Source organism: Haloarcula quadrata (genome assembly GCF_003634715.1).
Taxonomy (GTDB): Archaea; Halobacteriota; Halobacteria; order Halobacteriales; family Haloarculaceae; genus Haloarcula; species Haloarcula marismortui.
In genome coordinates this window covers 1954333-2012003 of the sequence record NZ_RBWW01000001.1, presented here as the reverse complement: position 1 = coordinate 2012003, position 57671 = coordinate 1954333, and the positions used below count along the sequence as shown (strand labels likewise).

Sequence of the window (57671 nt, the reverse complement as noted above, 5' to 3'; positions counted from 1 at the left end):
TAACCGGACGCTGGTCTGTGCCTTCCAGCGGCAACGCACAGGGTGTGAGTGGTATCGCCCCTGCGCTCTTTCTTTTCGGATTCACAACAACTTACTTTGTGCTGGCCAGCGACAGCAGTGGATGTGAGCTACACGAAAGTCAACTACACCGACGTGGAACCGGTCGCAGATGCGATGCATTTCCTCCGAGACCCGCTGGACTGTGAGCAGGTCGGCGTCACTGTACTGGACTGTGAGGCCGGCTGGACTGGCAAGCCACACGATCACGCCGACGAAGGCCATGAGGAGGTGTACATCCTCGTCGAGGGGACAGCCACCGTCGAGGTTGACGGCGAAAGCGTGTCTCTGGAAGCGGGCGACGCAATCAAGCTCCCGCCGGAGGCAGAACGGACAATCCACAACGGCGACACCGAGAGCACGTTCGTCCTCGTCGGCGCGCCCTGAAATTCGCAGAAACAGATATTGCAGCCGACGGTCAGGTCGTCAGTACGACCGGACCTTCGGTTCGTAGGTCTCTTCGTCGCCTTCGAGGATGACGGGCTTGTAGTACAGCTCTGGCTGTCCTTCGTTCCAGGCAAGCATCGTGTGCTTGATCCACTCCTCGTCCTTGCGTTCCTGGTGCTCAGCACGCCAGTGTGCGCCGCGGAACTCTTCGCGGGCAAGCGCGCCGAGCGTGATGGCCTCGGCCACGTCGAGGATGTTGCGAGTCTCGATGGTGTGGATAAGGTCCGTGTTGTAGGTCCGGGACGGGTCTTCGACGGCGACATTCTCGTACTCCTTGCGCGCCGACCGGAGGTCCCGAAGGGCCTTCTCAAGGCCTTCTTCAGTCCGGAACACGTTGACGTTGTCAGTCATCGTCTCCTGTACGTCTGCGCGGACTTCGGCGTGGTTGATGCCGTCGGATTCGATGAGGTCCTCGATGCGCTGGCGTTCCTGCTCAACAGTGCTTTCGAGCACCGCTTTCGGTTCGATGGCGGCTCCGTCGGCGGCGACGTCGCCGCTGCTGGCGTCGATTGCGCCGGGGTCGACCGGCGGCTCCACGTCGCCGGGTTCGCTCTTGGCGGACGGGCCAGTCTGGATTTCGGCGGTCTTCATGTCCTTGCCGGCGGCGTGGTGGCCGGCCCGGGCACCGAACACGAGCAGTTCCGGCAGGGCGTTGCCCCCGAGCCGGTTCGCGCCGTGCAGCGAAACACACGCAGTTTCGCCGGCCGCGTAGAGGCCGTCGATGCACGTCTCGCCGTTCTCGTCGGTTTCGACGCCGCCCATGGCGTAGTGTTGGCCGGGCTTGACCGGCATCGGCTCGTCGAGGCCGTCGACGCCCTCGAAGTCCTCCGCGAGGTGGAGGATGTTCTCAAGGCGGTCGAGAATGCGCTCCTCGCCGAGGTGGCGCATGTCGAGGTCGACGTACTCGTCCTCGACGCCGCGGCCCTCGTTGACCTCCGTCAGTTCAGCACGGGCGACCACGTCGCGGGAGGCCAGTTCCCCCTCGTTGTTGGCGTAGCCGTGTTCGAACATGAACCGCTCCTCGTTGTCGTTGTAGAGGATACCACCCTCACCGCGAACCCCCTCAGAAATGAGGACGCCCGTGGACGGCAGCGTCGTCGGGTGGAACTGGATCATCTCCATGTCCTCCATCGGGACGCCGGCGCGGTAAGCCATCGCACAGCCGTCGCCGGTGTTGGCGACGGCGTTCGTGGTGTGGTCGAAGGCCTGTCCCAGCCCACCGGTTGCGAGAATCACGCCGTTGTTGGCGCGGAAGCCCTGAATTTCGCCGGACTTGATGTCGTAGGCGACACAGCCGTGACAGACACGGTCCTCGGGGTCGTCGTGGTCGGTGACCGCGAGCTGGGTCACGTACCACTCGTCGTACACCTCGATGCCGCGCTTGACCGCCTGTTCGTACATCGTGTGCAGCAGGTGGTGACCGGTTTCGGCACCCGCGTACGTCGTCCGCGGATAGGAGAGGCCACCGAACGGTCGCTGAGAGACGCGGCCGTCGTCCTCACGCGAGAAGGGCATCCCCCAGTGTTCGAGCTGGATGACCTCTTCCGGAGCGTCCTTGGCGAAGGTGTCGATGGCAGGGGCGTCGCCGAGGTAGTCGGACCCCTTCATCGTGTCGTACGCGTGGAGGTCCCAGGAGTCCCCTTCCTGAAGGGCGGCGTTGATTCCACCCTCCGCGGCACCTGTGTGGCTCCGAACCGGATGGAGCTTGGTCACGAGGGCAACATCTGCACCCTCTTCGTTCGCTGCAATAGCCGCCCTGAGGCCAGCGCCACCCGCGCCGACCACGATGACATCGTGTTCGTACATTGTGAGAGTGTCTCTTGGCGTGGTTTCGGCTTAGGATTAGCCAAACTTAAGCCTCCCTGTTGCGTTACCGAGAGCTTCGTCACCGATGGGCCGCATTCCGCTTCTGCTATCGGGACGAACTATTAGACGAACTGAGTTTTGTTCCCTCCGATGGAATTATATCACGTGCTGTGAATACTTAGGAACCAACTACTGATATCGGACCCCACAGACAGTCCTACCACGGGCGTTGACCCGCTTCAAACCTGATGCCAGACCAGTACCTCACGTCAACTGACGATTTCGAAGCGTGTTAGCTGAGGCACCCACGGTGCTGGCAGTTACTGACGAGGAATTGACAATACGGTTTGTAAGTCCAGCAATCGAACGCGTACTGGGGTACGATATGGAGTCGCTTGTCGGCACGAACTGGCTGGATCTCGTCCACCCAGCGGATACAGATCGTGTCCTCGCCACACTTACCGGCGAGCGTGAGGACGACGGGACTGAGTACCGGTTCCGGAACGCCGACGGTGACTGGGTCTGGCTCGAAACAACCGTCTCAGAGGACACCGAGACGGACCGCGATTGCCGGGTGTTCACCTCCCGCGATGTCAGCGACCGACCGCGCTTCGAAGCCCAGTTTCGCCAGTTCGTCACGCATACCTCCGACGTGCTCACTGTGTTCGACGAGCAGGGCAACGTTGAGTACATCAGTCCGTCCGTGGAACGCGTCCTCGGCTACAAGCAAGACGAGATGCAGGATTCGGACCTCTTTGGATACGTCCATCCAGACGACCTCCCGAACGCGCTCACCGAGTTCGGCCGGATGATAGACGAACCGGGGTACGTCGCCGTCATCGAGCACCGGTACCGCCACGCAGATGGCGACTGGATCTGGGCAGAGTCCCGCGGCCAGCAAGTCACGAACGGCCCGCTGGAAGACCACGTCGTCGTGACGACCCGCGATATCTCCGCACGGAAACAGCGCGAACAGGAACTCGAACGACAGAATCAGCGCCTTGAGCGATTCTCGGACGCGATTAGTCACGACCTACGGAACCCGCTGGACGTCCTTGACGGCTCGCTCGAACTCGCACGTGAGACAGGCGAAGAAGCACATTTCGAGCGTGCCGAGCGGAGCATCGACCGGATGTACACGCTCATCGATGACTTGCTCGTGCTCGCCAAACAGGGCGTTAATCCCGCGGAAATCGAGACAATCGACCTCAACGCCCTTTCACAGCGGGCCTGGTCGATGGTCGACACGCAGGATGCGACGCTTGAAACCGAGGCCGACGACAGCATCAAAGCCGACGAAGGTGCGATGCTGGAATTACTGGAGAACCTCTTTCGGAACGCTGTCGAACACGGTGGCGACGACGTAACCGTCACTGTCGGGACAGAATCGTGGGGGTTCTACGTCACGGACGACGGGGCGGGCTTCCCCGACGGGACTGCAGACCTGTTCAAACCCGGCTATTCAACGGCCGATGACGGAACCGGGTTCGGGCTCTGTATCGTCGAACAGATCGTCGACGCCCACAACTGGGAGGTCATCGCGACTGACAGCGAGAGCGGCGGTGCGCGATTCGAGTTCATTTGTCGGAACTCCTGACCGCTGTGGGGGCGCCTGCGCTTTGCCGCGACAGACTGCCCGCAGTCCCTTTGCTCCGGTCCGCTGTAAGCCTACAGAGTCTGAAACTCTGTGTCTTCGGCGTCGGCGGTATTGGCGGTCATCTGGGCGCTCGGCTGGCACACGCAGGCCACGAGGTCCACCTCATTGCGAGAGGTGACCACCTAACTGCACTCCAAACTGATGGGCTGTAGGTCGAGAGTATCCACGGCGATATGGCGGTCGACCTCCCGGCGACCGATGACCCGGCCGAGGCCGGGGTGATGCGCCGATGAACAAGGCCGTGACAGCGATTCTCGCGCCGGCGACGGCCAGACGGGAGTAACAGGCGAGCCCGACCACGACAGTACAGAGTGGGGAACGGACGCACCACGCCATCATCGTTGTCGGACTGTGCAACTTTACATTATATCCGCCGACTGGAACCGAATGTAGCCGAACCCGAGTGATAGAACGAGCCAGCCCCCAAGAATGGCGAATCCGGCCCACTTCGGAGGGTAGAATGAAGCCGATACTGGGTAGGACATTATTTCGTCGAACGTGGGGATTATCGCCCGTGCCGCGTAGCCGACTGCCGCAGTCGGGTTGAGAGCGTGGACGACAATCAGCCACGGAGGTGCACCGGAATCTGGGGGCGTGTAGCCGACAGTGATGACCTGCAGAATAGCTGTTACAACGTCCCACCCGAGCTGAAAGAGGATGTACAGTCCCCCCGCACCAATAACCGCCGTGTACTGAGACTTCAGTATCGACGAGAAGCCGATACCAATTGCGACATAGACCGCACCGTAGAAGACCGTCAAGATGGTGTAGAGCACGAATTTGACGGCCGCAAATGACTCGTAGGTGAACAGTGCGAAGACAGCGACGACAAAATAGCCGCCGAGGATAGCGATAGTCAAAACGGCACACCGGCCGATGAACTTCCCGAAAATAACGTCACGGCGCGAGTTCGGCAGGCCGAGCAGGAGCTTGATGCTCCCGCTGTCGCGCTCACCGGCGATAGCGGCATAGGAGATGCCTAACCCCAGCAGTGGGACAAAGAAACTCATCGGCTGACCCATACTGTTGAGCAGCGCCAGCGTGCTAGTCGGGACATCGCTCGCCGAAGCCGTCAGCGGGACGTGCTGAATCGCCGCCCAGAATCCGGCGACGAGGACGAACAACAGGGTGGTCGCGAGGAACGTTCCTGAGCGGATTGCGTCGTTGAAATCTTTCCTGATGACCGCAGGGAGGGACATTTGTTGAATAGTTGTCCAGAGTTGCCAATAAATCTTGATAGCTCCTGAACGCACTGTGGGCCTATGTCCCTATAGTGACTGTCTCAGGCTACTCTGGGTCACAGCGGGAGCAGCGCGGAAGCCCACGACTTTAGTCGTGGAGGAAGCGCGTACGCTTTTGAAACAACTGACCAATGACAGGTGGCGACAGACACAGCGTACCTGACAACTAGCGGCTTTCTGCAGAAGGAATGCTACCCTGAATTCACCAGAACTTCAGGTTGTTCTTGACCGCTTCCCGCTTGAGTTCTTGGATGTGCTCGGTCAGCGGGATATCCTTTGGACACACTTCGGTACAGGAGAACTGGGTCTGGCAGCGCCAGACGCCGTGTTCCTGCTCGATGATACGGAGGCGTTCCTGCTTGCGGTTCTCGCCCTCGCGCTCGTCCATCGCGAAGCGGTACGCCTTGTTGATAGCGGCGGGGCCGAGGTACTCGTTGTCGCCGGCGGCGATGTTACACGAGGACATACACGCGCCACACCAGATACACCGCGTGGACATCTTGACCTTCTCGCGGTTCTCCCGGGTCTGGCGCTGCTCTTCGAGCTTGTCGTCCGGGGTCTCGTCGGCATCGAAGTACGGTTCGACGGCCTCCATCTGGTCGTAGAAGTGTTCCATATCGACGACGAGGTCCTTCACGACCTCCTGATGGGGCAGCGGCTCGATGCGGACCGGGTCCTCAAGCTCGGAGATCTGCGTCTTGCAGCCGAGGCGCTGTCGTCCGTTGACGAACAGGGCGTCTGACCCACAGACGGCCTGTCGGCAGGAGTGTCGGAAAGTCAGCGAGGAGTCGTAGTGGTCCCGTGCGTAGATGAGGGCATCGAGGATGGTCATGCCCTTGTGGAACGGAACGCGGAAGTCGTCGAAGCGTGGTTCCTGCTTCCCCTCGACTTCGGGGTCGTAGCGGAACACTTTCAGCGTGATCGTGTCTTCGTCGTCGAGCGTCTCCTCTTCGACTTCTCGCTGGGCCTGCTCCTGTGCCTGTCGTTCGTCTCGCTGTGCACGCCGACGGTCGCCCGGGGATTCGACCTCGGGCTCTGTTTCCTCGTCGGCCTCTGTCTCGGTTTCCTGTTGTTCGATTTGCGTACTCATAGTTCAGACGAGGGTCGTCATGGCCAGCGACACGCGGGTCCCCTGCACGACGAGCAGAAGGCCAGCGATGCCGAGCATGTATTTGACTGCGTTTTTCTGGGAACCGGTGAGTCCCTGATTGACCAGCGCGTTGTACACGCCGTTGACGCCGTGGAACGTCGCGGTCACGAGGAACAGCCACATCGTCGCAAAGTAGCTGACCTGGCTCATCCGAGCCTGCGTGCCAAGGAACGTGATATCCGAAGCGTGGTTCACGAAGTGCAACAGCATGAAGTGGAACGCGAGCACGCCGATGAGGAACACCGCTGTCAGGCGCTGGAACAGCCAGCGACGCCCGCCGCGGTCAAAGGAGGAGTAGTGCTGTGCCATCAGGCTAGTTTCCCCCCGAGGAACGTCGGCACGCTTGCGATGACGATTGCGCCGGTCAGCAGGAGCGACGCGTAGAAGCTCTTGTCCTGCGATTCCAGCCCCACGCCGAGATCAACCATCAGCAGTCGAATCCCGTTGAGGATGTGGAAGACGGCGACGGCCAGCAGGCCGACTTCAAGGAACCGGACGATCAGCAGCGATTCGAGGCCGCTGAGCGTGCTGGTATAGAGGTCACTGCCTGCCTGCGCGCTCGCCGGATCGACGCCGACCGAAGTGCTCAGCACCGCGATGTGGGTGAACAGGTAGCCCACGAGAACCCAGCCGGTGAACTTGTGGAAGATCCAGGCCCACATCCCGGCCGTGAACTCCCGCCACCGTCCGAAGTCCTCGACGGTGCCGCGATTGTAAGACTGACTCATACACTGGGGGGTTAGTCCGGGGACAGATAGTAGTTTCTACAATGGATGCGTATCGCCGGAATCTCGTCCGAAGACGTTCGTCAATTGACTACTCTGCAGTTACCAATCGTCGTCGTCAGCCCGGCGGTTCCACTCGATAGCTCGCTGTGTCCGGTCATCAAGTCGGACCAGATGACAGAGAGGGTTGCCGGGATACACCAGTGGGTTCTCAAGGATGCCGACCAGCAGGCCGGTAAACGGCGCACGCATCAGTGTATTCTCCGTTTTGAACGGATTGGCGATCGTACAGATCACGTCGTCTTCGTACACCAGGTCACCGCGGTCGTAGTGCATATCCACCAGTCCGCCCGAGTCCGCACGGATCCAGGTTTTCTCGCCGCTGTCGTCGATGACTGTCCGCCAGCCCGGCCACCGGACGGTGTCGGAGTCCCGGAGACCAAACTCCGCAAGCACCGACCGCACACTCTCCAGCGCTGAGTCGATGAGCGGTCGCTGGAACCGATGGGCTTCGCCCATCTCTATCGTGATCGTCGGGACGCCCGAATCGCTCAGCTCCCGCCGGAGCGACCCTGACGGGCCTTCCGAGGAGATGATGACGTTCGACGAGAAGGCGTTTGCGACCCGCGCAACCTTCGGGTCGTCCATGTCCGCCCGGACGTGGAGCATATTCGTCCGCCCACGCGTTGACGTGTGGAAGTCGAGGCCCACGTCACAGGGAGCCAGAAAGTTCCGGAAAATCTCGTGGGCCATCCGTTTCGCGCTCGTCGACTCGGGGTCGCCGGGGAACGAGCGGTTCAGGTCGCGGTCGTAGATCGGCAGGTACCGCTCCTGTGCCAGAAATGCAGGGACGTTCAGCACTGGCAGACAGATCAGCGTCCCCGCCAGCCCGTCGTGGTTCCATTCGTGGGCGACCTCTCGAACGACCTCGATGCCGTTGAGTTCGTCACCGTGTGCCGCTGCAGTGAGAAACACGGTCGGACCGGGCCGCTTCCCGTTGACGATGGTAACCGGCATCCGGACGGCATCCCCCAGATACGTCTCGCTGACCGTGTAGCGAATGTTGCGGGTTTCGCCCGGCGCAACGATTCCCCCGTCGTAGGTGAACGGCTCGGCCTCGTCCATGCCATCACAACGAGAGGCGGCGGCTAAAACCCCTCCGGCAAGGCGGTCCCCCGGTAGAGTCGTCCCGCATTACATATCCGTACATCTATACTGCGGCCGACAGAAGGCGACAGCATGAGCGACCAGGATATTACCGTTGGCGTTCTCAGCCTCCACTCCAGCAAGGAGTCGAAGGCCATCCTGAACGCAGTCGATGAGATGGGCTACGACACGGAGTGGCTTCGCGCCGAAAACACCGCGATCAGCGTTACCGACGGCGAAATGACGCTCGAGCCCGCCGTTGATGTGGTCGCAAATCGGCTGCTGCTCTCCAGCGACGAACACCCCGCGGAAGGGATCGGCCTCGGGATGACTATCAGCCGGCTCGCACCGACGTTGAACGAGCCGATGGCGGCGACGACGGCCCTCCACAAGTTCGCAAGCGCTGCCGCGCTGGCCGATGCCGGCGTTCCGGTCCCGGACGCCCTGCTCGCGCTATCGAGTGACCTGCTGAACGAGGAACGGGACCGCTTCGGTGATCGTGCGGTGTACAAGACGGCCATCGGCACCCACGGCGGCGGGACGTGGATGGTCGATCTGGAAAACCAGGTCAACGCACAGGTCGGTGGCCGCTACGCGTTCTTACAGGAGTACATGGAACACGACGAGCAGCGCCACCACGACCTTCGCGTGTACGTCGTCGGCGACCAGATCGTCGGGGCGATGAACCGCTATGCGCCCGAGGGCGAGTGGCGGACGAACGTCGCGCTCGGCGGCGAGGTCGAGGACATGACGGGTGAACTCCCCGAGCGAGTCAGGGAAATCGCGCTCGATTCGGTCGACGCCATCGGGCTGGATTACGCCGGCGTCGACATCGTCCAGAGCGATGACGGCTACTACGTGCTCGAAGTGAACCCCACTGCCGGGTTCCGTGGCCTGTTCAAGGCCAGCGGCGTCAGCCCTGCCCCGTACATCGCTCAGCTCGCCATCGAGCGGGCCGGCGGGAGTGTCGATCATGAAACTGTCGAGCGACTCTCCGACCGGCTTGACGACTCCAAGCCTGCGTGTACGCCGAAGAAGCCACAGCCGAAAGCACAGGAGAACGTCGTCGTCGGCTACATCGAGGAGGTTGTCGTCACCGGGACGCAGGGGACAAAGTCCGTCCTCGCGAAATCCGACACTGGCGCGACCAGAACCAGTATCGACGCCAAGCTCGCCGCGGAAATCGGAACGGGGCCGATTCTCGACATCGTGAAGATCAAATCAGGGAGCCTCAAGTCCGGTCGTTCGCGCCCGGTCGTCGACCTCGTCGTCGGCGTCGGCGGGACCCAGCACACCGTCACCGCCAGCGTCGAAGACCGCGGGCACATGGACTACCCGCTGTTGCTGGGTCGGGACATCCTCAAGCACTATCAGGTCGACGTGACCCGCCGTGCGGACGACGAGTCAGACGTGGAAACAGAGGAAGAAGAGCAGAGCGAAGAGTAGCGACGCGTTCGTACCAGCTTTCGAGCCGTCTCAGTCCTCGCGCACTTCTGCGACGCTTTCGGCGATATCCTCGCTGGCCCGCCACAGATACAGGCTCGCGTAGCTCCGATACGGCGACCACCGCTCGGCGTACTCGCGCATCTCCGCGCGGCTGTACCCGTCACCGACGACGGCCTCGAACCCCTTGCGGATGCCGAGGTCGCCGACCGGGAACACATCTTTTCGGCCGAACGCGAACAGGAGTTGCATATTTGCGGTCCAGTCGCCGACCCCCGTAATGGCGGTCAGTTCCTCGTGGATCTCCTCGTCGGCGGCGTCCTCGAACGTTTCCAGCGAGTAGCCGTGTTCCAGAAACGCATCGGCGACCTCGTTGACGTAGCGGGTTTTCTGCCGCGAGAGCCCGGCGTCCCGGAGGTGGTCGTTGTCAGCGTCTTTGATGCCCGCCGGTGTCACGGTGACGGCGTCGAACAGTCGCTCCCGTGTCGCGGCGGCCGACGCCATCGACACCTGCTGGCGGAGAATCGAGACGACGAGCCGCTCGAAAAGGTCCGACGCCGGGTCGAGCGTGAGTTCGCCGTGTGTCTCGACCAGCGGCCCGATATCGGGGTCTGCGCGTAACACCTCATGTGGCGAGTCACTCATGGCTCTGTGATACTGACTCGACGGAAAAGAACGTATCTGTCGCCGTTAGCCGTCAGCGATGATAGGGTCCGGATTTGGTGAGGCGACACCGGCAGCGCCGACAGGCTCCGCCGGGTTGCCCACGACTGTCGTTTCCGGGGTCACGTCATCGACGACGACTGCGCCAGCGCCGACGGACGCGTTCTCTCCAACGGTGATCGGTCCCATTATCGAGGCATCAGCGCCGATGGTCGCGCCGTCCTTGACCGTCGGGTGGCGCTTTTCGCGGCGCATGGACGTGCCGCCGAGGGTGACACCGTGGTACAGGAGCACGTCGTCGCCGATTTCGGCCGTCTCCCCGATGACGATGCCCATCCCGTGGTCGATGAACACGCGCTCGCCGATCTCCGCGGCGGGGTGGATCTCGACGCCGGTCAGGAACCGCGCGACGTGGGAGATGAGTCTGGCGAGCAACGTTCGGTCGTTCGCCCAGAGCCAGTGGGCGACACGATAGGCCCAGATCGCGTGCAGGCCGGGGTACGTGAGCGCGACCTCCATCGCGCTGGTCGCCGCCGGGTCCTTTGTGAGTGCTGTACGAATATCCGCTTTCAGTCGGTCAAACATGGTGTGTAGTGTGGGTGGTGTCGTCTGTAGACGGGACGGCTGGCCGGGCCGAAGCACTGGACATTAGAATCGACAACAGCGACGGGAGAAGCGGTGACTGCCTGTGGTTCGAAGCGGGCGAGCAACGTGGCGTGAAGTTCGGTCGCCCATGATTACCACAACTACGACGCTCGATAGCTTAAAAGAGCGTGTCATAGAAAGCGCCACATGCAAAGCAGCAGGGTGCGGAAAGTGTGTCCAACACAACCGCGACCCTGCAGGACGTAGGTTCGGTTAACGACTTCTTGAATGCGGCGGCTACCGAGACAGTACCGCTGTTCGAGCATCTTGAGTTCGAGTTTCTGCTGGAGTACGACGTGTTCGCCCCCTCGGGGCGGGGGCGAACACGAGTCCATGAGCCACCAGACCTCTTTCGCGGCTTTCTACACTGCTACTACAAGGATGTATACGGCACACGTCCAGTCACACGAGAACTCCAGCACAGCCTCGTCTGGTACTACTGCGGACTCGACAAACCACCATCCAGAGACACAGTTGACCGGTTTCTTACCGATCTCGAACACGTCATCGATGATGTCTTCAAGAGACTCGTCGAGCAGGCCGCCTGCCGGGGCCTGCTCGACTCGACGTACTCCATCGACTCAACCCACATCGAAGCGGTCCAGTACAACGACGCCGCCTCGTGGAACTACGACCCAACAGCTGAGGAACACTACTACGGCTTCGGCTGTACGATCGTCTCGACCGGTCCAAAGATTCCGATAGCAGCGGAGTTCACACAGAGCAAACAAGCGGATCAAGAGACGGCGATGCGCGTCACGTGTGACGCGCTCGCCGTCGATACACCCATCTGGATGCTTGGAGACAGCGCATACGATATCCTCGATTGGCACGACCACCTGCTGGCCGCAGGGGTCGTGCCAATTGCCCCGTACAACCCGCGAAATACCGACGATCCGCTCGATATCGAGTATAGGGTCGAAGATCGTATCACCGAACACAGTGAGGAAGTTCTGCTCAAACAGTCCATCTTGGACGAGACGTACAACCACCGGATAGGAGTCGAACGAACTAACGATGCCGTCAAGGACTGCGGCCTCGGGCACGTCCGCGCCCGAGGCCGCGTCCACGCTCGAACAGAAGTGTTCGTTGCGCTCTGCCTACGGCTCGTCGTTGCAATCACCAACTACGAGCGAGGAAACGAGCCGGGCTGTGAGATGCTATGAGATGGATTCTATGACACGCTCTAAAAGGCAGTGATTCGACCAGCAATTAAAGAAAGCAGCGGGAGGTCCACAGGCCACTAAGCGGTGACCGAGGCAAAAATCATGCAGTTTCGAGGCGGAGCCTCCGGCCTCAAGGAGTGAGCGAAGCGAACGAGTAGGCCGGAGAGGAAGCCAACAACCCGGACACAGACCACGGACTGTTGCCGTCTGTTCTCCCCAACGCTGATAAAACACCGAGCACACGTCTGAGCCATGGAAGTGCGGCGCACTGTTTCAGTCAAACTCGACGTGGACAGCAACGACGCCGCACTTCTCCGCGAAACCGTCGATGAATTTCTGTGGGCCGCCAACTACGTCGTAGACCACGCATGGCAGGGCGAATACAAAACGACGAGCAAGGCCCAGTTGCAGGCAGAAACCTACGACGACGTGCGTGAGCAAACACGATTGCACGCGAATCTCGTCCAGAACGCTCGCAACAAGGCCGCCGACGCCGTACAGAGCGCCGTCGCCCGCTGGAAGCAGGGCGAGTACGCGGGAAAACCGCACTTCACGAGTCCGACCGTGGTGTACGACAAACGGTGCGCGACATTCCACGACGAGTACGTGTCGCTGGCGACCGTTGAGGGCCGTATCGAAGTCGAGTACCTCCTTCCCGCCGCCGACCGCGACACACCACACAGTCGGTATCTCGACAGCGACGACTACCAAGTGACGGGCGCAGAACTGCACCACAGAGACGGCCAGTGGTTCCTTCATCTCCGTACAAGCGCGGAGGTGGAGTCTGACACGCCGAAACAGGCGACGACCGGGCACAGGACAGTCCTCGGCGTTGACCTCGGCGTGAACCAACTCGCTGTTACTTCGACAGGGACGTTCTGGAGCGGCCACGAGTTCGACCACTGGAGGCGCGAGTACGAGGAGCGGCGTGGCTCGCTCCAGCAGTGTGGCACGCGGGCCGCTCACGAGAATATCCAGTCGGTCGGAGGGAAGGAAACGGGCCGGTTCAAACTGATGCTCCACCGGATTGCCAACGGTATCATCGAAGAAGCCGCCGAGAACGGGTGTACGATCATCGCCTTCGAGGAGTTGAGCGGCATCCGTGACCGACTCCCCGAAGCGTCGTGGGGCCACAAGTGGGCGTTCGAGCGGTTGTACGAGTACGTGAAATACAAATCCGAGTTGCACGGCATTGATGTGGCAGTGGTAGACCAGGAAAACACGTCACGTCGTTGCTCACACTGCGGGTTCACCCACCCGGACAACCGCGACAGCGAGGCGTTCGTGTGCCTGAAATGCGGCTACGAGAACCACGCCGACTACAATGCGGCAAAAAACATCGGTTTGCGGTATCTCCGTCGTAACCAAACTGGGGACGGTGGAGGCGCACCCGTAGGCGTGCGCTTGAATCGCGGGACATTGAACGCGAACGGAGAGTATGAGACTCCTGCCGGAGATTCCGGCCAGAGCGGGAGTCCACGCGAAAGCCCCACCCTCAACGAAGCGAGGTCGTCAGACCGAGCGAAGTAGGGTGGGGTAGTTTACGTCATGCCCTTCCCGAGCAGTTCTCGGGCGATGATGTTCTTCTGGATCTCGGTCGTCCCCTCGTAGATCTGAGTGATCTTGGCGTCGCGGTAGAACCGCTCGACGTCGAAGTCGTTGACGTAGCCAGCGCCGCCGTGGATCTGGACGGCCTCGTCGGCTGTTTCGACGGCGACGCGGGAGGCCTTTTCTTTGGCCATTGAGGCCAGCTGGGTGAGCTTGTCGGCGTCGTTGTCGACGCTCCAGGCGGACTTGTGAGTTAGCTGGCGTGCCGCCTCGATTTCGGTGAACATCTCGGCGAGTTTGTGCTGGGTGGCCTGGAACTCTGAGATGGACTGGCCGAACTGCTCGCGGTCTTGGGCGTACTCCAGCGCGCGCTCGGCGGCCCCGCGAGCGATACCGACGCCCTGTGCGGCCACGCCGGTCCGGGTCTCGTCGAAGAACTGCATTATCTGGAGGAAGCCGGCCCCACGCGTTCCCACAAGGTTGTCTTCGGGGACGCGCACATCGTTGAGAATGAGTTCTGCGGTATCCGACGCACGGATACCCAGTTTCCCCGTAATCTTCTCGGCTTCGAACCCGTCGCGGTCGGACTCAATGAGAATCTGCGAGAAGCCGTTGTACCGCCCCTCCGCGTCCGGGTCAGTCTCACAGAGCACGACGAAGTAGTCGCCGACCGAGCCGTTAGTGATCCACATCTTGTTGCCGTTGATGACCCACTCGTCGCCGTCCTTTCGCGCCTGCGTCGACACCGACGACACGTCCGAGCCGGTGTCGGGTTCGGAGATGGCCGCGCCCATGATGGCGTCGCCCGTGGCAACGGGCTCCAAGTACTCCTCCTTCTGGGCCTCTGAGCCAAACCCGATGAGGGCGTCAGCACCGAACGCGGCCGACTGGATGCTCAGACCGATACCGGGATCGGCCGCGAACAGTTCCTCGGCGATGATGGCGTTCGTCAGCATATCGTAGCCTGCGCCACCATACTCCATCGGGATGTTCGCCCCGGTTAACCCCATCTCAGCGGCTTTTTCGACGATTTCTCGGGGGAACTTCTCTTCAGTGTCGTACTCGGTCGCGACGGGTTTGATTTCATTTTCCGCGAACCGGGCTATCTCGTCCTGTATCTGTCGCTGCTCTTCTGTCAGTCCGAAGTCCATATGTGGTGTGTTGACGTGATATGCATTAATGGTTTGTAATCCGAAATAAACTGGAGAGTGGTTTTCTAATGAGAGAAACGTTGAAGCCTCGGCCGGCAGTGGAACGATATGTCATGGATTTCGAGGATATTGACACTATCGCCGTGCTCGGTGCCGGGAATATGGGCCATGGAATCACCGAAGTGGCCGCGCTCGCAGGCTACGACGTGCGGATGCGAGACATCAAAGACGAGTTCGTCGAGGACGGCTACGGCAACATCGAGTGGTCGCTGAACAAGCTGGCCGAGAGAGACCAGCTCACCCAGGAGGAAGCCGATGCGGCGCTTGACCGCATCACGCCGCTGGTCGATGTCGAGGAAGCAGTCAGCGACGTCGACGTGGTCATCGAAGCCGTGCCGGAGAAAATGGAGATCAAGAAGGACGTGTACACAGAGGTCGAAGAACACGCGCCCGAAGACGCCATCTTCGCCACCAATACATCCAGCCTCTCCATCACGGAGTTGTCGGAAGTGACCGAGCGGCCCGAGCAGTTCTGTGGGATGCACTTCTTCAATCCGCCGGTGCGGATGCAACTGGTCGAGGTCATCTCCGGCGCACACTCGGGCGACGACACGCTGGAAGCCATCGAGGCGCTTGCCGAAGACTTCGGCAAAACACCGGTCCGCGTCCGCAAGGACTCGCCGGGATTCATCGTCAACCGCATCCTCGTCCCGCTGATGAACGAGGCCGCGTGGCTCGTCCACGACGACGCGGCGACCATCGCCGAGGTCGACTCGACGACGAAGTTCGACATGGGCCTGCCGATGGGGTCGTTCGAACTCTCGGACCAGGTCGGCAACGACGTGGGGCTGCACGTGCTTGAGTACATGCACGAGGTCCTCGGCGAGCCGTACGCCCCGTGTCCGCTGCTCGAAGAGAAGGTCGAGAACGAGGAACTCGGGAAGAAGACCGGGAAGGGCTTCTACGACTATGAGAACGGCGGCGTCGACATTCCGACGGATGCCGGCCGCGAAGATGTCGAGCACCGCCTCGTCGCCGTGATGGCAAACGAGGTCGGGAAACTCGTCGAGAACGACGTCGCTCCCGTTGCAGACATTGACCAGGCTGTCCAGCTCGGCGGCGGCTTCCCGGACGGTCCCGCAAAAATCGCCGACAAGACCGGTCTGGAGACGCTTATCGACACACTCGAGGAAACCCACGAGGAGACCGGCGCGGAGCGCTATGCCGTCGCTGACGGCCTCCGAGAGGCTGCCGAGTCGGGCGGCTTCTACGGCAGCGACGACGATGCGCCGGCGGAGTTCGACAACGTCACCGTCGAATATCCCGGTGACATGGTCGGTCACATCGAACTCGACCGTCCACACCGGATGAACACCGTCAGCCCGGACCTGATGGACGACCTTGCCGACGCCGTCGACCTGCTCGAAAATGACGACGAGGTGCGTGCCATCCTGCTGACCGGAGCCGGCGACAAGGCGTTCTCCGCCGGGGCCGACGTGCAGGCGATGGCCTCGAACGCGACGCCGCTGGACGCTATTGAACTCTCCCGCAAGGGCCAGCAAACCTTCGGCAAGCTTGAGGAATGCTCGATGCCAGTCGTCGCCGGAATCGACGGCTACGCGCTGGGCGGCGGGATGGAACTGGCGACCTGTGCCGACCTCCGCGTGGCCTCGGAACGCTCCGAACTGGGCCAGCCAGAACACAACCTCGGCCTACTGCCGGGCTGGGGCGGCACGCAACGCCTCGCTCGCATCGTCGGCGAAGGCCGCGCCAAGGAGATTATCTTCACCGGCGACCGCTACGACGCCGAGGAGATGGCCGAATACGGCTTCATCAACGAGGTTGTCGACAACGACGCCCTCCACGAGCGAGCGCTGGAACTGGCCAAAGACATGGCCGCCGGTCCGCCAGTCGCACAGAAACTCACCAAGCGCGCCATGCTCGCCGGCCGCGACGACATCGACGCTGGCCTCGAAGTCGAATCACAGGCCTTCGGCCACCTCATCGGGACCGACGACGTGATGGAGGGCATCAACGCGTTCATGGGCGACGGAGAGCCGGACTTCGAAGGGAAGTAATAGCGGACAGTCGCCCGCCGAGCAAATACGTCCCATCTTTTTGCTGGAGACGTCTCGGGGATGGTCTGCTTACGCTAGCCACACGCCTGTGGTACGCATCCTCAGGTAGCGTTGATTTCGATGGGGTTAAATTGGTCCACCCGGAACGTTTGAGTACGCTCGGTTGGTGTAGTCCGGCCAATCATCTTGGCCTTTCGAGCCGAGGACCAGGGTTCAAATCCCTGACCGAGCACATTACTGTCGCAAACAAGTTCGCAAGCAACTGCTGCATCAGCCGTTCGGTGCAGCACCCCGCTGAACAGGTTTGGTGCGCACTCGCGCTTTCAGCCTCCGAGTTGCACGGTGTACCTGGTCTGTGTCCCGAGATACGTCCTGGAATCTGTGACCGTTAGGGGGGTCGTTGTTCCCCGACTGATGCCGCTCCATATCGGGTCGCCGCCGAAAGAAAGCGCGTGCACACCGGTCGCGTCATCGCTCCGGGTCCAGCAGACAACTGTGTCAGCTGTCGTCTGAATCTCCCGTAGCGACCGTTCGAACGAGTAGCTCTAGACACGCTCTCCGACAATTCGGTCAACGGCATGGACCGTCGTCTCGCCACCAGAAACGCACACTATCCCATCCCGCACGATCGGCCGATTCGTCCCGCAATGACCCCACTGCCCCGCCAGTGGGCCGTTCGTCTGGTATATCCACCGAACTGCGTCACCTTCCGGCGGGCCGGGACGCTTGTCACTCGCCGCTGGTCCGTCGCTGTCTCAGGACGTTGGCCGGACCCTCTTGTCGTGCCCGTCGGAGACGCTGACGGTAGGCAAACCAGTGGTAGCCGCTATCCTGACAGTCGATTGGCTCAAATAAATCTACAAGATTTTATTTTAGATGATAAGCTGTTATATACTCATATTTAACAGATAAATAACTAAAAGAAAACATATTTGTATGTGTATATAAACCCAGTAGTACATGGACCGACGAACATACATCGGTACGATTGGAAGCAGCATGGCTGCACTCAGCCTTGCCGGATGCAGTGGTAGCGACGGGGGAGACGGAAACGAGTCAACATCAACGCCCGAACCCACGTATGAAGTAGACCAGGAAGCACCGGCGCGACTGAAATTGCTCTCAGTGAGTGGGCCAAAAGAGGTCGCGTTCGGTGACACCATCAAGGGTGACGTGACTGCTGTCAACGTCGGTGGCGAGCTGATCTCCGGGGATGCGACCATCGAGTTCGTCCATTCAGAATCGGGTGCCACTGAGCCACAGACAGTTACCGTCAACGCTGATGGCCTGAAATCCGGCGAAGAAGTCTCGCATAGCTATCGTGTTGACGCCAACTACGCCGGTGCATGGGCGTTTGAAACGTCTTCGGACTTCTACGCTGTCGACGATACAGTCACGTCAACCGTGTCGGTCCTCCCGAAGCAGGGGAGCACTGGGGAAACCATTGAGCTTGCGAGTGGGGTTCAGGCCACAGTGTCCGATATGACCTATGAACAGATGATAGCCTACGAGTTGTCTCCTGGCGAACGGACCATAGGCGACAACACTGCACATGCTATCCGCGAAACGGTCTCAGATAATATCCTGCTGATTCTGAGCGTTACGTTCGAGAATGGAACGGGTGAGGCAAAGACAGTGTCAAAAGACGACTTTGTTGTTCCCGAATCGAGCTTCGTGAGCGAGTCGGCCGCAGGTCGTGACGGAACGAATGCAGTCGGGGAGAACATCAACCCGGGACAGACCTACAGCGGCCACCTGATTTACGCTGTCCCGAAGGCTCAGATTGACGACCTCACATTCGGCATAAACCTCGCTGAGGGGAGTGCGGTCGCTGATATCGAAATCCCGCTACAGTCTCCCGGTGGCTTCCCCGAGTTCGAACTGGCGAATATCGATGTGCCACCGGAGGATGTTACAGGCGATGAAGCAACAGTTGCGATGGAGGTCGAAAATGTGGGTGACAGCGCCGGAATGTTCAAATCTATCTTCGAGTTCAAAACACCCGAAGAGTCAGGCTTATTTGCCAGCTATTCCGCCGATACGTGGTACATTGACGCCGATGGCCCCTTCACACAGCGGATTCCCGCTGGAGAAACTAGAACCATCGAACTGGTGACGGAGCCGGATTCGGACAGACGGTGGGACTACCGGACGACACCTTTCGGAGCGGAGTGGACGTTCGAGGCCGTAGAATAGGTGTAGGGCCCCCTCACGAGTACACTACTGTGACTTCTATGTCTCCCGCTTCTCGAACGAGTCAACAGCGGTAGGTATTTTTCGGGGCCGGGCGACGGGCAGACCATGCAAGCTGTCGTACTCGCGGCGGGGCAGGGGACGCGTATGCGGCCGTTGACGGACCACACACCGAAGCCGATGCTTCCGGTCGCTGACCGGCCGCTGGTGGCACACACCGCAGACACCGCGATTCAGGCGGGGGCCGACGAACTCATCTTCGTCGTTGGCTATGAGGCCGAGGCAGTCCGCTCGTACTTCGGCGATGAGTACGGCGGCGTCCCGGTCAGCTTTGCCGTCCAGGAGGAACAACTGGGGACCGCCGATGCGGTGGCCGCCGCAAAGGACCATCTTGAGGGTCCCTTCGCAGTCCTCAACGGCGACAATCTCTACGACGCCGAGAGTCTCAGCGGCCTCTTTGACGCCGCGCCGTCGGTCGCCGCCTACCGCGTTGACGACCCGACAAGCTACGGCGTCCTATCAACTGAGGGCGACACCATCACCGGCATCGTCGAGAAACCGGACGACCCGCCAACGGACCTGGCGAACGCAGGCGCGTACGTCTTCCCGGCCGAGGCACGGGACTGGCTGGACGTGCCCCTCAGCGACCGCGGGGAGCGCGAAATCACGGATGTCCTTGCGAAAGTCATCGAGGAGTCGACAGTCACCGCCGTTGCGGTCGACCGCTGGCTGGATGTGGGCCGTCCCTGGGAGCTACTGGAGGCCAACGAGTGGAAACTGGGACAACTGGACCGGCGACTCGACGGGGAGGTGCGGGGCGATGCGGACCTGCGCGGCGAAGTCGTCGTCGAGGCGGGTGCAGTCATCGAACCCGGCGTCGTCATCGAGGGGCCAGCGCTGGTCCGCTCTGGCGCTCACATCGGGCCGAACGCCTACATTCGTGGGGCGACCCTTCTGGGTGAAGATACCCACGTCGGCCACGGGGTCGAACTCAAGAACACGGTTTTGATGGCTGATTCGAACGTTCCCCACGTCTCCTACGTGGGTGACAGCGTCATCGGTCGCGATGTCAACTTCGGCGCTGGAACGCAGGTGGCGAACCTTCGCCACGACGGCGACCCGGTCCGAATGACGGTGAAAGGCGACCGCGTCTCGACGGGCCGGCGGAAGTTCGGTGTCGTCGCGGGCGACGGCGCAAAGACGGCCATCAACACCAGTCTGAACGCCGGCGTTGTCCTCTCATCGGGCGCGACGACGACACCCGGCGAATCCGTCACTCGGGACCGATAGCGAGGACCTCGCAGCGAGCATCTGTGTACGATGACTCCACGCAGGTGTCCTTTTGTTTCTGATTCGTCATTCGTGTATGTTCGTGACGTTCAGTGCAAGTATGTGGGATTAAGTGTCGTGAAAGACATTCCCAACTAAGATGGTCGACCCGACATCGGATCACCACGAAGATATCGACGAGGACGAGGCACCGGAGTGTGCTACCTGCGGTGACGCTATCGCTAACGAAGTGACCCACCGAGTCATTACATGGATCGAGGACGGCAGTGTCGAAACTGCCCACTTTTGCAACGACGACTGCCGACTAGAGTGGCAGTAACGCGTCTACTCTAACTGTCTTCTGGACAGCGACCGCTTGCCGGGTGTGTCACTCGCGATTCGAGCCGTTTGGGTGCATCTCGCCGCTGCATCAACTGCCTGTTTTGCCAGCCATCTGCGTATCGATGTGGTGGACGGCGTCGGGTGAGAGAAGTCGTCCGGTGGGTAGTTCGACCCAGCCGTTTGCGAGGACCCGAACCGCACCCTCGTGCAGGACTGTCTCCTGATCGATATCGGCGTACACAATGGCATTCTCGTAGTCTTTGACGAACTGATCTACGGCATCATCCCAGGCTGGTTCCGTTGAGATGACCATAGCTCGATTATGCTATGGCTGTCATAAACTCTTGGTGTACACTTTATCACCCCGTTGTCACCTCTTCTTTCAAAACCGTTGACGCAATCAACTCCGACAAACCAATTGGGTGTTAACATCCTGCACATATTTGGGATGGCCTAGTGAATACCGCGGTATGACATGACCGGAGGCAATCACGCTGACTGGCGTCAGGCCGAGGAAGAGTACACTGACGAAGTCATCGGCGACGACACGCTGGGCGAGATGTTCGCCGCAAGCGCGGCACGGAACGCCGACACAACAGCTCAGCTGTACAAGGGTGGCGTCTACGACCGGTCACTGACTGACGACGTGATACCGGCGGCTCCTGACGGCGACTACGCCGCTCTCAGCTACGAACGGATGCATCAGCTCGTCAAATACTTGGCCGCAGGATTCCGTGACCTCGGTGTCGGCTCGGACGCTCGCGTCGGTATCCTGTCCAACACCCGGATGGAGTGGGCGCTGAGTGACTTTGCCATTCTGTCTGCGGGTGGGGTGGTGACGACCGTGTATACGGATTCCTCGTCGAAACAGGTGCAGTATCTGTTGTCGGACCCAGAGGCGAGCGCCGTTATCGTGGAGAACGCTGCGATGCTGGACCGTGTGCTGGCTATCGAGGACGACCTGTCGCTCTCGTTCATCGTTGTCATGGACGACACCGATGTGGACCGCGAAGACGTACACACGCTCAAAACGGTGTACAGGCGTGGCGAGGAAACGTTCAGCGAGACGGCATACCAGTCCTGGCTGGACGAACGCGACCCCGACGACTTGGCGAGCCTCATCTACACCTCCGGGACGACGGGCCAACCGAAAGGGGTCCGGCTCACCCACCGCAACTTCCGGGCGAATGTCAATCAGACGCGCAAGCGAATCGGGCCACGACCGGACAAGCCGTCGGACCTCCCGACCATTACCGCAGACACGCGTTCGATAGCGTTCCTCCCGCTGGCGCACGTGTTCGAACGCCTTGCAGGCCATTTCTTCATGTACGCCTCTGGCGCAGCTGTGAGCTACGCCGAGAGTCCGGATACACTGGCTGATGACCTTCAGACTGTGAAACCGATGACCGGGCTGAGCGTCCCCAGAGTGTACGAGCGCATTTTCGACAATATGCGAACGCAGGCCAGCGAGTCCCCGCTGAAAAAGCGCATTTTCGACTGGTCGATGGACGTAGCTCGCGAGTACGCCCGCACTGAGAATCCGGGACCGATACTCACAGCGAAACACTCGCTTGCGGACCGCCTCGTCTACAGCACCGTCAAAGAACGGCTCGGCGGGAACATCGAGTTCATGGTCAGTGGGGGCGGCAGCCTCTCGAAAACGCTCTGTGAGACGTTCCTCGGGATGGGACTGACGATACTCGAAGGATACGGACTCACGGAAACGTCGCCGGTTCTGAGTGTGAACCCGCCGGAAGACATCAGGCCCGGCACCCTGGGAGCCCCGTTGCCTGCTGTCGACGTTCACATCGATACCGGTGTCGTCGACGCCAGCGAGTTCGACGGCGTGACCGGCGACGTGGGCGAACTGCTCGTCGACGGCCCGAACGTCACGCAGGGGTACTGGAACGCGCCCGATGCGACGGCGCGGGCCTTCACGGAAATTGACGGCACCCAGTGGTTCCGCACCGGCGATATCGTCGAACGCACCGACGACGATTTCCTTATTTATCACGACCGCCTCAAAGAACTGCTCGTCCTTTCGACGGGAAAAAACGTCGCGCCACAGCCCATCGAAGACCAGTTCGCGACGAACGACCGGGTCGATCAGGTCATGGTCGTCGGCGACGACCAGAAGTTCGTCGGCGCGATAATCGTCCCGAACTTCGAGGAACTCCACCGGTGGGCCGACAGCGAGGGTATCGACCTTCCCGATGACCCCGAGGCACTGGTCGATGACGAACGCGTCCACGCGTGGGTCCAGACTGCCGTCGACGCGGTCAACGAGGAACTCGAACGCGTCGAGCGGATCAAGTCGTTCGCGCTCGTCTCCCGGGAGTGGACCGCCGAGAACGACTTGCTCACGCCGTCGATGAAAAAGAAGCGACGCAACATCCGCAGCGCGTACCGCGAGAAACTCGCCGAAATATACGGTGAGCAGCAGGTCGAGGCGGCCTGACTGGCGGTCACCGGAACTCCGACTCAGTCGGTGACGACTACGTCAACCGCTCGTTCGCGCGGCCCGTCACAGTCAACGAACAGCACGGACTGCCACGTCCCCATATCGAGGTCCCCGTCGCGGACAGGAATCGTCTCGCTTGGCCCGACGAACATCGCCCGGACGTGTGAATCCGCGTTGCCGTCCAGTTCGTCGTGGTCCCACCCGCTGTCCGGAATAAGGTCCCCGAGGGCGTCGCTGAGGTCACCCAGCAATCGCGGCTCGGCCTCGTTGACAGTGATGCCAGCCGTGGTGTGACGGACGAAAACGGTGCAGGTCCCTTCGGCGTCTTCAGGAATTACGTCCCGAACCCGGTCGGTGATATCAATCACGTCTGTGTGCGTGTCGCTTTCGACGGTGAACCGAGTTGCGCTCATATCGAATGCCACTCCCCGGACCTATGTGAAGATAGGCCATTTTCACCCCATGACCACGCTACTCAATGGCTGATATCTCGGCTTCCATCGGTCCCGACGGGCGTAGTGTCACACTCGGCTGTAAATCAAGTTCATCCGCAGTCACCTGTACGTCGTAGTGCTGCAGCACGTGCGCAAGGGCGAACTGTGCCTCGGTCAAGGCGACCTGACGACCGATACACACCCGTGGCCCGCTGCCGAAGGGGTAGTACGCGCTATCGCCACGGGAGGCTGAACCGGCCCACCGGTCCGGGTCGAACGTCAGGGGGTCCGACCACACGCGACTGTCCCGGTGATGAGCGTATATGGGGAGCATGACAAACTCGCCTGCGTCTAGGTCGGTTCCTGCAAGCGTGACCGGCTCCCGGGCCTCGCGAGACACGCTCCAGACTGCCGGTGTCAGCCGCAGCGTCTCCCTGACAACACGCTCCGTGTAGGTGAGGTCGGACAGGTCGGCCCATCCCGGCTGTCCCCCGTCCAGCACATCCTGTGCCTCCGCCCTGACACGCTCCTTTGCAGCCGGGTTCTGAGACAACCAGTAGAACGCGTAGGCAATCGTCAGTGCTGTCGTCTCTTGGCCACCAGTCATGAACAGCACGGTCTGGTCGATGAGCTCGTTCTCGGAGAGCTCGATGTCCGGGTCTGCCTTTGCGTCGATAAGCGCAGTAATCACATCCCGGGGCGGGTCCTCGTGGTTGAGATGCCAGTCCACGAACTCCGTTGCCACCGAGTCAAGTACTGCATCGGCTTCCTCGAACTCCGCGGAGACGCCGGACTGTAACTGCTCGGGCAGGACCAAATCGAACACAGAGGCGTCGAACTCATCATTAAGCGCGGCCAGCGCTTCATGGACGGTTTCCCCGCGTTCGCGGTCGGTGTCCTGGCTGAACAGCGACCGTGTGATGACGCGCATCGTCAGTATCGACAGCTCTTCGAACAGGTCTACGCGCCCCGACTCAGGCCACGCTGTCAGCGTCTCCTCTAGAGTGTCGCCGGCGATCTCGGCGTAGTCCGCCAGCCGACCGCCGACGAACTCCGGGTCCAGCACTGACCGCTGTTGCTCCCAGAGCGCGCCGTCACTCGATACCAGCCCCTGTCGCCGTTGCTCCTGAGCCCCGACGTTTGGGCGGCGGAACCGGTCACGGTCCGCGAGGACCTCATGGGCGATGTCGGGGTCGAGCACAACTGTGACTGACTGTCCAACCTGTGGGTCGACCCGGACGAGCGGGTACTGGTTTGCGTAGGCGTCTTGCATCCCGGTCAGGAATCGCAGCGGGTCCCTCGCCAGTCGTGGCAGACTCCCCACAACCGGAAGCCCCGGTGGCGTGTGTGCCGTTCGCTCCATGGCCCCGGGTTAGCCCAGACAATGAAAAATCTTTGGCAGAGACTGTCACGCAACCGTCTCCGGTGCGACGGCGGTTCTCCTCCAACCGTCTCATTCAGTCGTCAGCGAGATAGACGGTGAGGTCCGTGGCCGAGAGGATACCCGTCACCCGGTTCTCGTCGTCGACGACCGGCACGTGACTGATATTGTTGTCCCACATTGTGCTTGCGACCGCCGAAAGCGCCGTCTCGGGCGACGTGGTGACGATATCGGTCGTCATGTGCTCCCCCACAGTCGCTTCAGTGGGGTCGACGCCGTCGGCGGTCATCCGGACGTAGTCTGTCGAGGTGAGAATGCCCGCCGGCTGACACGCCTCGTCGACGATGACGACTGACTTTATCGACTGGTCATCCATCGCCGCTGCAACGTCGAGCGCCGGTTCGCCGGCAGTCACTGTCAGCACTGGTTCGGTCATGCAGTCGGCGACGGTCGCGCCACTCATGTTCCGGGGTTAGGACCGATTTCACATACGATTTGGGTCGGTACTGCGAGAAATACCCGACGGCATGGCGGAGTTGGTTTCCGCTCGAATCGGGGGTGCCACACAGCGCTCAGGCCAGCCATTCGTCCGGCTTGGTGTTGTAATCGATATCGGTCGCGGTGAGGTGTTCGACCTCGGCCCAGTCCACGTCAGTGACGGTCACCTCGTCGCCGTCGTAGCGGATTCGCTTGCCGATTTCTTCGGGCTCGGGTTCGCGGTCGCGGCGCTTGGCGACCTCCACGTCGTGGTCGTCGAACTCCTTGACGATGGTCAGGAGGTTCACCGGGCGGCCCCAGAGTTCGAAGGTGCGCTTGAGCACTTCCTTGGCCTGCCCGATGTCGAGCATCACGCCGTTGTACTGATGAGCGAGCAGCAGTTCGTTGCGGTTCTGGTAGTTGCCGTCCTCGACGACGACGGTGGGCTTCCCGAAGTTGGTGAACTGCAACATCAGTTTCTTCTTGACATCCTCGTGGTCTGTCGAGGTCACCCGGTAGTCGCCCGAGGCGTGGGTGTACTCGTAGGTGAAGTAGTCGTTGTCGTCGACGAACTCCTGGGTGAGGAACTCATCGAGGAAGGTCACGTCGTTGTGGCTCTCCCGGATTTCCCGCATCCGCTCCCAGCCGCGGGTGTAGTCCACGTCCGAGAGTGCCTCCGCAACGCTGTCGTAGCGCGAATCGTCAAACATGTAGCGGGCGGTCCGTTCCAGTTCCTCTTGCCCGACCCGGGAGACGAAGCCGCGGTACTGGGGTTTGACCAGCGAGTAGTGCCGCTGGGCCAGCCCCTCGTAGGTCAGGACTTTCCAGGGGTACTGTTCCACGTCGAACTCGCCGTCGCGGGCCGCCGCCAGTCCGTCGGCGTCGACACGGGCGTCCTCGGGGTCGAGGTCGTCGAGGTGGCCCGGAATGTCGGTGAGCCACGCTGGGGGTTCGAGACGGTCCTGTACCATCTCGTAATCGACGCTGTCGTCGAAGTTCCGCCAGGTGATGCCCTTGACCCGGAGCAGACGCTCGATGACCTCGCGGCGGTTCTCCGTGTTCTCGACGTACTCCCAGATTTCCAGCCCGAGGCTGTAGGGGTTCAGCCCACCCGACCCCAGTACCTTCGACATGTGGTCGGAGTAGAGGATGAACTCGTCGTCGCCGGCGAACTGCTCGCCGGTCATCATCAGGGATTCCCAGTAGGAGGCCCATCCCTCGTTCATCACCTTCGTCATCTTCTGTGGGGCGAAGTAGTAGGCCTCCCGGCGGAGCAGTTCCAGCAGTTCTTTCTGCCAATCTTCCATCTCCGTAGCGCGCTCGGCGTCCGCGTCGTACTGCATCCCGTGTTTGCGGAGGAACCCGAGAACATCCTTGTCAGGTTCGGCGGGGAACGTGACGTTCTCGTCGTCGTCGCGCTGGGCGTCCAGCCACTCCTCGTCGAACACCTGCCGTTTGACCTCCTCGGAGAGTTCAAGATCATCCAGCTGCTCGGTCACGTCCGCCCCTTCAATGTCCTCGAACTCCTCGGGGACCGTCTCGACCGGGCTGTAGGGAATATGCTGGTCGATGTTGTCCTCCAGACAGAGGACGTGGTCGATGAACCGCTCGACCTCGGCCCGCTCAATGTCGGGGTCTTGCATGTACTCCTGGATGGTGTCGCCGTGGCGGGCGAGCATCCCGGCGGCGTCAGGGCCGCGGCGGCGGTCCTCGCCGGACGCATCGGTCGTCGTCCGGGAGGAGCCGTCGGTGAACATCCGGAACCACTCGTTGTTGGCGAAGAAGTCCGCGTGGGCTTCGACGTGGGTGATGACGGCCTTCTGGTCAGCCAGCGTGTTCGATTCCTGAAGGAATGCGTGGGCTGGGTCATCGTTGTTGACGATCTCGAAGGCCTTCCCGCCGAGGAACTGGCCCTGTTTCTGCTGGCGGTCGTACTGCATTCCCCAGCGCCAGTGCGGGTATCGCTGCTGAAACCCGCCGTAGGCGATGAGTTCGTTCATCTCGTCGTAGTCGACGATCCAGTAGTTCACCGGATACGGCTTCAGACCGAGCTTTCTGGCGAGATTGCCAGCCTCCTCGACGGGTTCGTCGAGGTCATCGGCTACGCGCTGTTTCGCGAATCTATCGTTGTTCATTGGTCCTCCGTGCTGAGTATGTCGTAGATGGCGTCCACCACGTCCTCCGGCGAGGAGACGTACGCGACCGCGACGTTGTCGGCGTCCCGGAAGTTGCGTTCGACCTCCTCGGCGTGGGTGGCGTTGATGGCGTTCCCGCTCGGCTGGGTCTCCACGTAGGCGTGGAGGTTCGCCGGAATCTGTTCCATCAGCGGGATGACCTTCTCCTCGGTGTCGTTCGAGGAGTTCTCGCTGTCGCCCGCCGCGAACACGTAGCGGTTCCACTCGCTCCATGGGTACTCCTCTTCGAGCACTTCGGCGGCGAGTTCGTACGCGCTGGAGATACGGGTGCCCCCGCCCGAGCGGATGCCGAAGAACTCGTTGCGGTCGACTTCCCAGGCGTCGGCGTCGTGGGCAATGTAGACGAACTCGGCGTTGTCGTACTTGCCTGTGAGATACCAGTCAAGCGGCGTAAAGGTCCGTTCGACCAGTTCCCGCTTCTTCTGGCGCATCGACCCGGAAACGTCCCGGATGTTCACGACCACGACGTTCTTCTCGCGTTCCTCGACGATTTCGGGGTAGCGGTAGCGTTCGTCCTCGCGGCGGAACGGGATCTGGTTGACTCCTTCCCGGCGGATACGCTGGGAGGTCTCGACCTCCTCGACGTTGTCTTCCATCTCTTCGATGGAGTCCCAGACGGCTGTCTCCTCGCTTGGCAGTTCCTCATACGCGTCGTCGATCCACGCCTTCGAGACGGGCATGTTCTGCTCGCGGGTCCACTCGTAGACCGTGGCCGGCCCCCAGCCGTCGACTTTGAGCGCCTCGCGGACGTAGTCCTCGTCGAAGTCCATCGCGAGCTTCCGCTTGAGCCCTTTCTTGAACAGGCGCTCGAAGTCAAGCGTCGAGGAGGGGCCGGATCTGGTGATGTCCGTGAAGTCACCCTCTTTCTCCTCGATGACCTTCTTGCCCTTCGGTTCGAGGTCGAGCCCCAGTTGTTCGTCAAGTTCCTCGGCGAACTCCTCGGGGTCCATCTCGTAGTACTCGTGTTCGCCGCCCTCCTCGCCGGGTTCGCCGTCCTCGTCACCGTCGTCGCCGGGCTGGGGCTGTGGCTGGCCGACCGGGTCACCCTCTTCGGCGCCTTCCCCCTGCCCGACGCCACCCTGGTCGCGCTGGTCGTACTCGAACTCAGGAAGGTCGACGATCTTGATCGGGATGCGTACCGAGTCGCCCCGAGATTGGCCCAGATCGCCGTACTGGATAAACTCGGAGAGGTCCTGTCGGCGCTCCTCGCCCACGTCGCGGTACCGTTCGAGGTCGTCTTTTAGTCCCATCTATAACTCACCTGACTCATGACGTGTCGGCTCGTCAACTCGGCCGACGCCGCCGTGTAGTCGAACATCTCGACCATGTTGTCCAGCGTCTTCGCCTTGAGCCGAGCCGTCTCGGTCCCGGACGGCGGGTTGTCCCACTGCCCGGGCTCGAAGTCCTCGTAGGTCCGCTGGATGTCGTCCCAGTCGTAGCTCCCGAGGACGGTGTTGATGACCGGAATCTCCTTGGGGTTCACGTCGCCGACACGGAACTCCTCGTCGCGGCGCTGCCACGCGTGGCGGTTCAGTGCCGTAATGATCTTGTCGGTGCGGAACTGCTCGACGGCGTGGTCGGGCTCGTTGCCGTCGTAGTTCTTCTCGTCGAACCGGCCCAGATGCTCGATCTCGAACACCTTCATCTTCAGCGGGTCCGGGTCGACGCGTTCGCCCCGCTCGTTTTCGATCTGGTCGTCCGATTCCCAGGCGTAGACGTGCTCGATGTACTCCTCGACGGTCGCCTCGTCGACGCGCTTGTCCCGCATCATCGCGTCGAGCACGTCCTGTTCCTGCTGGCCGAAGATGTAGTTCTTGACAGTCACGACGCGTTCCTCGTACTCCGTGGCCTCACCGGTCGAGAATACAGGCGCGTCCGAAAGCCCTTCAGCGACGGCGTTGAGCACGTCTCGGGGCATCAGCACGTGTTCGACCGGGAGGTCGGGGTGGTGCCGGTCCTGTGGCTCGTGCAGCAGGTCGGCGATGATGTCGCGGACGTAGGTGACCGGGATACCGTGGTCGCCGTCTTCGGCGGTGGTCTCCAGGTCGTAGTCGTCGATGTCGACGCGCTCGTCACCCTCCATCAGGTAGCCCCGGTCGAACAACAGGGCCTTGTCCACAAGGTCCAGCCCGGTCGGGATTTCGGCGCTATCGAGCCGCGAGACGACAGCGTAGAGCGCCGCGGACTCGACGGTGTGTGGGGCCAGCTCCTTCTCGGTGGCCGTCTCGACCTGATCCCGGACCGAGATACTCAGTGGCTCCTGAATCCACGTCTCCAGTTCGTCCCACGTCTCGGGGTCCCAGACCTGCGTTTCGTTTGTCAGCTCGCGGCGCAGGAGCTGGGCCTCCAGTGAGAGATTCGTCAGATACGTGAACTCGTGTTTGTCAAGCCGGCGTTTCAGCGCCTTCAGCGGGTCCTGCCCCTCGCGGTCGGCGTGCTTGTTCAGCTGGGCTTCAAGATCCGGGTTCGAGATGATGACGAGCTGGGTGTCCACGTCCATCCCGATGCCCTTGTCGAGCTTGACGTGGGACTCGTCGGGGACGTTCAGCAGCTTCTGGAGCAGGTCGGCGTGCTGGGCGGCGTCCTCGACGACAGTCAGCAGGCCGTTGCCCTGCGAGAGGACGCCATCGTAGCTGAACGCCTGTGGGTTCTTCCGGCCCCGCGAATCGAGTTCGCGGAGCATCCCGTGCATCCACGAGCCGACGAGGCGCTCTTTAGGCGTTCCTTCGTCTTCGGAGTGGAGGATGCCGATGCCGCGGCCCACGTCCACGACGAAATTCTTCACCCGGAGGTGGGACGGCTGGGTGACCGCCGAGAACAGGTCCGTCTCGCCCTGCCGGCGGTACTGCTCTTCGAGGAAGTCGTAGGCCTCCCGCGAGAACGGGTCCAGCTGGCCGTCGACGCGGATGGGGATGTGGTCGTCGAGGCGCTCGTTGACCTCGGCGAGCAGGTCTGTCCGTACGTCCTCGGGGAACACCGTCAGCGGGTGGGCCTGAACGGGACTCTCATACCAGTCGTCCTCGTCCTCGATGGCCGCACTCCCGTAGGTCATGCTGGTGGCGTCGTTGCCGGCCCCGGCGACGTTCCATTCGACGGTGTAGCGCCGGCCCTCGGGTGTTTTCGAGTACTCCCGCAGGCCGTTGATGAGACAGCGCTTCAGCTCGGATTTCCCCGTGGCTGTCGGGCCTTCCAGCCAGATGATCTTCTCGTCTTTCCCGCGGCCCGCCGCAATCGAGCGGAGGTCGTCGACGAAGGCGTTCAGCACCTCGGTGTTGCCGAGGATGGCGTGTTCACCGTCGTTGTACGGGTCGTCGAAGAAGCGGTAGCGCTCCTTCTCCTCGCCCTCCTCGATGACCATCCGCGTCCCTGCGTCCTCGATGGCGTCGAGGAGGTACTTCGAGGCGTGGGCCGCGACCTGTGGCGTTTCAAGAACGGTGTCGACGTACTCCGCGAGGCTCATCGGGGCCTCGTAGGCGGCGTCGAGTGACTCGTCCGCGCGGTCGATGTACTCCTGGCCTGTCATTACTCTTCCATCTCGCTTTTGGCGACCTCCGCACCAGCGAACTCGAGCACTTCCTTGGCGCCCTCCTCGGAGTAACCCTGCTCGATGAGAGCGTCAACCCACTGGTTGCGCTCCTCGTCGTCCATTTCCGAACTGGAGACCAGCGCGGAGAAGTTGATGTTGTGTTTCTTGTCTTCCCAGAGCTTGCGTTCGAGGGCGCGGCGCAGGCGGTCGTTGTCCTGTGGGTTGAACGTGTCACCCTCGCGTGCGCGACGGGACACCCAGTTCGACACTTCCTGCCGGAAGTCGTCCTTGCGGTCCTCGGGGAGGTTCAGCTTCTCCTCGACGGAGCGCAGGAACTGCTCGTCGGGCTCTTGCTCGCGGCCGGTGAGTTCGTCCTCGACAGTCGCGTCGTCGATGTAGGCCATGACGTGGTCCATGTACTTCTCGCCCTGGCGCTGGATCTCGTCCATGTCGTAGGCCAGCGCATGACGCACGTCCTCGATGGCCCGCTCCTTGTACTCCTCGCGGACGAGTTCGAGGAAGCGGTAGTACTTGCTGAACGACTCCTCGTCGATAGAGCCGTGGTTCTCGAGGTTACCTTCGAGGTGATTGAACGTCGTCAGCGGCGAGAGGAAGTCACGGCTGCGGTGCATCGAGTCCATGATGGCCTCGGCGATCTCGTCGCCGATGAACCGCGGGGAGACGCCGTCCATCCCCTCGCCGATGTCGGCCATCTTCTCGGCCTCCTCGCGGAGCTTCTTCACGTCGACGTCCTCGGCCTCGTCGATTTCGCCGTTGTAGGCCTTGGCCTTCTGGACGAGATCGATGGACTCGTTGTCCGGCTCTTCGATGCGGGTGAGGACGCCGAACAGGCCCGCCATCTCCAGCGTGTGGGGCTCGACCTGAATATCCGGCAGGTCGGCGTTGCGCAGCATCTTTTGGTAGATGTTGGCCTCAGCCTCGTACTGGAGGACGTACGGGAAGTCGATGCGCTTGGTCCGGTCGTTGAACGCCTCCATCTTCTCGTCGCCCTTCTTGTCCCGGTACTCGGGCATGTTCGTCCGGCCAACGATGACCTGGTCGATGTCGATACGGGGGTTGTTCTTTGGCTTGATTGTCTGTTCTTGACTGGCATGGAGGAAGTCATAGAGGAACTCCCGCTGGAGCTTCAGCAGCTCCTCGCCCGAGAAGATGCCGCGGTTGGCGTTACAGAACGCCCCGGAGTAGTCAAAGGCTCGCGGGTCGCTCTCGCCGTAGATGGCGATCTTCGAGTAGTTGACATCGCCGGTGAGCTCCGTCTCGTCCTGATTCTTCTTGTCCTTGGGCTCGAAGGTCTCGATTCCGCGGCGCTGGTTCTCGTCAGCGACGAAGCGGACGATCTCGACGTGGTTTTCGAGGACGGCCTGGAGGTCGTCGTCGTATTCGGCCAGCAGGCGGTCCATGTAGAACTCCGAGGCGGGGTCCAGCGACTGCTCGTTTCGGATAGTGTAGGGGGCATCGAGTTCCGCGTTGATGTCTTCGATGACCTTGTCCCGCTGTGCCTGTGGGAGGAGCACGAGCGGGTCCTGGTTCATCGGCGACCGGACCACGTCGTCGGCGGGGTCCTGGTCGTGGATGACATCACAGAGGTTCGTCCAGCGGAACGTGTACATCCGGCCCTCGTCCCGGCTCGTGTAGTCCTCGAAGTAGCGCCGGACCTGCCGGTCGAAGTCGGACTTCCCCGACCCGACCGGCCCCAGCAGAAGCTTGATACGCTTCTCGGGGCCGAGCCCGCGAGCGCCGGATTTGACCTTGTTGACGAACTCGTGCATCGCCTCGTGGATGACCCGTCCGTAGAAGGTGTTCTCACCGTCGTGGAGCGGGTCCTCACTCGCCAGTTCGTATTCGACGACGCCGGCCTCCTCGTCATAGCTTTTGCCGTAGTAGTCGAACATATCCGCCACGCGCTGGTGGGCGTTGCGGGCGATCTTCGGCTCGTCGTACAACTGTTGCAGATACCAGTCGAACGTGTTCGTCTTCCGGAGGTCCGCCGGTATCGTGTCACGGTACTCCTTGCTCAGCGCTTCGAGTGTCTCGTTGTTCTTGCTCATGCTATCTCAGTAGTTCGTCGTGGCTGCAGGCGACCACCGACTGTCGCGGGCTGGTCTCGGGGCTGTGTCGCTCCTCGGTGTCGGTGCTGTCCGCTGCAGATGTGACCGCAAACAGCCGCTGGTTCACCCTTCACTGCGGGGTGACGCGTGTGCCCTTCCATGGCTGACCTGCCGGACGGAACACGGGGACTGTTCCGACCTGGTGTGGTAACGGGAAGCAGTGTCGAACTGTTTCCGATACTATTTACCGTACGAGTTCTGTTCATATAAGAACTTTGCCCTCTTATGTGCATACCGCCGATAAATTCCGGTCCGATAGTCGTCCGAATGCGGGGATGGCGGGGCACACCCATGTTACCATGTCTCATTATTTTGGCATTAGTTTATATACTGTGTCGGTTGTCAACTGTTCTCTCTGGTGGGTCGGCCAGTGTTTAGCGCTGGATTGATGTGAATCTGTTGCCGGATTGATTGACGAACGAGAACGGGACACACGGCAGCGCAACTCAGCGCATCGCTGTTGCCGTCGTGCAACCGAGTGCCGGTATCTGGGCCTGGGACGGACCAGCGGATTCTTGCCCGTCCACACCGATTCGGCTGTATGGACCTGTCGGGCCTCCCCGATGACTGGACGGTGTGGAACGAGACCGACGAGAAGCTCATCCTCGCGTACCGCCCGGACGTATTCGACTCGGAGCAGTTCCCGGCACCGTGCCTGCCGACTATTTACCTCACGCGCGGGAAACGGACCCGCCGCCCCGGCGCTGACCGGACCGGGGAAAGCTGGTACGTCACCTTCTATTTGGAGCCCGAGGTCGAGCGCGACGCCGATTCCTACGAGGGCCGCGACGCTGCCGTCGAGGGCGCTGTGGACCTGGCCACTCGGTTCGCCGACGGCGAACTGGACTACCGCTCGCTGTATCAGGTGCCCCGCGAGGCGTATCTGGATAAACTGGACGACCTGACCGGGCGGACATGATGCTTTACCGTGGCGGCGTTCTATAGCCCGGTATGACCACTGTCACGCTCGTCGGGACGCGCCTCGCCGAGGTCGGCGCGGAGTTCGTCTACCGCGGCGAAGCCAGCGGCTGTGAGGGCTGTCCCTACCGCGACCAATGCCTCAATCTGACGACCGGAAACCGCTACCGGATCACCAACGTCCGCCAGAGCGGGCAAACGCTAGACTGTGCCGTGCATGAAAACGGCGTTCGGGCCGTCGAGGTTGAGCCCGCACCGATTCAGGCCAACGTCCCCTCGAAGGGTGCGTACGCTGGGAGTAAGGCGTCGCTGCCGGGCCCCTGTCCTCACACCGAGTGTCCCAGCCACCCCTACTGTGAGCCTGCTGGGGCTGAGTTTGATGAGGAATATCGGATATCCGAGATTGTTGGTGACCCGCCGCATGACTACTGTATGCTAGATCGTGATTTGACGCTGGTGGAGCTGGAAGCGCCCGGAGAATAGAGCAACTACCCCATCCTCTGTTGTTCACTCTGTCGGCAACCTTGGGAAAACCCCCGGTAGAATAGATCAAAGCGGTTCTAGCACTCCCTAGACACCCGGCGACAAGCGCGACGAACGGGCAGGCGGGCGAAACACGACGAAAAGCCAAGTGAGCGGGGCGCTGCGTGGGAAATACAGATCGCTCAAGCGGAACATACCAATATCCCAATCAGTGTCAACTTTAGACCGAATCGCCAGACAGCAACTAAGGTTGGAAATCAATGTACGCCATATCTATCAACTTAGATTAACAAATTCGGGATTCACGGTATTTCCAGACTGCCCGCAAGCAGGGCGCTGTCCCATGAAAAGTGCCCCGTTGGCCAGTGAGCCACGGCATTCGCCAGCTGAATTCCCCACGCATCTAGCTAGGCTCGACAGCGATTATTCACCTTGTTTCGGGGTTGGGGCCCAAGGTTGGACATACCCAGATCGACAAAGGACGGTGTTGGCCCGATTTGGCAGTCTCAATCGCCCCCGATTAGCCTTGCAAGTCACGCGGATCCGGGCGGTTGATCCGATCAAGCAGCTGGTTGACCGTGATGATGTCCGAGAAGCCGGGTTCGTCAATGGTGAAGGAACTCGCAGGGGTGCTTTCGGAATACGTTTTTTCGACACGTGGCTCGCCCTCCAGTGGATCATTGAGCGCGGCAAGAACCTCATGAGCGGCGTCGTGTGACATTGCGACCCAGATAGCTTCGTCAGGATCACACGCGGCCATCTTATCGAAATCAGCGGGGACCGCGCGTCGATGGTCGTTGTTGACGCGTTCGGCCTCAAGCGTAATACGGATCTCGCCCTCGGCATCCAGCCCGACAAGGTCCAGTCGATGCAATGAGTAAGACTCTGAGACTTCCTCGACAGCGTCTTCATCCGTCCCCATGAATGTCGCAGCCGGGAGCGAGCCGTCCTAAATCTCGTAGTAAGGAATGACCTGTGTCACTGTTGACTCCGTGTCCGCGGCGTACTCGTGTTCGAGATAGAGCCGGGCCGCCTCCACGGCGAGGACGTGCTCACTGGATTCCTCAAGATCACCACATTCGTGACCGTAATCGACGCCACGGCGGTACGATTCCCCGATAGCGTCCCTGCCTGCAGGGGTCACCGAGTACAGGCGATGGGGGCGATCCGTATCGTGGCGCAGGACGTCGGCATCACACAGGTCCTGGACGGCGTCGCTCTCGATTCCGACATACTCCTGTAACCGAAGCATCGAATCGGACAGGAGATCGTATTCGAGCGGGTCATATCGGAGTTGCTGGGCGTTGTAGACAGCCTGCAGGAAACACAGCTGTGTCGTCGACCACTCGCTGTTTGCGCGTTCCTCGGCCGAGCGCTTCAGATTCAGCGTACAGATCGGCACATCATCGGGGTCAACATCGGCAATGGCACCACAGCAGGCGATCGCACGCCGCATGCCATCGATAGACGGATCATACCGGTTCCCACAGTCCTGACAGTGCAGGGCGTGACTCTCACGGTCGTAGGAAACCGTTTCCGGGAGCCGACGCGTCTGCGGGAGGGCACTGTCGACGCGCATAGGTCTGGACTCACCAGCTGGGTCACTACCGTCGTCGGTTTCGCCGGGCGTACTCGGTGACGCAAGGGTGAGCCCAGCTTCGGACCGTGTCCGAGCTGTTACATCCGCTATTAGCGGCTCCATCTCGTCGGTGGGAATCGGCTGTCCGGGGCCGTCCGGATCGCCGGCCGGGAGCGGCAACGACCTCACCTGAAACGGCCGTGGCTCGGGGTGGTCGAAGGGGGCAGGCAACTGGACCAGCCACTCCCCGCGAGGGAGCCACTTGAGCTGGTCGGACATTTCTTGTTCCGACATATCCGCGGTCGTAAAGCGGTCGGCCAGTCGGTCATCAGTCGGAACATTGCCAGTGACGTACGTCGAGACGTTGTTGAGTAACTCCCGGTAGACGGCGTCATCGATCCGGCGCAGCTGGTCGGGGAACTGCATCGCGAGTGTGATCCCGACACCGAAGCCACGCGACTGTGAGAGCAAGTCCTGTAAGATATTTGAGGTAGCAACCGAGGCGGCTTCTTCGAGATACACATTAACAAGCTTATATGATTCTGTCGAGGGTGTCGACTGGGCGCGCCGGCGCCGAGCGGACCAGAGGTTCGACAGTAAGACAAGCGTCATGACGCGCTGGGTATCCGTCCGAATGCGGCCGGTGTCGACGATGATGACGACGTCCTCATCGAGAAAGTCACCGAAATCGAAATGCGGGCCGTCGCCCTCGGGAACGTGATTGAACAGACGGGCTAGCCGACGGTCGACAGGGATCTTCTCGATCCGGTTGGCGACCCCCTGCATGATCTCATCGAACGAACGGGCGCTGTTCGCGACAACGCCAGCCAGCAGTCGTTCGAGATCCTCGTCGGCCACGGCCGGGGCTGACTGCCGGTCGTGCATCTCCTGGGCGGCTGCGTGCAGCGCACGATGCTGGAACGCGTCGTCGCCGTTAACCGGGTCGAACAGTGCTTTGACTAGGTATCTGATGATATCCGGCGAGCGGACGGCCTGTTCGAACCTGTCACGGCCCATGATGCCTACGAGCAGTTCGAGGTAGTGATCGGCCTTGTCCTCGACAGCGGTGGTCCGCGAGACGCCAGCCGCGAGGTCCTTGCGAATGTCGAAAAAGGAGAGTGCCGGTAACAGGGCGGCACAGTCGAAGTACAGGACGCTATCGAGACTCCCGTACGTGGCGTAGTGAGCGCGCATGTACTCGGTGGCCATCCCACCGCCTTTCGGCAGGAACACGATGTCCGCACCATCGGTAGCCGCGTGATTCGCGACGATCCCGTTCGTGAGACTCGTGGACTTGCCCGAGCCGGTTTTGCCGAACCACGCGACGTGGAGTGACTGGAGCGAGGGTGGGAGCGTTACTGGGTTTTCTTGAGCCGTACCGTCTTGTGAGAGCGGGCGACCGAGTGGAAGGCCGTCGTCACGGAACGGGTTGAGATGTGACGCTGGTGGCGGTGGGAGCATGCGACGTTCGCCGGGTGTCGTCGCAAGGGCGCGTCTGGCTGCAGTCGTGAGCGCGCTTCCGTCCAGGAGACAGAGGCTCCCGAGTTCGCTGGCGTCGACGACGATGCCAGGGCTGGTTGGGGTGGTAAGCGGGAGGCGGTTTTTCAGTCGGTCGTAGTCAGCGGGCTGAAACGTCCGGTCACAGACCCGGGTTCGGAGGTCCGCCGCGTCGGTGTCTGTGTAGACGGTGCCGGTGAGTTCGTAGGTGGTGTGGCTCACCTCGGCGAAGGCCGTTGCGAGGTCGTCGGCGACATGCTGGTCAGTGTCATTGGAGAGGATCGCGCGAATGTTGACATCGAAGGAGTGTCGTGGGTCTCGGTCGGCGAGTTCGTCGAGACGGGCGCGATCTTCGACGGGGACTGGTGTGTCTGTGTGGGTTGGCTCGGGCGTGGTGATGAGTGTGGCAATGAGCTGTCCGAGCCACGATTCCCGGCCCTCCTCGAGTTCGCGTCGGTGGAGGTCTCTGTCAGTCGACCAATCGGCCCTGGGCCGGACGAGGATCTGTAACAGTGCCGGCCCCTCGGTGGCGGCCATTGCCTCGACGACGCTTGCCAGTGGCGTGCGGACATGTTTGCTTTCGTTCTGGAACTCCTGTAACGGCGTGAGTCGAGTTTGCCAGTCCTTTCGACGGTCAGGTCGGCCGTCGAATTCCACGCCGGCTGCGGGCTGTGCAGGGAGGAGTGTGGGTGCCCACTGGACCGTTCGGAACTCGTAGCTATCTGGAAAGAGGGTGCGGAGGATGCGTTCGAGTGGTTGGTGGAGGTCTTCGGCGTCGACGCCGACGTAATACTGGATCGTCTGGGTGTCTTCCGGTGGTGCGACAAGGTAAATGTCGATTGTTGGTGGGGAGTTGGTGAATCTGGATAGGAGGGCAGTGTCGGTATTGCGGGATTTGAGGGTGTGGAGGCGTTCGAATTGAGCTGTGGCAGTGTCTGGGTCGATTGGTTCGTCTGTCGGTGTGACCCGGATGTACTGCCGGGTCTCCTCGACTGGGACCGGTAAATTGTTCTTCTCTGACATTGGAATTTACGTGTATATTTGTTAGTATAAAATTTTGGAAGGAAGTAGAGATAGCCGAGAAAGCCCCCGGTCGCTCCAGTCGAGGGGCTCTCACGGTTCGCTTCGCTCACCGTTCGAGTGGTCGCGGCGCTGTGCGCCGCGCACTCGCTGCGCTCCAGTGGGTGCTTGCGTCGCCCATCGTCCCGGAGCGACCTGCCCCTTTCAGTCCCGGCCCATTCAGGTGGTCGGGCGGCCGCGGATACAATTGAAGAATTGGTGTCCAGCCAATGTGTTGCTTCTCAACAGGCGTGTGGCGATCGTTCAGCCGATTCACCAAGGTGGAATCACCGTCCGCAAGGATCAGTGCAGTTCGAAACGCCGACAGTTGAAACGTTACACTATGATTAGACTTCCTAGCAGAACGCTCCGTGTCAGTTCAATCATCGTCGCTTGTTTGCTCAAAGTGCTTGAATGTCGACACCGAGTCCGGGAGGTCCTGAAGCGATCGGTCTGTCCACGTGTACGGGACGTACGGTTCATCGTCCACGTCAAGCCAGGTTTTGTGTCGCCGAGTGTAGTTATCCCACATCGGTCGGAGTCCGGAGTCAAACCTGTTGTTTAGCGATTGCTCGGCTTGATAGCTGAGATCAAACGCGAAGTCTTCTGGGAGATCCCAGAAGTTCCGGAAAAATCTTGCAAACTGCTTGCTCATCCGCATACTGCTCTCGTAGGTCTTTTTCACGTCGTCAATGAGGTTCTCCTCGTTCCGAATACGGTCGCGTTGCTGGTCGTACCACTCCGATGCCGGCTGGGCTTTCTCGGCGCGTTCGTCCATGCGCTTCTCACGGAGTTCTTCAGTTGCCCCCTCGTCGATTTCCCATTCGCCTTGGACGGCGGAGTTGTGTTTTGCCTCGTCGTTGACTTTGTTCACTACGACCGCATACGCGTCTTCGGCGTGTCGAGGGAGAACGTATCCATCATGGATGTCCGATAGGACGTCTTCCGGGTCGCGTTCGAGCGGATCACCCAGTCCCGACCCACCGCGGAGGTAGTTCAGATACATGTCATAGTCGTCAAACTCTTTGGGCGTGCTGATACCCTCCGGCCGCCGCGTCACGTCTCCATCGATTTTGGACTCGAACTCGCCACTTTCCGGGTCGAGGTCGTGCTGCGGGTAGTCTTCACCGTTCTCGAAGCGCTCCTTGAGGTCCGTCTCCTGGGCGTTCAGGATATACCCTGAGGCAGCGGGATAGCCGCCGAAGAGACCGCTGTCGCTGGTCATGTACCCGTTGCCCATCTCGTACAGGAGCCACCGACTTACGTCCTTGATTGTACGCATCGACTCAAAACCAGCACCGCCTGCACGGCGTCCAGCACCACCCGTATTGGGCTTGATTGCGCGCCCGAGGAACGGCAGCGGTTCGACCTGTTCCCACGCTTCAGCGTCGCCCATGTCACCTTCGGGGTTCCAGATCGCTGATGCGTGGGGCTCACCGTCCGCAACGTAGCGGGCACCCACTCCCTCGCAGGCGGCTTCAAACGAGTTGACGGCGTGGAGTTTGTCGAACTGGTCGATACCGCCGCCTTGCAGCCAGTTCGACGTGTTCGCGTTACCGGCGTTGATCTCTTCCCAGAAGCCGCGTGCGTAATATCCCCGAGAAAGGTGCTGCCAGAGTGGGGCCCAGGCCGAGACCAGGAAATGCCAGGCGTAGGCATGCGCCGTCTCAGTGTTTTGTGTGTTGGCCCATGACCCGACAGGTAGATGGAAATCACAGGCGTAGTATGCGCCGTCGTTGACCAGTTCATTCGGTATCACAGTTTGGGTAAGCATCACCCAGATACCGCCCTGAATGGCGGCTGGGGTACAGTTGTAGGGATGCCAGCCCCACTTGTTTGCGCCCTCGAAGGAAACCTGGAACGAGCCGTCCTCGCGGATGTGTAGCTCCGAGGGGGCGTGCATGAGATGATTTTCGTTTGCGTATTCGCGTGTGACGTTCTGTTGCCCCTCATAGAGCGCGTCGACGAAAGATGCGCCGCGATACGTCCCAGGCAGCATCGTCTTCTTGATTCTGTTGCGAAAGCCGCGTCGACCGTACTCGATCGCTTCCCGAGAGAGTTGTTTGAACGTCTCGACCCCCGTTCTCTCGATCATCTCCTTGACCGAGTCCCGGATCATGAGACAGCCGGTAATACGGGTTCTCTCGTCGAGTTTCAGGAAGCTCGGCGTCCGCGTCTTGGCAGGGTATTCCTTTTTCCAGGAGTTGTACAATTGGAACTCCTCACCGATTTTGCGCGCCGTGTAGTATGCACCGTCGCCAAAACGGGAGGCCTGTGAGACGTTCATGCTGCCGGGACCGACCGCACCGGTATCGATGACGTGGTTGACACCGCCGGCCCAGGCGACGAGTTCGCCATTGTGAAAGATAGGGATCAGCGTCATCAGGTCACACGGATGGACGTCCCCCACGTGAGGGTCGTTGTTGACGAAGATGTCTCCCGGTTCGATTCCCGGGCTCTCCTCGTAATCGTGGTTAATCATGAATTTGATCGCTTCGCTCATCGTGTGTACGTGGACGATAATACCCGTCGAAACGGCGATAGAGTCACCTTCCGGGGTGAACAGGCCGTAACAAAGTTCACCCTCCTGTTCGACGATCGGGGTCGCGGAGACTTCTTTCGAGATTTCGCGTGCAGTTACAAGATCGCCACGGAGCCGCGAATAGAGCTGTTCGAACCGTATCGGGTCGTCTTCTTTGAGTGAGAGCTCTGTGACCCCTGAGTAGTGGCCCGTCGCCTCCGTCTTGTCCTCTAGCTCGGCCAATTGCTCGCGGAGCGTCCTGCCGTCCCATCCAATGCCCTTGTTACGCTGCCGCTTCTCTCGAACGGTCTCTTTTTCTCGTTTCGCTTCCTGCCAGCGTTCTTCGGTCTTGTTTTGGTCAGTTTGACTCATCGCTGGTCTCCTCTTTCGATGGTTGTGGTGCTAACAGGCGGCCGCAGTTGTTGACTGAGGCGTTACTGCGCATAGTCGAGTTCCTCCAGAATGATGGCGTGCTCGCCGACCACGAAGTCGCCGGAAATCCGGTCGTGGAGCAACACTGACTCCGTCAGGTCGTCAATTCGAGCTTTGCCCGTTACTGTCCGTTCGGAGATCCCGATGCAGATCCGGTCGGCGTCGGTTTCGACTGCGAATTCGACGAGCTCGGCAACATCGTACCCCTCGGGGAGACAGCTAATCGTGTACTCCACATCGTATTCGATCATGGGATTGATGTCCTGAATGAGCGGGCCGAGACAGCGAACGGTCGGCAATCGGAGAAAATAAATTGTCTCGCCTGCGTCGACAACTGAGCTCAGAACCTCCCTGACAGTAGGTTGTTGCTCGACCGAATTGATGATGAGGATCGTTGTCATTCTTGTGGCCCGAACAGTAACTCACAGAAGTTGTGCTCGACCCGGCGGAGCCGTTCACTAAGCGTCGACCTGCTGATGTCCAGTTCGCTCGCGATCTCCTCGGCTGTCACTTCCTGTGGAACCTTGAAGTAGCCCATTCGGTAGGCAGTCTCCAGTACCTCAAGTTGTTTGTCGGACAGTTTGCCCGACATGCTCTGTTTTATTTTGTTGCCGCCGAGCGGAAACCCGATCGTCTCAGTCTGTGTCGTCCCGACCAACTCCAGTGAGCCGTGTTCGTCCTCGACGGTGTTTGCGACTTCCTTGAGATGGTTCCAGTCGCGTACGGATGCGACCACGTTGAGGTGTGCGTTCCGCCCGACGATTCTGTGTGGAATCGCCTGGTTTTCCGTCAGGAGAGAGAGGACCGATGCGTCTGACAGTGCCGCTATCACGCCCAGATAGTACGTATGCTGGTTCACGTCCGCCTTCGACATATCTATAATCTGTACGCCGGGCAACTTCTCCGCGAGCGTGTCCTGCGAGATGTCGGAGCCGAACTGGGCAGTCAAGGACAGAAAGACCGAATCACCGGCGACTGGTAGTGCGTTGTCTATCTCGACGCTACTGACCTGACTGTCGATGTCGGCTATCTGCGATGGAATTCCGGCCAGGCGTATCTGAAATTCGATTCTGAGCATCAGTTCAGAGTGTCGGTCTGTGCGTCCAGCCTGGTATCATATCGTGTTTTGTTCCGCTGGCATCCCCTGTTATGGAAAGCTGGCGTGTGAAAGCCCGTAACAGCCAATATCACCAGTCTGCTTGGTGACTAGTACCGGTACCCGAGGTTTCTCCTCTAATTAAGTATTGTCACGAACGATACCGGCATATGTTTTGTTCTTATAACGTGAGTTGCTTCCTGCCGGTTGTTAGCTGAAGACGACGTCCGTCTCCCGCTCGACGAGTTCGACGCGAACACCGTTACCAGCCTGTCGGTCGAGAAACGCGACGCTTACACCACCTGCGCCGTCACGGGGTTCCTCGTCCGCGAGTGCCACGCCGGCGTTTCGGAGTTCCAGCAGTGTTGTTTCGATATCGTCGACCCGGAACGCAACGTGGTGTATCAGTGCTGACTGCGGCGTTGCGTCGAGGTCGGCAGCAATCTCTGAACCCCGGTCGACTGGTTCGACGAGTTCGACCAGACTCTCCCCGACGCGAATGAACGCGATATCGACCCCAAACGCCGGGACGTGTTCGATGGCCCCAACACTGAGGCCGAGCAGTTCGAACAGTCCCCTGTTGGTTTCGATATCGTCGACGAGGATACCGAGGTGATCGATCTTCGAGATCATGGGTCAGTTGATCTGGCGTGACTGGTCCTGCCAATATGGTTCTCGGAGGCGCTTCTTGTCGAGCTTTCCGTAGGGAGTCGTCGGGAGTGTTTCGACGACATCAATGGATTTCGGCACTTCGTAGTCCGACAGACGGTCCCGGCAGAACGACCTGATATTCGCCAGGTCAACAGTGTCGCTCTCGGGGACGACGACGGCCTTTACGGCCTCGCCCCACTCGTCGTCCGGGACGCCGATGACGGCGACGTTCGCCACCTGGTCGTGTTGCTGGACGACTTCCTCAACGGCGACGGAGTAGACGTTCATCCCTCCGCTAACGATAACGTCAGAGTCCCGGTCGATGATGTAAACATAGCCGTCTTCATCCGTCTTCCCGATGTCTCCGGTGTGGATCCAGCCGTCTTCGACCGTCTCTGCGGTCTTCTCCGGCATCTCGTAGTACCCCTCCATGGAGTAGGTGGCACGTGCCATAATCTCACCCGGCTGGCCAGGTGGGACTGTCTCGCCGCTCTCGTTGACAACCTTTACTTCACACATCGTGGTCGGGAGGCCACACGAGGACAGCCGCTCCTCGTCGTTTGGATCGTGAGCTGTCTTCGGCAGGACGGTGATGAGGTCCGGCGTCTCGTATTGCCCGTACAGCTGGAGAAAGACGTTGCCGAGCTTCTCCAGCCCCTCACGCAATCGGTCCGGCTTCATCGGTGCTGCGCCGTATACGAGCGTCTCCAGCGTCGAGGTGTCATGTGTTTCTCGTTCGAGGACGTCGAGGACGCGGTACACCATCGTGGGAACCATGAACGTCCACGAGATGTCTTCCTGCTCGACGAGTTCGAGGGCGCGTTCGGCATCGAAGCCCTGCGTGATGACGTGGTGGCTCCCCTGTGCTAACCCGCCGGCCATGATGAGACCAGCCGAGTGCGGGAGCGGCGTCATCAGCAATAGCGTGACCCGGGGCTGGATATCGAGTTCGACGGCGTGTGCGAGTGCGTTCAGCGCGAGGTTCTCCTGGGTATGTTTTACGCCCTTCGGGTCGCCGGTTGTCCCGCCAGTGTGGAAGACGCCAGCGAGGGTGGATTTCGAAACTGAAACGTCCGGGGCCACCGGTTCGGCCGTTTCGAGCAGTTGATCGAACGAATCGACGTGGTGAGTGCGCTTCAGTTTCGGACTGACTGGCTCGTCTATCGAGATGACCCGGTCCAGCGTCGGCACGTTCGGAGCGACTGACTCGACTGTCTCGGCGAAAGACGGGCCGGCTATGAGCGCGCTGGTATCGCTGTTGTCCAACATGTACTCAATGTCCGCTGCCGATAGCATGTCGTTCAGCGGGACTTTCGCCAGGCCTGCACGGGCGAGTGCGATGTCGGCGACGGTGTACTCCGGGCGGTTCGATAGCAAGATTCCGACGCGGTCCTCCGGTTCAAGACCACACTCCAGGAGCGCATTGGCGAGACGCGCGGAGTCCGTCTCGAGGTCAGCGTAGGTCAGCGTCTCGTCGCCAAATGTGACGGCAGGGGCGCTCTCGTATCGACGGAGGACTGACTCGTAGAGCTGTTTCAGCGTCGGCGGACTCTGTTGTAGCATGGGTTTTCGCGATTGAATACAGAATGGAGGGATCCTCGTTGAGGTGTTACGCTGACTGCCCCTCTGGCGTCGGAATCGGCTCGTCGATCCAGTCCTCGTAGAACGTCTCGATGTCCGGCTCGAACTCGTGGATGAGCGGGTACCCCGGCATGACGTTGGTCACCTCGAGCAGCGTGTTGCAGCCCGGACAGAAGAACTCGCGCAGTTCCATGTAATCAGGGTGTGGGTGCATGTCCGCGGGATAGATTTCGAGATACTCCTCCTCGGAGTCCCGGACGTTGATGAGTGCGTCTGCTTTCCAGTTCTGGTCGTGCTCGCAGAACTCGTGGCCGCAGTCGCACTTGATGACCCACCGGTCCTCTGACTTCGCGACGACGTACAGGTGGTCAGCATACGGGATGACAATCGGGTCGTCCCAGTCGACCCGCTCCTGCAGGACGTCGCGGACTTGCTGGAACCGGTCCGCGTCCTTGAAATCGCTCATCATGTTGTGCAGCTGATTCCACTCCAGGTTGTCGTCGACGAGGTCTTCGATGTGTTCGCGTGGGTAAGATTCTGGCATGTGTGTTCACCTCTGTGTCAGTCGTCGTCCATTGCTTTGCCGACTGTGCTGTCGCCGAACGAGGCCTTCGGGGTTGGCAGGTCACGAATCGAGCGATCGGCCGTCCACGTGTACGGCACCTCCGGTTCGTCGTCGCGCCCGACACCGAGCCACGTCTCGTGGCCTTTCGTCGGGTTCTTCCACTTCTTTTTCGTCCCCGATTTGAAACGGCCGTCAAGCGACCGTTCCGCCTTCTCGCTGAGGTCGAACTCGAAGTCCTCCGGAAGGTCCCAGAACTCGTGGTAGAACTCGGCAAACTGCTTGCTCATCCGCATGCTACTCTCGTAGGTCTTTTTCACGTCGTCGATGAGGTTCTCCTCGTTCTGGATGCGGTCGCGTTGTTGTTCGTACCACTCCGACACCGGCTGGGCCTTCTCGGCGCGTTCCTCCATCCGCTCTTCGCGGAGTTCTTCGGTCGCCTCTTCATCGAGTTCCCACTCGCCCTGGACAGCGGAGTTGTGCTTTGCCTCGTCATCGACTTTGTTGACCACGACAGCGTAGGCGTCCTTCGCATGTCGGGGAAGGACGTACCCATCGTGGATGTCCGAAAGGACGTCTTCCGGATCGCGTTCGAGCGGGTCGCCAAGTCCCGATCCACCGCGGAGGTAGTTCAGGTACATATCGTAGTCGTCGAACTGCTTTGGCGTACTGATACCTTCGGGGCGGCGGGTGATCTCGCCGTCGATCTTGGACTCGAACTCGCCGCTCTCGGGGTCGAGGTCGTGCTGTGGGTAGTCCTCGCCGTTCTCGAAGCGTTCCTCGAGGTCCGTGTCCTGTGCGTTCAGGATGTACCCTGACGCCGCGGGGTAGCCGCCGAAGAGACCGCCGTCGCTGGTCATGTACCCGTTGCCCATCTCGTACAGCAGCCACCGGCTCACGTCCTTGATCGTCCGCATGGACTCGAAGCCCGCGCCGCCGGCACGGCGCCCAGCGCCGCCTGTGTTCGGTTTCACGGCTCGACCGAGGAACGGCAGTGGCTCCGTCATCTCCCAGACTTCGGCGTCGCCCATGTCGCCTTCGGGGTTCCAGATGGCTGCTGCGTGGGGTTCGCCGTCTTCAACGTACCGGGCGCCCACACCCTCACAGGCTGACTCGAAGGAGTTGACGGCGTGGAGTTTGTCGAACTGGTCGATACCGCCGCCCTGCAGCCAGTTCGACGTGTTCGCGTTGCCGGCGTTAATCTCCTCCCAGAAGCCACGCGAGTAGTAACCTCTGGACAGGTGCTGCCAGAGCGGGGCCCAGGCAGAGACCAAGAAGTGCCAGGCATAGGCGTGTGCCGTCTCCGTGTTCTGCGTGTTGGCCCACGACCCAACCGGCAGGTGGAAGTCACAGCTGTAGTACGCGCCGTCGTTGACGTTCGAGTTGGGGATGACAGTTTGGGTGAGCATCACCCAGATGCCGCCCTGAATTGCGGCTGGAGTACAGTTGTAGGGATGCCAGCCCCACTTGTTTGCGCCCTCGAAGGAAACCTGGAACGACCCGTCCTCGCGGACGTGCAGTTCTGAGGGGGCGTGCATGAGGTGGTTCTCATTCGCGTACTCGCGGGTGAGGTTCCCCTGGCCTTCATAGAGTGCGTCGACGAAAGACGCGCCGCGGTAGGTACCGGGCAGCATCGTCTTCTTGATGCGGCTACGGAAGCCCCGGCGTCCGTCTTCGACTGCTTCCCGAGAGAGCTGTTTGAACCGTTCGATGCCGTACTCGTCGATAATGTCGTTGACCGCGTTCCGGATCATCAGACAGCCGGTCATCCGGGTCTTCTCGTCGAGTTTCAGGAAGTCCGGCGTCCGTGTCTTGTCCGGGAAGTCGTTCTTCCAGGAGTTGTAGATCTCGAGGTCTTCGCCGATTTTGCGGGCCGTGTAGTAAGCACCGTCGCCAAAACGGGAGGCCTGGGAGACGTTCATGCTGCCGGGGCCGATCGCTCCGGCGTCGATGACGTGGTTGACGCCGCCAGCCCAGGCGACGAGTTCTCCCTCATGGAAGATGGGGATCAACGTCATGATGTCGCACGGATGCACGTCCCCGACGTGCGTGTCATTGTTAACGAAGATGTCCCCCGGTTCGATACCGGGACTTTCCTCGTAATCGTGGTTTATCATGTACTTGATGGCCTCGCTCATCGTGTGGATGTGCACGATGATACCCGTCGAGACAGCGATAGAGTCACCCTCTGGTGTGAACAGGCCATAACACAGTTCCCCCTCCTGTTCGACGATCGGTGTCGCGGCCACCTCTTTCGAGGTCTCGCGTGCAGTCACGAGGTCGCCTCGCAACTGTGCGAACATCTGTTCGTACTTTATCGGTTCCTCGTTTTTGAACTCGAGTTTCTCGAAGCCGGCGTAGTGATCCGTCTCCTCCGTCTTCTGTTCGAGTTCTTCGAACTGTTCGCGGAGCGTCTTGCCGTCCCAACCGATTCCATCGCCCTGTGCCTGTTTCTCGTGAACCTTCTCTTTCTCGCGTCGCATGCGGGGGAAGTTCTCCCCAGATTCGTGTTCTGAGCTCATGATGTGGTGTTGTATTGCGGGCATCTGCTCGGAGCCAGATGCGGGCTCGTACAGTGCACCTACCTCACCGCCGGAATGGACCCGAGCGACGGGATAGATGCATCGCTGTACAAGAGCGGGGTACCGCTCTTACTCGGTCCTGGTCAGGTGGTGGACACGGTGCTCGTCGAGGTAGGTCTCACAGTCCGGCGGGAGCGCGTAGGTCGTCGCGGCGCCCTCCATCACGGCGGGGCCACTGAGTTCGTTTCCGGGCTGGAGTGCGTGGAGGTCGTAAATCTTGGTCTCCATCCACTCGCCATCCCAGTATGCCTCCCGGGTCTCCTTGAACGCCTCCTCGGGCGGTTCCGGATCCTGGGTTTCCTCCGTTGGAATCTCCGGCTTGACAACGTCCCGGACGCCGCGGACCGACGCCTGCGTGACAGTGTGTCCGAGCTCCGGAGACCGGGCCTCCTCGGAGTACGTGCGCCGGTATTCCTCCTCGAAGGTGTCCAGTAACCGTTCGAGCTTCTCCGGGGTGTCGACGCGACTGACCGGTGACTCGATGTCGATGCTGTTGAGCTGTCCCTGATACTGACCGAGAATGTTGTACTGGAACTCTATCTCGCTCCGGCCGATGTTGCTGTTCTCGAACTCGTCTTCGACTTTCTGTTCGAGGTTTTTCCAGACCTCGGTGAGTTCCTGGCCGGCGGTTTCGGCCGCTTCCTCCATCGAGAGGTCCGGATCGACGTCGATACTCGTCGTCTGGTCGTACCGGTACTCGTAGTCGGCAGCGCCACAGCCAAACGCCGAAAAGCCGGCCGCCCACTCGGGGATGAGCACTTCGTCGAAACCCAGATCTTTGGTGTAGCCGGCGGTGTGGACAGGGCCGCCTCCACCGTACGAGAGACATTTGAAATTCGACGGTGCGTACCCTTCACCGGTCACGACCGCTTCGAGGTCGTTCCGGAGCTTGCTCTCCAGAATGTCGATGACACCCTGTGCAGCTTCGTAGACCCCCATGCCGAGCGGGTCGGCGATTTGCTCTTTGATCTCTCGTTCGGCCACGTCGCGGTCGATCGGCATGTCTCCGCCGAGGAAGTTCTCGGGGTTGATCCAGCCCATCGCGACGTGACAGTCTGTTACGGTGACCGTCTCGACGTCCGTTTCGACCGCGCTGACGCCGACCTGGTCGCCGGCGCTTTCGGGACCCAGTTCGATTTTGTCGAACGTCGGGTTAACCCGCACGTAGCTGCCCGTGCCCGCCCCGACACTCTCCATGTTGACCATCGGCAGCGATAGGAGGAGACGGGCCATCTCCGGGCTGTAGTCGATCTGCCAGTCGTTCCCGATGATGATGCCCATGTCGAAGCTGGTTCCCCCGATATCGGTACACACCAGATTCTCGTAGTCCAGCTTCTCCCCGAAGTAGTTGGCACGGCTCAATTGAATCCACAGACGGCGCCGGGATAGGTCGTTAGAATCACGGGTATGAAGCGGGAGAGTAATGTTATGCACAACACCCTCTTCCGCTTCGTGAAGCAAGTGGCTTCGCTCGCTCAAAAGCTTACTGACGCTGCGCTGATGGAACTGAGTGATCCAGCCGGCAACGGGTTTGCCGGCTGGAAGCACGCAGTCTTGCTCTATCTGCGCGAACACATGAGCGCGGAGTACGAGGAAATCATCGACTGGGCCGAAGAGATGGAACGTGTTCGAGCGGTATTGAATCTTCAACGCGGGGAGTTTCCCGCGCCTTCGACGCTGTGTAAGGCGTTCAAACGGGCATCGATGACTGTCTGGCGACAGCTGCTCCGCCGGTCGGCGGAGCTGCTGGACCAGAATGGTCACGCCGCAATTGATGCCACCTACTTCGACCGTCAGCAAGCATCGTCTCACTACTTGCGACGGATTGATCGTTCCGTCAAAACGATCCAGACGACGTTTCTCGTAGATACAGCTGAGGGAGCAATTCTTGACTTACACTGCAGCACGAAGTGGCCTGACGAAACCAAGATCGGCCCGAAGGTCGCCCTGCGGAACGCGGGCGACCTTCGAAGCTTGGCCGCTGACAAAGGCTATGATGACATGAGCTTCCGTGAGGAGCTTCGAAACGCCGGGATTCGTCCGCTGATAAAGCACCGTGTTTTCGCTCCTTACGATCACGCACACAACGCCCGAATAGACGACGAGCTCTATGGTCAGCGATCACAGACCGAGTCCGTCAACTCCTCAATCAAGCGCTCGCACGGCTCCGCCGTCCGAGCGCGTGACTGGTTCCGCCAGTTCCGGGAGATAACGCTCATAGCCGGCGTTTACAACGTGGAGCAGGCAATTGAACGCTGAAACGCCGAAATTCGCCGGATTCAATTGAGCCGTTGGCACCGATCATCCCGCCGATCGGGCCCGAAATGAGCGTCCGGGCCAGTTCGTTGGCGTGGATGTCGATGGTCCCGCCGTGACTCGCCATCACACGAACGCCGACGTTCCCGCCCTGCTCGTCGACGGAGTCTTGAATGTTCGTTAGCTGATCTCTGGATGGCTCAGCGGCGAACGCTTCTGCAGTGACGGTGTTCAGCCGCTCCGATTCTTTCAGTGTCGGGTAGTATTCGCTCGACAGCATCACCGTCGTGTCCATCTCCCGTTCGTCGATGATCTCCTCTGCTATCTCCTGGGTCCGGTGTTCGTGGTCACCGTTCTTGTAGGAATGGAGAAACATCACGACGATGTGGTCGACATCCTGGTCGAGTAGGTCATTGACCCCCTCTCGAACGTCGTCTTCGTACAATGGAACCAATGTGTTCCCTTTGACGTCAATACGCTCTCTGACGCCACGAATCTGGTTCCGTGGAATTAACGGCTCGGGGTGTTTGTGGGTGTTGACGTGGAGCCGATCCGAATATGAGTAGCCGGTGTACGATTGCCGGCCACGCCCCATTCGGAGTGTGTCTTCCATCCCGCCGGTAATGAGAATCCCCACATCAACCTCGCTCTCGCGTTCGACGAGCCGATTCAGCATTGCGGTGCCCGAGTACACCGTCGACACGAGATTCGGGAACCCCTCCTCGACAGTCAGGTCCCAGTCCTCAAGGGCATCTTGTGAGGACTTGATGAACCCCCGCGATTCGTCATCCGGTGTGGTCTTGGCTTTTCCAACAGTGAACTCACCATTAGAGTCCATGAGGAAGGTATCTGTCATCGTCCCGCCAGCATCGATTGACAGTATCTCTGCGTTGTGGTGGTCCGAGGGATCGTCTTCTGAGCTTGCCATCACGATGCTCAATTGACCATTGTGGGTTAATCGTTACCGAGGGTGTCATAGAACTCTTCTCACACCGTGATGATCGTGCTTCCCGGATTGTCTCCGCGTTCGTAGTTGGTGATTGCGACGACGAGACGAAGGCACAGAGCGAGGAACACTTGTGCTCGTGCGTGAACGCGGCCTCGGGCGTGCGTCCGCCCGAGGCCGCAGTCCTTCACTGAGTCGTTAGTTCGTTCGACTCCCGTACGTCGGTTGTACGTCTCATCCAACGTGGACTGCTTCAGCTGAACGTCCTCGCCGTGTTGTTCGATACGGTCTTCGACCCTGTACTCGATGTCTTTCGGGTCGTCGGTGTTTCGCGCGTTGTACGGGGCGACTGGCACGACCCCTGCAGCCAGCAGGTGGTCGTGCCAGTCGAGTGTGTCGTAGGCGCTGTCACCAACCATCCAGATCGGTGTGGCGACGGCGAGCGCGTCACGTGTGACGCGCATCGCCGTCTCTTCTGGCGCTTGCTTACTCTCTGTGAACTCCGCCGCAATCGGGATCTTTTGTCCGGTCGAGACGATCGTGCAGCCGTAGCCGTAGTAGTACTCGTCGTCGGTTGGATCATAGCATTTCGACGCGTCTTGATCGGCGGGCATCGCCCTCACGTCGGTTGAATCGATACAGTAGGTCAAGTCGAGCAGGCCGCGGCGGGCGGCCTGCTCGACGAACCGGTCGAATACGTCGTCGACGACATGTTCGAGGTCGGTGAGAAAGCGATCAACCGCATCTCTGGACGGCGGTGAATCAAAGCCACAGCCAAGCCAGACAACCGTGTTGTGCAGCTCTCTTGCAACAGGACGAATCCCGTATATGTCTTTGTAATAGCAGTGGAGGAAGCCACGCATCATTTCTGGAGGCTCGTGCTCTCGTGTTCGCCCCGTCTCCGTCGGGGCGAACACGTCGAACTCTTCGAGAAACTCGAAGGAGAGGTGCTCGAACAACGCAAGCGTCTCTGTCTCCACGACATTGAAGAACGACTCGACCGAAGGATCATTTTGCAGGGTCGTTGAGTCCATACCACCTCAGCATTCACCCTGCTCTTTGGTGTGTTAACTGTTCTATGACACCCTCCGTTACCACGAACTTCGAGAACCCGGACTGACAGCCCGAAACGCAGCGAGGACATATGTATCATGTTTAAAAATAAATGATTTGCGCCGGGACGTTGTACAGGAATATCAGCATTTCACGAACTGTCCCTCACGAGCTTTGACAGCAGGATTGCCTCCATCGCTGCGCTCGGGGGCGTGCGCTCACTCGGTCGGTCGGACCCCCACGGGAGGAGTTCGCTTCCTCCGTCGTTCGCTTGTGGTGGGGGTGAAGGGTGCTACGGAGACGAGAGAAGTCTTGGAAGGGACGCGGCGACTGCGTATCCGGTTTCTCCACCGGTGCCCTTTCGATTGTCAGGTACTGGTTTCGGGCCAGCGCTGGACGCGGCGTATGACTTATGCTACAGTAGTACATGTAATACACTATGGCAAGTGTCAGTTTCCGTGTCCCCGACGAGGTGAAAGCACAGATGGAAGAACACGACGAGGTAAACTGGAGTGCAGTGCTCCGTGACCATATCAAGGAGGAACTACAGAGTCTGGAATCACGGAATATCGCCCACGCAGTAGCGACCAGCGAGCGACTGAGCAGTGCCATCGACACCGACGAGGTTGCGACGACGAACACGGCAGCACAAATTCGTGAGTTCCGTGATACTCGATACAGCGAGAAGCGATCCTGATGGCCGACGTCGTTATCGACACCAGCACTGTGGTCAAGTGGTACATTCCCGAACAGGATCACGAACAGGCCCGAGCACTTCGTGACGATTTCCTCAACGGCAAACACGATCTCTGTGCACCGGCGCTCATGCCCTTCGAGGCGGTCAATGCACTCACTTACAGCGGCCACTACGATGGTGAGCGACTCCATGAGGCCGCAAACTCGCTTGACAACTACGGTATCGAACTCGTCTCGTTCGGGTCAGTCGGCCCCATCGCGGAGATTACGAACAGCGTCGACATCACGGCCTACGACGCTGCCTACGTCGCACTCGCCGTTAAACGAGATGCGACAGCCTACACCGCTGATGGAAATCTCTTGCAGGATGTAGACGGAACTGAGTATGCGGACACCGTCGCTCACATCCGGACCTACTGAGCGATGGGCGGCGTTTCCTGCTATATACAGCCACTGTGCCGCTATATCTTGCACACTAATTTTGATGAGCCGCTGGTGGAAACCTCTCGTTGGTCACTCCGCAGTCTGTCTCTTGCATAGACCCGATCGGTCTACTCGGTATCTGTCAGAACTGAGCTGACCGATATAGAGGAGTTAGTGGAAACACAAACGTTCGTCACAGCTGTTGTGACGGTCCTTTCGGATGGCTGTCCATTGGGACTGTCACAAATATACACCTTGTTTCTGGTATGTGTTTACCCTGTGGATTCAACGACCGGTACAGCGCGAGCTCGTGAGATCATCTCGTTGTCCCGAACGACTCGCTTGAGTTCCTCATAGGGATTGCGTCCCTGCTGGCTCCACGTTGCCAGCAGGGAGAAGAGGGTTTCGTGGACGAACATTCCGCGGTCGTTCCGGAGTGTCCCGATGATTTTCCGAAGAACGACTGGTTCACGTAGCGCGTTTTCCGCAGCGTTGTTCGTCGGCGAGACCGCTGGCTCACCGACGAAGGTGAGCCAGTGGTCGAGGCCTCCTTCGATCTTCCCGAGTAGTGTTGCCACTGGTCCGTCGGGGACCGACCGCTCAATCAACGATTCGAGTTCTCTCCGCGCGACACGCTGTAATTCTGCCCGCTCGCGCAGTGTCAAGTCGCTCTCCAGCTGAGTCTGGAGAGCGGCATACAACTGTGTGAGCGCTCGGTAGATCGGTTCGCCTTCTTCCTGCTGTTCGGCAGCATCCTCGGCCTCCCGGAGAATGTGCGCCCAACACCGCTGGAGTTTCTTGCTGAAAGCTGGGTACGCTGTCCACCCGTCACAGATAATCGTTCCTGCGAAGTCCTCCCCGAGGACTTCCGCAGGAACATCGTGGCCACGACTTTCCCGGACGGCGTACAGCGTGTGCTTGTCCGTTCGGAACGTCCAGAGCCACGCTTGGTCTCCGTCGCGCTTGATTCCCGTTTCATCAACGTTGACCACGTCGGCCTGTTGAATCTGTCTACGTATCTGCTCGTACTCCGAGCGACCGGCGCGCGCTGCGCGCTCGGTCGCATGCCACGCGGACGCGCCCGAAAGGTCCAATCCGTGGAGTTGGTTGAAACGATCAGCGATCTTTCGGTAGGGAAGCCGGTGATCGTACCGGGAAAGAGCCGCCTGCGCGATGACGTTCACCCCGAACTGCCCCTCATCGGGGCAGTCGGGGTGTGATGCCACCGTCTCGGTTCCGCACGAGTCGCACTCGTAGTAATGGCGGTTGTACTGGGTAGCTTCCACAGGCTGCGGATCAGGAATCTCTTCGACGAGTCGCGGGCTGACGCCCTCCGACTCATCGAACTGCTCACCACAGTCAGGGCAACAGTCACACGTGACTTCGACCTCCTCATCTGGATCGGGTGCAGACCGCCACTCGGGATTATGGCCGGATTTTCGACCCGGTGTCCCGCCGTCAGTACGAGGTTCTTCGTCGTCCTCGTCGGATGAAGACGAGGACGACTCCTCAGAGTCAGATTGTTTCTGACTGGAGGGGGTGTGCGGTCCTTCGTGCCAGCGAAGTTTGGCTCTGAGCCGCTTGTTCTCTTCGCGGAGGTGTTGATTCTCCTGTTCAAGCTTCTCAACACGATTTTTGAGCGCAAGAAGTTCCTCACGCGAAACCTCAACGCTGCATTCGTCTTTAGCTAAGACTCACACCTCGGTTGTGTAGCGGTAGCGAGTGTCTCCTGTAAGATCGGCCGTTGCTGATGAATCTTCTGAGCGTCTTCGATTAGCCGCTCCAACAACGGCGGTGGCGAGTAACCGAGGTACTCGCCGAGTTTGTGGAGGATGAGCTGGGCGTGCGACCGGAAGGTCGCCGCCCAGCGTTCCGGCGGAAACACGATCTCATCGTCGGCCTGCTCGGTGACCAGATCCAACAACTCCCGGCTCACCAGCAGTGACAGCAACGCAGCGTATAGTAGAATTTTCACGACATCAGGGTTGTTCGTGTCGAATTCGTCCAGTTCATACTGCGTCTTCAACTCACGGAACAGAGTTTCTACTTCCCATCGACACCGGTACAGCGTCGCTAGATCTGACGGCAGGAACTCCTCTCTCGGCAGATTCGTTATGTAGAGATGGTAGTCGTCGGCGTCCTCGTTGCGGACGCCGACGACGCGGAACCGCTTCGTATCCAGTGACCGCGTTCCCTCGTACTGCCCTCGCTTGAATTCCGCTTCGACCTCTACGTCGATGTACTTCCGCGAGAGGTCATCGACCACATCGTGGATCTGCTTGCCCTCCAAGGGAATGGCGCGGCCGCGCCATTCCCGTAATTCCGCCGTTATCACCGGATTCGCGTTCTGCTTCAGCCGACTCACGAAGTAGCCATCGTTCTCGTCGATCAACGCGAAACGGCGGTACTTGAAGTACGCTCGATCGAACAGAACTAGCCGTCCTTGTAGCCACGAACCTGTGTTGAACAGCGTGCTGTCGTGCGTTTTCTCGTCCGTTACGTCGATCCGTTCAATTGTCTGGTCGGTGGCGTTGTGGAGCAGGTGGAGCTTCGCTCCAGCCTGCTCCTCGTGACGGGCTTGGAACTCATCAGAGAGGAATTCGTGCAACCGCAACACTGTTCCATCAGCGATCATCACGTCCCTGAATCGGTCGATATCAGCGTCAAAAGCGTCTGGAACAGCGACCTCGTCGAGGCCGCGCTCGACGAGGTCGCGGAGATACTCTGCCAGCGTCGGTGTCAACCGGTGATAGAAGCCGCCAGAAGAGATCGGTTCGTCAGCTGTGGCGTTGTAGCAGCGCCTGAACCCAGCGAGTGTTCGGCTCTCGCCTGCGGCGAAGCCGAACACGAGCGCCCACACGAGGACAGGAATCTGAAGCTTGCCTTCTCGCTCGACCACGCCGAGTTCCTCGGCGTGCTCTTCGAGGAACTCAGAGGGAAAAAGCGTAGTGAGCCGACGCATGATTCTCGTTGAGGAGCGAGGGTTGTGCACAGACTTCTCCTCCTCATTCCTCTCGAAAAATAGCCTCGATAAGCCGTCGCTGTCACGCGGTTCTCATCTTAGCTAAAGACGGATGCCTCAACGCTGTCATCTGAGGAAGTCACGCGACTGCACTCCCCAAAGCAGACGACACGGGATGGTCTCTGTCAGAGAGACCATCCCTCACAATCGCCTTTGTCGCCTGCATTGACCTACTGGCAGGTCAGGGGCAATCTACGAGAGAGTACCGAAATCGTTCTGGGGGTAAACCGATGCTGTTTCTGAAACCAGGGGGTCCTGCTGAGTCCTGCAGCTAGCGACAGCGGGCGTCAACGACGGCAGGCCGCGTACCGTCGCGTTCTATCGTCGTGGTCGTCGGATGATCCGTCGCTGTGGCTGGTCTGTCACAGGGTTCAGGCTGGACTCCCCGTCACAACGGGCGTGACGCCTCCAGTCTGGGCTTTGTCACTCGTGGTCTCTAGTAAATCCAGCCCAATGTAGCGTTTTTCGAGGAGTCCTTCTGCAGTGTCTTTGTCCATCGTGAGGATCTGTTTCGTCGCTTGATTGCGCCCGACGGTGCGTCGCTTTTCGAGGACATCGCTCCCGTCCAGTTCGAGGAGTTTGTCCCACACTCTGGCGACAGTCTGTCGATGGGGCTGTTTTCCGAGCTCTGCAGTCAAGGCTGTCTGTATGTCGTCTTTGGTCATGAACACGCCACTGCCATCAGTACGCTTTGTCGCGAACTCGGGCCAGCGTTTCGCAACGGCAATCGCTCGATAGGTGTTCTGCTGGTTGGTCTCTTCAACGAACGCTTGTTTGACCTTGGTCTGGCGGCAGTTCGCAAAGAAATCCAGCGGGGAGGAACTGGGCTCGACGCCGTCCGGGAGCGTCTCTGCGTCCTCTTGTTGATCTGCGTCGAGTTGGTTGACCTTCGCGACGGCACTGGTCGCGATCTCGTGGGTCTTCTCGTGGTCGGCTTCCAGGTCGTCGATGTCGCTGGCGTTGGTCTCGGCCTTGCCGCTGGCT

Annotated in this window: 47 protein-coding genes, 1 tRNA gene and 1 pseudogene (1 of these 49 running past the window's edge); 17 read left to right on the top strand and 32 right to left on the bottom strand. The window is 60.3% G+C overall.

Annotation, left to right across the window (positions count from 1 at the left end; genetic code table 11):
- Positions 1-123 precede the first annotated feature (123 nt).
- The gene (locus BDK61_RS10245; RefSeq protein ID WP_007190157.1) at positions 124-444 is read left to right on the top strand and encodes a cupin domain-containing protein; all 321 of its coding nucleotides are present in this window, start codon (positions 124-126) and stop codon (positions 442-444) included.
- Between the two features lie 39 nt (positions 445-483).
- On the opposite strand, the gene BDK61_RS10240 is transcribed toward BDK61_RS10245, so the two are convergent.
- Complete coding sequence (locus BDK61_RS10240; RefSeq protein WP_007190158.1) at positions 484-2310, bottom strand: FAD-binding protein; 1827 nt, start codon at positions 2308-2310, stop codon at positions 484-486.
- Between the two features lie 289 nt (positions 2311-2599).
- Here BDK61_RS10240 and BDK61_RS10235 point away from each other — a divergent pair, with 289 nt between their 5' ends.
- Both BDK61_RS10235 and BDK61_RS23845 read left to right on the top strand, forming a co-directional pair.
- Positions 2600-3907, top strand: a complete 1308-nt coding sequence (locus tag BDK61_RS10235; protein ID WP_341866877.1) for a sensor histidine kinase — start codon at positions 2600-2602, stop codon at positions 3905-3907.
- A gap of 5 nt (positions 3908-3912) precedes the next feature.
- Positions 3913-4119, top strand: coding sequence for a 2-dehydropantoate 2-reductase (locus BDK61_RS23845; RefSeq protein WP_244209836.1), 207 nt, complete (start codon positions 3913-3915; stop codon positions 4117-4119).
- Positions 4120-4326: 207 nt separating this feature from the next.
- On the opposite strand, the gene BDK61_RS10225 is transcribed toward BDK61_RS23845, so the two are convergent.
- From BDK61_RS10225 to BDK61_RS10205, 5 genes are all read right to left on the bottom strand, one after another.
- Entirely contained in the window at positions 4327-5166 is an 840-nt protein-coding gene (locus BDK61_RS10225) for an ABC transporter permease (RefSeq protein WP_121303173.1), read from the bottom strand.
- Positions 5167-5410: 244 nt separating this feature from the next.
- The gene (locus tag BDK61_RS10220) at positions 5411-6298 is read right to left on the bottom strand and encodes a succinate dehydrogenase/fumarate reductase iron-sulfur subunit (protein ID WP_004961005.1); all 888 of its coding nucleotides are present in this window, start codon (positions 6296-6298) and stop codon (positions 5411-5413) included.
- A 3-nt stretch (positions 6299-6301) separates the two neighbouring features.
- Positions 6302-6667, bottom strand: a complete 366-nt coding sequence (locus BDK61_RS10215; RefSeq protein WP_004592521.1) for a succinate dehydrogenase hydrophobic membrane anchor subunit — start codon at positions 6665-6667, stop codon at positions 6302-6304.
- The gene (sdhC, locus tag BDK61_RS10210) at positions 6667-7086 is read right to left on the bottom strand and encodes a succinate dehydrogenase, cytochrome b556 subunit (RefSeq protein ID WP_004592522.1); all 420 of its coding nucleotides are present in this window, start codon (positions 7084-7086) and stop codon (positions 6667-6669) included. Before sdhC ends, BDK61_RS10215 begins: the two co-directional genes overlap by 1 nt.
- 99 nt (positions 7087-7185) lie before the next feature.
- Complete coding sequence (locus BDK61_RS10205; RefSeq protein WP_007190161.1) at positions 7186-8208, bottom strand: succinylglutamate desuccinylase/aspartoacylase family protein; 1023 nt, start codon at positions 8206-8208, stop codon at positions 7186-7188.
- A 114-nt stretch (positions 8209-8322) separates the two neighbouring features.
- Here BDK61_RS10205 and BDK61_RS10200 point away from each other — a divergent pair, with 114 nt between their 5' ends.
- Positions 8323-9675: a RimK family alpha-L-glutamate ligase gene (locus tag BDK61_RS10200; RefSeq protein ID WP_121303172.1), complete on the top strand. Its 1353-nt coding sequence runs from the start codon at positions 8323-8325 to the stop codon at positions 9673-9675.
- Between the two features lie 30 nt (positions 9676-9705).
- Here BDK61_RS10200 and BDK61_RS10195 read toward each other — a convergent pair whose 3' ends face one another.
- The gene (locus BDK61_RS10195; RefSeq protein WP_121303171.1) at positions 9706-10317 is read right to left on the bottom strand and encodes a DNA-3-methyladenine glycosylase family protein; all 612 of its coding nucleotides are present in this window, start codon (positions 10315-10317) and stop codon (positions 9706-9708) included.
- Positions 10318-10362: 45 nt separating this feature from the next.
- A complete protein-coding gene (gene cysE / locus BDK61_RS10190; RefSeq protein ID WP_121303170.1) occupies positions 10363-10920 on the bottom strand; it encodes a serine O-acetyltransferase in 558 nt (185 codons plus the stop codon).
- 233 nt (positions 10921-11153) lie between these two features.
- Here cysE and BDK61_RS10185 point away from each other — a divergent pair, with 233 nt between their 5' ends.
- Together BDK61_RS10185 and BDK61_RS10180 are read left to right on the top strand one after the other, a co-directional pair.
- Positions 11154-12146: a transposase gene (locus BDK61_RS10185; RefSeq protein WP_121302489.1), complete on the top strand. Its 993-nt coding sequence runs from the start codon at positions 11154-11156 to the stop codon at positions 12144-12146.
- A 252-nt stretch (positions 12147-12398) separates the two neighbouring features.
- Positions 12399-13676 (top strand): RNA-guided endonuclease InsQ/TnpB family protein, encoded by a 1278-nt coding sequence (locus tag BDK61_RS10180; RefSeq protein WP_121303169.1) that lies wholly within the window; start codon positions 12399-12401, stop codon positions 13674-13676.
- An 11-nt stretch (positions 13677-13687) separates the two neighbouring features.
- Here the strand turns inward: BDK61_RS10180 and BDK61_RS10175 are convergent, their stop codons facing one another.
- Complete coding sequence (locus BDK61_RS10175) at positions 13688-14845, bottom strand: acyl-CoA dehydrogenase family protein (RefSeq protein ID WP_121303168.1); 1158 nt, start codon at positions 14843-14845, stop codon at positions 13688-13690.
- A gap of 113 nt (positions 14846-14958) precedes the next feature.
- Between BDK61_RS10175 and BDK61_RS10170 the strand changes: the two genes are divergently transcribed.
- The 5 genes from BDK61_RS10170 to BDK61_RS10150 all read left to right on the top strand — a co-directional run bounded on the left by BDK61_RS10170 (position 14959) and on the right by BDK61_RS10150 (position 20725).
- The gene (locus tag BDK61_RS10170) at positions 14959-16923 is read left to right on the top strand and encodes a 3-hydroxyacyl-CoA dehydrogenase/enoyl-CoA hydratase family protein (RefSeq protein ID WP_121303167.1); all 1965 of its coding nucleotides are present in this window, start codon (positions 14959-14961) and stop codon (positions 16921-16923) included.
- Positions 16924-17080: 157 nt separating this feature from the next.
- A tRNA-Glu gene (locus BDK61_RS10165) sits at positions 17081-17155 on the top strand.
- A 728-nt stretch (positions 17156-17883) separates the two neighbouring features.
- The gene (locus tag BDK61_RS10160; protein WP_121303166.1) at positions 17884-19119 is read left to right on the top strand and encodes a DUF4352 domain-containing protein; all 1236 of its coding nucleotides are present in this window, start codon (positions 17884-17886) and stop codon (positions 19117-19119) included.
- Between the two features lie 105 nt (positions 19120-19224).
- Complete coding sequence (glmU, locus tag BDK61_RS10155) at positions 19225-20406, top strand: bifunctional sugar-1-phosphate nucleotidylyltransferase/acetyltransferase (RefSeq protein WP_121303165.1); 1182 nt, start codon at positions 19225-19227, stop codon at positions 20404-20406.
- 139 nt (positions 20407-20545) lie between these two features.
- The gene (locus BDK61_RS10150; protein ID WP_121303164.1) at positions 20546-20725 is read left to right on the top strand and encodes a DUF7576 family protein; all 180 of its coding nucleotides are present in this window, start codon (positions 20546-20548) and stop codon (positions 20723-20725) included.
- A gap of 90 nt (positions 20726-20815) precedes the next feature.
- Here the strand turns inward: BDK61_RS10150 and BDK61_RS10145 are convergent, their stop codons facing one another.
- A complete protein-coding gene (locus BDK61_RS10145; RefSeq protein ID WP_007190171.1) occupies positions 20816-21040 on the bottom strand; it encodes a hypothetical protein in 225 nt (74 codons plus the stop codon).
- Between the two features lie 162 nt (positions 21041-21202).
- Here BDK61_RS10145 and BDK61_RS10140 point away from each other — a divergent pair, with 162 nt between their 5' ends.
- Positions 21203-23185 (top strand): AMP-dependent synthetase/ligase, encoded by a 1983-nt coding sequence (locus tag BDK61_RS10140; RefSeq protein ID WP_121303163.1) that lies wholly within the window; start codon positions 21203-21205, stop codon positions 23183-23185.
- A gap of 23 nt (positions 23186-23208) precedes the next feature.
- On the opposite strand, the gene BDK61_RS10135 is transcribed toward BDK61_RS10140, so the two are convergent.
- The 7 genes from BDK61_RS10135 to BDK61_RS10105 all read right to left on the bottom strand — a co-directional run bounded on the left by BDK61_RS10135 (position 23209) and on the right by BDK61_RS10105 (position 33270).
- On the bottom strand, positions 23209-23601 hold the full coding sequence (locus BDK61_RS10135; protein WP_049919161.1) for a secondary thiamine-phosphate synthase enzyme YjbQ: 393 nt from the start codon (positions 23599-23601) through the stop codon (positions 23209-23211).
- A gap of 58 nt (positions 23602-23659) precedes the next feature.
- On the bottom strand, positions 23660-24985 hold the full coding sequence (locus BDK61_RS10130) for a cytochrome P450 (RefSeq protein WP_121303162.1): 1326 nt from the start codon (positions 24983-24985) through the stop codon (positions 23660-23662).
- Positions 24986-25079: 94 nt separating this feature from the next.
- On the bottom strand, positions 25080-25466 hold the full coding sequence (locus BDK61_RS10125; protein WP_121303161.1) for a CBS domain-containing protein: 387 nt from the start codon (positions 25464-25466) through the stop codon (positions 25080-25082).
- Between the two features lie 109 nt (positions 25467-25575).
- Positions 25576-27615 carry a SpoVR family protein gene (locus BDK61_RS10120; protein WP_121303160.1) on the bottom strand — a complete coding sequence of 680 codons (2040 nt, stop codon included), beginning with the start codon at positions 27613-27615 and terminating at the stop codon, positions 25576-25578.
- Entirely contained in the window at positions 27612-28925 is a 1314-nt protein-coding gene (locus tag BDK61_RS10115) for a YeaH/YhbH family protein (protein ID WP_004961042.1), read from the bottom strand. Before BDK61_RS10115 ends, BDK61_RS10120 begins: the two co-directional genes overlap by 4 nt.
- The gene (locus tag BDK61_RS10110) at positions 28916-31198 is read right to left on the bottom strand and encodes a PrkA family serine protein kinase (RefSeq protein ID WP_121303159.1); all 2283 of its coding nucleotides are present in this window, start codon (positions 31196-31198) and stop codon (positions 28916-28918) included. Before BDK61_RS10110 ends, BDK61_RS10115 begins: the two co-directional genes overlap by 10 nt.
- Positions 31198-33270 (bottom strand): PrkA family serine protein kinase, encoded by a 2073-nt coding sequence (locus BDK61_RS10105; protein ID WP_004961046.1) that lies wholly within the window; start codon positions 33268-33270, stop codon positions 31198-31200. Before BDK61_RS10105 ends, BDK61_RS10110 begins: the two co-directional genes overlap by 1 nt.
- Positions 33271-33871: 601 nt before the next feature.
- Here BDK61_RS10105 and BDK61_RS10100 point away from each other — a divergent pair.
- On the top strand, positions 33872-34249 hold the full coding sequence (locus BDK61_RS10100) for a DUF5820 family protein (protein ID WP_121303158.1): 378 nt from the start codon (positions 33872-33874) through the stop codon (positions 34247-34249).
- A gap of 32 nt (positions 34250-34281) precedes the next feature.
- A complete protein-coding gene (locus tag BDK61_RS10095) occupies positions 34282-34731 on the top strand; it encodes a UPF0179 family protein (protein WP_011223423.1) in 450 nt (149 codons plus the stop codon).
- A 520-nt stretch (positions 34732-35251) separates the two neighbouring features.
- On the opposite strand, the gene BDK61_RS23840 is transcribed toward BDK61_RS10095, so the two are convergent.
- The 10 genes from BDK61_RS23840 to BDK61_RS10050 form a co-directional block, all read right to left on the bottom strand.
- Positions 35252-35653: a hypothetical protein gene (locus BDK61_RS23840; RefSeq protein ID WP_244209755.1), complete on the bottom strand. Its 402-nt coding sequence runs from the start codon at positions 35651-35653 to the stop codon at positions 35252-35254.
- Positions 35654-35680: 27 nt separating this feature from the next.
- On the bottom strand, positions 35681-38830 hold the full coding sequence (locus BDK61_RS23835; protein WP_244209754.1) for an ATP-binding protein: 3150 nt from the start codon (positions 38828-38830) through the stop codon (positions 35681-35683).
- 415 nt (positions 38831-39245) lie between these two features.
- Positions 39246-41759, bottom strand: a complete 2514-nt coding sequence (locus BDK61_RS10085; protein WP_121303157.1) for a hydantoinase B/oxoprolinase family protein — start codon at positions 41757-41759, stop codon at positions 39246-39248.
- 62 nt (positions 41760-41821) lie between these two features.
- Positions 41822-42220: a hypothetical protein gene (locus tag BDK61_RS10080; RefSeq protein WP_121303156.1), complete on the bottom strand. Its 399-nt coding sequence runs from the start codon at positions 42218-42220 to the stop codon at positions 41822-41824.
- Complete coding sequence (locus BDK61_RS10075; protein WP_121303155.1) at positions 42217-42897, bottom strand: helix-turn-helix domain-containing protein; 681 nt, start codon at positions 42895-42897, stop codon at positions 42217-42219. The genes BDK61_RS10080 and BDK61_RS10075 overlap by 4 nt, the downstream gene beginning before the upstream one ends.
- Positions 42898-43125: 228 nt before the next feature.
- Positions 43126-43548 carry a VOC family protein gene (locus tag BDK61_RS10070; RefSeq protein ID WP_121303154.1) on the bottom strand — a complete coding sequence of 141 codons (423 nt, stop codon included), beginning with the start codon at positions 43546-43548 and terminating at the stop codon, positions 43126-43128.
- A 3-nt stretch (positions 43549-43551) separates the two neighbouring features.
- A complete protein-coding gene (locus BDK61_RS10065) occupies positions 43552-45129 on the bottom strand; it encodes an AMP-binding protein (protein ID WP_121303153.1) in 1578 nt (525 codons plus the stop codon).
- A 46-nt stretch (positions 45130-45175) separates the two neighbouring features.
- A complete protein-coding gene (locus BDK61_RS10060) occupies positions 45176-45691 on the bottom strand; it encodes an acetone carboxylase subunit gamma (RefSeq protein WP_121303152.1) in 516 nt (171 codons plus the stop codon).
- A gap of 17 nt (positions 45692-45708) precedes the next feature.
- Positions 45709-48192, bottom strand: a complete 2484-nt coding sequence (locus BDK61_RS10055; RefSeq protein ID WP_167467372.1) for a hydantoinase B/oxoprolinase family protein — start codon at positions 48190-48192, stop codon at positions 45709-45711.
- A gap of 168 nt (positions 48193-48360) precedes the next feature.
- A complete protein-coding gene (locus BDK61_RS10050; RefSeq protein ID WP_244209753.1) occupies positions 48361-49653 on the bottom strand; it encodes a hydantoinase/oxoprolinase family protein in 1293 nt (430 codons plus the stop codon).
- Positions 49654-49698: 45 nt separating this feature from the next.
- Between BDK61_RS10050 and BDK61_RS10045 the strand changes: the two genes are divergently transcribed.
- A complete protein-coding gene (locus BDK61_RS10045) occupies positions 49699-50550 on the top strand; it encodes an IS5-like element ISHma10 family transposase (RefSeq protein ID WP_121301968.1) in 852 nt (283 codons plus the stop codon).
- Here BDK61_RS10045 and BDK61_RS10040 read toward each other — a convergent pair.
- Positions 50507-51475 carry a hydantoinase/oxoprolinase N-terminal domain-containing protein gene (locus BDK61_RS10040; protein WP_208644664.1) on the bottom strand — a complete coding sequence of 323 codons (969 nt, stop codon included), beginning with the start codon at positions 51473-51475 and terminating at the stop codon, positions 50507-50509. The genes BDK61_RS10045 and BDK61_RS10040 overlap by 44 nt on opposite strands.
- 59 nt (positions 51476-51534) lie before the next feature.
- Positions 51535-52527: a transposase gene (locus BDK61_RS10035; protein WP_121303151.1), complete on the bottom strand. Its 993-nt coding sequence runs from the start codon at positions 52525-52527 to the stop codon at positions 51535-51537.
- Between the two features lie 458 nt (positions 52528-52985).
- Here BDK61_RS10035 and BDK61_RS10030 point away from each other — a divergent pair, with 458 nt between their 5' ends.
- Together BDK61_RS10030 and BDK61_RS10025 are read left to right on the top strand one after the other, a co-directional pair.
- Positions 52986-53243: a hypothetical protein gene (locus BDK61_RS10030; protein WP_121303150.1), complete on the top strand. Its 258-nt coding sequence runs from the start codon at positions 52986-52988 to the stop codon at positions 53241-53243.
- Positions 53243-53662 carry a type II toxin-antitoxin system VapC family toxin gene (locus BDK61_RS10025; RefSeq protein WP_007190190.1) on the top strand — a complete coding sequence of 140 codons (420 nt, stop codon included), beginning with the start codon at positions 53243-53245 and terminating at the stop codon, positions 53660-53662. The genes BDK61_RS10030 and BDK61_RS10025 overlap by 1 nt, the downstream gene beginning before the upstream one ends.
- A gap of 275 nt (positions 53663-53937) precedes the next feature.
- Here BDK61_RS10025 and tnpC read toward each other — a convergent pair.
- From tnpC to BDK61_RS10010, 3 genes and pseudogenes are all read right to left on the bottom strand, one after another.
- Positions 53938-55305: pseudogene (tnpC, locus tag BDK61_RS10020) on the bottom strand (IS66 family transposase); the annotation flags it as partial.
- Positions 55306-55352: 47 nt separating this feature from the next.
- Positions 55353-56627: an IS4-like element ISHma1 family transposase gene (locus BDK61_RS10015; protein WP_121302325.1), complete on the bottom strand. Its 1275-nt coding sequence runs from the start codon at positions 56625-56627 to the stop codon at positions 55353-55355.
- Positions 56628-57058: 431 nt separating this feature from the next.
- Positions 57059-57671, bottom strand: partial view of a hypothetical protein gene (locus BDK61_RS10010; RefSeq protein WP_121303149.1) — the 3' portion only. 260 nt of this gene lie beyond the right edge of the window; the window shows 613 of its 873 coding nt (coding positions 261-873); its start codon lies beyond the right edge, outside the window — the gene reads right to left on this strand; the stop codon is at positions 57059-57061.

Excerpts from the sequence above, each read along its gene's own strand:
- BDK61_RS10175 (WP_121303168.1), bottom strand. The coding sequence starts at position 14,845 with ATGGACTTCGGACTGACAGAAGAGCAGCGACAGATACAGGACGAGATA.
- BDK61_RS10085 (WP_121303157.1), bottom strand. The coding sequence starts at position 41,759 with ATGAGTCAAACTGACCAAAACAAGACCGAAGAACGCTGGCAGGAAGCG.
- BDK61_RS10045 (WP_121301968.1), top strand. The coding sequence starts at position 49,699 with ATGAAGCGGGAGAGTAATGTTATGCACAACACCCTCTTCCGCTTCGTG.
- cysE (WP_121303170.1), bottom strand. The coding sequence starts at position 10,920 with ATGTTTGACCGACTGAAAGCGGATATTCGTACAGCACTCACAAAGGAC.
- BDK61_RS10160 (WP_121303166.1), top strand. The coding sequence starts at position 17,884 with ATGGACCGACGAACATACATCGGTACGATTGGAAGCAGCATGGCTGCA.
- BDK61_RS10065 (WP_121303153.1), bottom strand. The coding sequence starts at position 45,129 with ATGCTACAACAGAGTCCGCCGACGCTGAAACAGCTCTACGAGTCAGTC.
- BDK61_RS10200 (WP_121303172.1), top strand. The coding sequence starts at position 8,323 with ATGAGCGACCAGGATATTACCGTTGGCGTTCTCAGCCTCCACTCCAGC.
- BDK61_RS10040 (WP_208644664.1), bottom strand. The coding sequence starts at position 51,475 with ATGGCAAGCTCAGAAGACGATCCCTCGGACCACCACAACGCAGAGATA.
- BDK61_RS23835 (WP_244209754.1), bottom strand. The coding sequence starts at position 38,830 with ATGTCAGAGAAGAACAATTTACCGGTCCCAGTCGAGGAGACCCGGCAG.
- BDK61_RS10070 (WP_121303154.1), bottom strand. The coding sequence starts at position 43,548 with ATGATCTCGAAGATCGATCACCTCGGTATCCTCGTCGACGATATCGAA.
- BDK61_RS23840 (WP_244209755.1), bottom strand. The coding sequence starts at position 35,653 with ATGGGGACGGATGAAGACGCTGTCGAGGAAGTCTCAGAGTCTTACTCA.
- BDK61_RS10015 (WP_121302325.1), bottom strand. The coding sequence starts at position 56,627 with ATGCGTCGGCTCACTACGCTTTTTCCCTCTGAGTTCCTCGAAGAGCAC.
- BDK61_RS10055 (WP_167467372.1), bottom strand. The coding sequence starts at position 48,192 with ATGCGACGCGAGAAAGAGAAGGTTCACGAGAAACAGGCACAGGGCGAT.
- BDK61_RS10215 (WP_004592521.1), bottom strand. The coding sequence starts at position 6,667 with ATGGCACAGCACTACTCCTCCTTTGACCGCGGCGGGCGTCGCTGGCTG.
- BDK61_RS10225 (WP_121303173.1), bottom strand. The coding sequence starts at position 5,166 with ATGTCCCTCCCTGCGGTCATCAGGAAAGATTTCAACGACGCAATCCGC.
- BDK61_RS10110 (WP_121303159.1), bottom strand. The coding sequence starts at position 31,198 with ATGACAGGCCAGGAGTACATCGACCGCGCGGACGAGTCACTCGACGCC.
- BDK61_RS10105 (WP_004961046.1), bottom strand. The coding sequence starts at position 33,270 with ATGAGCAAGAACAACGAGACACTCGAAGCGCTGAGCAAGGAGTACCGT.
- BDK61_RS10220 (WP_004961005.1), bottom strand. The coding sequence starts at position 6,298 with ATGAGTACGCAAATCGAACAACAGGAAACCGAGACAGAGGCCGACGAG.
- BDK61_RS10130 (WP_121303162.1), bottom strand. The coding sequence starts at position 24,985 with ATGGAGCGAACGGCACACACGCCACCGGGGCTTCCGGTTGTGGGGAGT.
- BDK61_RS10195 (WP_121303171.1), bottom strand. The coding sequence starts at position 10,317 with ATGAGTGACTCGCCACATGAGGTGTTACGCGCAGACCCCGATATCGGG.
- BDK61_RS10240 (WP_007190158.1), bottom strand. The coding sequence starts at position 2,310 with ATGTACGAACACGATGTCATCGTGGTCGGCGCGGGTGGCGCTGGCCTC.
- BDK61_RS10025 (WP_007190190.1), top strand. The coding sequence starts at position 53,243 with ATGGCCGACGTCGTTATCGACACCAGCACTGTGGTCAAGTGGTACATT.
- BDK61_RS10145 (WP_007190171.1), bottom strand. The coding sequence starts at position 21,040 with ATGGTCATCTCAACGGAACCAGCCTGGGATGATGCCGTAGATCAGTTC.
- BDK61_RS10180 (WP_121303169.1), top strand. The coding sequence starts at position 12,399 with ATGGAAGTGCGGCGCACTGTTTCAGTCAAACTCGACGTGGACAGCAAC.
- BDK61_RS10135 (WP_049919161.1), bottom strand. The coding sequence starts at position 23,601 with ATGAGCGCAACTCGGTTCACCGTCGAAAGCGACACGCACACAGACGTG.
- BDK61_RS10100 (WP_121303158.1), top strand. The coding sequence starts at position 33,872 with ATGGACCTGTCGGGCCTCCCCGATGACTGGACGGTGTGGAACGAGACC.
- glmU (WP_121303165.1), top strand. The coding sequence starts at position 19,225 with ATGCAAGCTGTCGTACTCGCGGCGGGGCAGGGGACGCGTATGCGGCCG.
- BDK61_RS10095 (WP_011223423.1), top strand. The coding sequence starts at position 34,282 with ATGACCACTGTCACGCTCGTCGGGACGCGCCTCGCCGAGGTCGGCGCG.
- BDK61_RS10120 (WP_121303160.1), bottom strand. The coding sequence starts at position 27,615 with ATGAACAACGATAGATTCGCGAAACAGCGCGTAGCCGATGACCTCGAC.
- sdhC (WP_004592522.1), bottom strand. The coding sequence starts at position 7,086 with ATGAGTCAGTCTTACAATCGCGGCACCGTCGAGGACTTCGGACGGTGG.
- BDK61_RS10030 (WP_121303150.1), top strand. The coding sequence starts at position 52,986 with ATGGCAAGTGTCAGTTTCCGTGTCCCCGACGAGGTGAAAGCACAGATG.
- BDK61_RS10125 (WP_121303161.1), bottom strand. The coding sequence starts at position 25,466 with ATGAGTGGCGCGACCGTCGCCGACTGCATGACCGAACCAGTGCTGACA.
- BDK61_RS10205 (WP_007190161.1), bottom strand. The coding sequence starts at position 8,208 with ATGGACGAGGCCGAGCCGTTCACCTACGACGGGGGAATCGTTGCGCCG.
- BDK61_RS10170 (WP_121303167.1), top strand. The coding sequence starts at position 14,959 with ATGGATTTCGAGGATATTGACACTATCGCCGTGCTCGGTGCCGGGAAT.
- BDK61_RS10140 (WP_121303163.1), top strand. The coding sequence starts at position 21,203 with ATGACCGGAGGCAATCACGCTGACTGGCGTCAGGCCGAGGAAGAGTAC.
- BDK61_RS10075 (WP_121303155.1), bottom strand. The coding sequence starts at position 42,897 with ATGCTCAGAATCGAATTTCAGATACGCCTGGCCGGAATTCCATCGCAG.
- BDK61_RS10115 (WP_004961042.1), bottom strand. The coding sequence starts at position 28,925 with ATGGGACTAAAAGACGACCTCGAACGGTACCGCGACGTGGGCGAGGAG.
- BDK61_RS10080 (WP_121303156.1), bottom strand. The coding sequence starts at position 42,220 with ATGACAACGATCCTCATCATCAATTCGGTCGAGCAACAACCTACTGTC.
- BDK61_RS10035 (WP_121303151.1), bottom strand. The coding sequence starts at position 52,527 with ATGGACTCAACGACCCTGCAAAATGATCCTTCGGTCGAGTCGTTCTTC.
- BDK61_RS10060 (WP_121303152.1), bottom strand. The coding sequence starts at position 45,691 with ATGCCAGAATCTTACCCACGCGAACACATCGAAGACCTCGTCGACGAC.
- BDK61_RS10150 (WP_121303164.1), top strand. The coding sequence starts at position 20,546 with ATGGTCGACCCGACATCGGATCACCACGAAGATATCGACGAGGACGAG.